The 55,011-nt window shown below is 63.1% G+C and carries 55 protein-coding genes and 3 pseudogenes; 32 read left to right on the top strand and 26 right to left on the bottom strand.

The annotated features are described in order from the left end of the window. Window positions 1–333: 333 nt before the first annotated feature. A complete protein-coding gene (locus EOC93_RS12345) occupies window positions 334–1,077 on the bottom strand; it encodes a 2OG-Fe(II) oxygenase (protein WP_127204739.1) in 744 nt (247 codons plus the stop codon). 114 nt (window positions 1,078–1,191) lie between these two features. Then, the gene (locus tag EOC93_RS12340; RefSeq protein ID WP_127204738.1) at window positions 1,192–2,085 is read right to left on the bottom strand and encodes a DMT family transporter; all 894 of its coding nucleotides are present in this window, start codon (window positions 2,083–2,085) and stop codon (window positions 1,192–1,194) included. A gap of 170 nt (window positions 2,086–2,255) precedes the next feature. Here EOC93_RS12340 and EOC93_RS12335 point away from each other — a divergent pair, with 170 nt between their 5' ends. Together EOC93_RS12335 and EOC93_RS12330 are read left to right on the top strand one after the other, a co-directional pair. After that, complete coding sequence (locus EOC93_RS12335; RefSeq protein WP_127204737.1) at window positions 2,256–3,653, top strand: nodulation protein NfeD; 1,398 nt, start codon at window positions 2,256–2,258, stop codon at window positions 3,651–3,653. Beyond that, window positions 3,650–4,420: a slipin family protein gene (locus EOC93_RS12330; protein WP_127204736.1), complete on the top strand. Its 771-nt coding sequence runs from the start codon at window positions 3,650–3,652 to the stop codon at window positions 4,418–4,420. The genes EOC93_RS12335 and EOC93_RS12330 overlap by 4 nt, the downstream gene beginning before the upstream one ends. 173 nt (window positions 4,421–4,593) lie before the next feature. Here the strand turns inward: EOC93_RS12330 and EOC93_RS12325 are convergent, their stop codons facing one another. Continuing rightward, on the bottom strand, window positions 4,594–5,523 hold the full coding sequence (locus EOC93_RS12325) for a LysR family transcriptional regulator (RefSeq protein ID WP_127204735.1): 930 nt from the start codon (window positions 5,521–5,523) through the stop codon (window positions 4,594–4,596). Window positions 5,524–5,633: 110 nt separating this feature from the next. Between EOC93_RS12325 and EOC93_RS35545 the strand changes: the two are divergent. Continuing rightward, window positions 5,634–6,002, top strand: a pseudogene (locus tag EOC93_RS35545) (alcohol dehydrogenase catalytic domain-containing protein); the annotation flags it as partial. A 6-nt stretch (window positions 6,003–6,008) separates the two neighbouring features. Beyond that, window positions 6,009–6,320 (top strand): annotated as a pseudogene (locus tag EOC93_RS35540) (LysR substrate-binding domain-containing protein); the annotation flags it as partial. Between the two features lie 46 nt (window positions 6,321–6,366). Here the strand turns inward: EOC93_RS35540 and EOC93_RS12315 are convergent. The 3 genes from EOC93_RS12315 to EOC93_RS12305 form a co-directional block, all read right to left on the bottom strand. Continuing rightward, complete coding sequence (locus EOC93_RS12315; protein ID WP_127204733.1) at window positions 6,367–6,867, bottom strand: isoprenylcysteine carboxylmethyltransferase family protein; 501 nt, start codon at window positions 6,865–6,867, stop codon at window positions 6,367–6,369. Between the two features lie 834 nt (window positions 6,868–7,701). Next, window positions 7,702–9,753 (bottom strand): elongation factor G, encoded by a 2,052-nt coding sequence (locus tag EOC93_RS12310; protein ID WP_126105319.1) that lies wholly within the window; start codon window positions 9,751–9,753, stop codon window positions 7,702–7,704. Window positions 9,754–9,826: 73 nt separating this feature from the next. Further along, window positions 9,827–10,111 carry a hypothetical protein gene (locus EOC93_RS12305; protein ID WP_127204732.1) on the bottom strand — a complete coding sequence of 95 codons (285 nt, stop codon included), beginning with the start codon at window positions 10,109–10,111 and terminating at the stop codon, window positions 9,827–9,829. Between EOC93_RS12305 and EOC93_RS12300 the strand changes: the two genes are divergently transcribed. Both EOC93_RS12300 and EOC93_RS12295 read left to right on the top strand, forming a co-directional pair. Next, a complete protein-coding gene (locus tag EOC93_RS12300; RefSeq protein ID WP_127204731.1) occupies window positions 10,101–10,496 on the top strand; it encodes a cupin domain-containing protein in 396 nt (131 codons plus the stop codon). The genes EOC93_RS12305 and EOC93_RS12300 overlap by 11 nt on opposite strands. Window positions 10,497–10,576: 80 nt before the next feature. Beyond that, window positions 10,577–12,094, top strand: a complete 1,518-nt coding sequence (locus EOC93_RS12295; protein ID WP_095488903.1) for an MFS transporter — start codon at window positions 10,577–10,579, stop codon at window positions 12,092–12,094. Between the two features lie 64 nt (window positions 12,095–12,158). On the opposite strand, the gene EOC93_RS12290 is transcribed toward EOC93_RS12295, so the two are convergent. Continuing rightward, the gene (locus EOC93_RS12290) at window positions 12,159–13,361 is read right to left on the bottom strand and encodes a pyridoxal phosphate-dependent aminotransferase (protein ID WP_126105322.1); all 1,203 of its coding nucleotides are present in this window, start codon (window positions 13,359–13,361) and stop codon (window positions 12,159–12,161) included. Between the two features lie 206 nt (window positions 13,362–13,567). Between EOC93_RS12290 and EOC93_RS12285 the strand changes: the two genes are divergently transcribed. The 3 genes from EOC93_RS12285 to EOC93_RS12275 all read left to right on the top strand — a co-directional run bounded on the left by EOC93_RS12285 (window position 13,568) and on the right by EOC93_RS12275 (window position 16,027). Then, window positions 13,568–14,461, top strand: coding sequence for an EAL domain-containing protein (locus tag EOC93_RS12285; RefSeq protein WP_127204730.1), 894 nt, complete (start codon window positions 13,568–13,570; stop codon window positions 14,459–14,461). Beyond that, a complete protein-coding gene (locus EOC93_RS12280; protein WP_127204729.1) occupies window positions 14,458–15,312 on the top strand; it encodes an EAL domain-containing protein in 855 nt (284 codons plus the stop codon). Before EOC93_RS12285 ends, EOC93_RS12280 begins: the two co-directional genes overlap by 4 nt. 103 nt (window positions 15,313–15,415) lie before the next feature. Continuing rightward, window positions 15,416–16,027, top strand: a complete 612-nt coding sequence (locus EOC93_RS12275) for a glutathione S-transferase family protein (protein WP_126105325.1) — start codon at window positions 15,416–15,418, stop codon at window positions 16,025–16,027. A 322-nt stretch (window positions 16,028–16,349) separates the two neighbouring features. Here EOC93_RS12275 and EOC93_RS12270 read toward each other — a convergent pair whose 3' ends face one another. After that, window positions 16,350–16,562, bottom strand: coding sequence for a cold-shock protein (locus tag EOC93_RS12270; RefSeq protein ID WP_023678332.1), 213 nt, complete (start codon window positions 16,560–16,562; stop codon window positions 16,350–16,352). Window positions 16,563–16,894: 332 nt separating this feature from the next. Between EOC93_RS12270 and EOC93_RS12265 the strand changes: the two genes are divergently transcribed. Next, window positions 16,895–17,221, top strand: coding sequence for a hypothetical protein (locus EOC93_RS12265; RefSeq protein WP_095488907.1), 327 nt, complete (start codon window positions 16,895–16,897; stop codon window positions 17,219–17,221). A 4-nt stretch (window positions 17,222–17,225) separates the two neighbouring features. Here EOC93_RS12265 and EOC93_RS12260 read toward each other — a convergent pair whose 3' ends face one another. Next, on the bottom strand, window positions 17,226–17,795 hold the full coding sequence (locus EOC93_RS12260) for a methylated-DNA--[protein]-cysteine S-methyltransferase (RefSeq protein ID WP_095489223.1): 570 nt from the start codon (window positions 17,793–17,795) through the stop codon (window positions 17,226–17,228). Window positions 17,796–17,976: 181 nt separating this feature from the next. On the opposite strand from EOC93_RS12260, the gene EOC93_RS12255 reads away from it, so the two are divergent. Then, entirely contained in the window at window positions 17,977–18,828 is an 852-nt protein-coding gene (locus tag EOC93_RS12255) for a lytic transglycosylase domain-containing protein (RefSeq protein ID WP_095488908.1), read from the top strand. Between the two features lie 5 nt (window positions 18,829–18,833). Then, window positions 18,834–19,322, top strand: coding sequence for a GNAT family N-acetyltransferase (locus EOC93_RS12250; RefSeq protein WP_127204728.1), 489 nt, complete (start codon window positions 18,834–18,836; stop codon window positions 19,320–19,322). A 29-nt stretch (window positions 19,323–19,351) separates the two neighbouring features. Here the strand turns inward: EOC93_RS12250 and EOC93_RS12245 are convergent, their stop codons facing one another. Then, complete coding sequence (locus tag EOC93_RS12245; RefSeq protein ID WP_095489224.1) at window positions 19,352–19,696, bottom strand: hypothetical protein; 345 nt, start codon at window positions 19,694–19,696, stop codon at window positions 19,352–19,354. A 199-nt stretch (window positions 19,697–19,895) separates the two neighbouring features. Here EOC93_RS12245 and EOC93_RS12240 point away from each other — a divergent pair, with 199 nt between their 5' ends. The 3 genes from EOC93_RS12240 to EOC93_RS12230 all read left to right on the top strand — a co-directional run bounded on the left by EOC93_RS12240 (window position 19,896) and on the right by EOC93_RS12230 (window position 22,055). Beyond that, window positions 19,896–20,336 (top strand): lysozyme inhibitor LprI family protein, encoded by a 441-nt coding sequence (locus EOC93_RS12240; RefSeq protein WP_095488910.1) that lies wholly within the window; start codon window positions 19,896–19,898, stop codon window positions 20,334–20,336. 136 nt (window positions 20,337–20,472) lie between these two features. After that, on the top strand, window positions 20,473–21,216 hold the full coding sequence (locus EOC93_RS12235) for a DUF899 family protein (protein WP_095489225.1): 744 nt from the start codon (window positions 20,473–20,475) through the stop codon (window positions 21,214–21,216). Between the two features lie 287 nt (window positions 21,217–21,503). Next, the gene (locus EOC93_RS12230; protein WP_127204727.1) at window positions 21,504–22,055 is read left to right on the top strand and encodes a DUF4142 domain-containing protein; all 552 of its coding nucleotides are present in this window, start codon (window positions 21,504–21,506) and stop codon (window positions 22,053–22,055) included. 123 nt (window positions 22,056–22,178) lie between these two features. Here the strand turns inward: EOC93_RS12230 and EOC93_RS12225 are convergent, their stop codons facing one another. Then, a complete protein-coding gene (locus EOC93_RS12225) occupies window positions 22,179–22,499 on the bottom strand; it encodes a DUF1476 domain-containing protein (RefSeq protein WP_095488912.1) in 321 nt (106 codons plus the stop codon). Between the two features lie 503 nt (window positions 22,500–23,002). On the opposite strand from EOC93_RS12225, the gene EOC93_RS12215 reads away from it, so the two are divergent. From EOC93_RS12215 to EOC93_RS12200, 4 genes and pseudogenes are all read left to right on the top strand, one after another. Continuing rightward, the gene (locus tag EOC93_RS12215) at window positions 23,003–23,392 is read left to right on the top strand and encodes a DUF6152 family protein (protein ID WP_095488914.1); all 390 of its coding nucleotides are present in this window, start codon (window positions 23,003–23,005) and stop codon (window positions 23,390–23,392) included. After that, entirely contained in the window at window positions 23,393–23,857 is a 465-nt protein-coding gene (locus EOC93_RS12210) for a DUF6644 family protein (protein WP_095488915.1), read from the top strand. Window positions 23,858–23,909: 52 nt separating this feature from the next. After that, a pseudogene (locus EOC93_RS35535) lies at window positions 23,910–24,103 on the top strand (Rid family hydrolase); the annotation flags it as partial. Window positions 24,104–24,378: 275 nt separating this feature from the next. After that, the gene (locus EOC93_RS12200; RefSeq protein ID WP_348627598.1) at window positions 24,379–25,755 is read left to right on the top strand and encodes an RNA-directed DNA polymerase; all 1,377 of its coding nucleotides are present in this window, start codon (window positions 24,379–24,381) and stop codon (window positions 25,753–25,755) included. A gap of 49 nt (window positions 25,756–25,804) precedes the next feature. Here the strand turns inward: EOC93_RS12200 and carB are convergent, their stop codons facing one another. The 4 genes from carB to EOC93_RS12175 all read right to left on the bottom strand — a co-directional run bounded on the left by carB (window position 25,805) and on the right by EOC93_RS12175 (window position 32,113). Next, window positions 25,805–29,302, bottom strand: a complete 3,498-nt coding sequence (gene carB, locus EOC93_RS12195; protein ID WP_095488918.1) for a carbamoyl-phosphate synthase large subunit — start codon at window positions 29,300–29,302, stop codon at window positions 25,805–25,807. Window positions 29,303–29,674: 372 nt separating this feature from the next. Continuing rightward, entirely contained in the window at window positions 29,675–30,604 is a 930-nt protein-coding gene (locus EOC93_RS12185) for an SH3 domain-containing protein (protein ID WP_095489226.1), read from the bottom strand. Window positions 30,605–30,769: 165 nt separating this feature from the next. Beyond that, window positions 30,770–31,528 (bottom strand): metallophosphoesterase family protein, encoded by a 759-nt coding sequence (locus tag EOC93_RS12180; RefSeq protein ID WP_095488919.1) that lies wholly within the window; start codon window positions 31,526–31,528, stop codon window positions 30,770–30,772. Window positions 31,529–31,756: 228 nt separating this feature from the next. Further along, complete coding sequence (locus EOC93_RS12175) at window positions 31,757–32,113, bottom strand: helix-turn-helix transcriptional regulator (protein ID WP_095488920.1); 357 nt, start codon at window positions 32,111–32,113, stop codon at window positions 31,757–31,759. A gap of 194 nt (window positions 32,114–32,307) precedes the next feature. On the opposite strand from EOC93_RS12175, the gene EOC93_RS12170 reads away from it, so the two are divergent. Continuing rightward, the gene (locus EOC93_RS12170) at window positions 32,308–33,486 is read left to right on the top strand and encodes an MFS transporter (RefSeq protein WP_127204725.1); all 1,179 of its coding nucleotides are present in this window, start codon (window positions 32,308–32,310) and stop codon (window positions 33,484–33,486) included. A 28-nt stretch (window positions 33,487–33,514) separates the two neighbouring features. On the opposite strand, the gene EOC93_RS12165 is transcribed toward EOC93_RS12170, so the two are convergent. After that, complete coding sequence (locus tag EOC93_RS12165) at window positions 33,515–33,973, bottom strand: MarR family winged helix-turn-helix transcriptional regulator (protein WP_127204724.1); 459 nt, start codon at window positions 33,971–33,973, stop codon at window positions 33,515–33,517. 211 nt (window positions 33,974–34,184) lie between these two features. Between EOC93_RS12165 and EOC93_RS12160 the strand changes: the two genes are divergently transcribed. Further along, complete coding sequence (locus EOC93_RS12160; protein ID WP_095489227.1) at window positions 34,185–34,979, top strand: SDR family oxidoreductase; 795 nt, start codon at window positions 34,185–34,187, stop codon at window positions 34,977–34,979. Between the two features lie 76 nt (window positions 34,980–35,055). Here the strand turns inward: EOC93_RS12160 and EOC93_RS12155 are convergent, their stop codons facing one another. Beyond that, on the bottom strand, window positions 35,056–35,655 hold the full coding sequence (locus tag EOC93_RS12155) for a LysE family translocator (protein ID WP_127204723.1): 600 nt from the start codon (window positions 35,653–35,655) through the stop codon (window positions 35,056–35,058). A gap of 98 nt (window positions 35,656–35,753) precedes the next feature. Here EOC93_RS12155 and EOC93_RS12150 point away from each other — a divergent pair, with 98 nt between their 5' ends. Then, a complete protein-coding gene (locus EOC93_RS12150) occupies window positions 35,754–36,623 on the top strand; it encodes a LysR substrate-binding domain-containing protein (protein WP_127204740.1) in 870 nt (289 codons plus the stop codon). Between the two features lie 67 nt (window positions 36,624–36,690). Here EOC93_RS12150 and EOC93_RS12145 read toward each other — a convergent pair whose 3' ends face one another. From EOC93_RS12145 to EOC93_RS12135, 3 genes are all read right to left on the bottom strand, one after another. Next, complete coding sequence (locus tag EOC93_RS12145; RefSeq protein WP_127204722.1) at window positions 36,691–37,344, bottom strand: dihydrofolate reductase family protein; 654 nt, start codon at window positions 37,342–37,344, stop codon at window positions 36,691–36,693. A 107-nt stretch (window positions 37,345–37,451) separates the two neighbouring features. Further along, complete coding sequence (locus tag EOC93_RS12140) at window positions 37,452–38,282, bottom strand: protein-L-isoaspartate O-methyltransferase (RefSeq protein WP_127204721.1); 831 nt, start codon at window positions 38,280–38,282, stop codon at window positions 37,452–37,454. Between the two features lie 60 nt (window positions 38,283–38,342). Further along, entirely contained in the window at window positions 38,343–39,710 is a 1,368-nt protein-coding gene (locus tag EOC93_RS12135; RefSeq protein WP_126105345.1) for an Nramp family divalent metal transporter, read from the bottom strand. 244 nt (window positions 39,711–39,954) lie between these two features. On the opposite strand from EOC93_RS12135, the gene mntR reads away from it, so the two are divergent. The 4 genes from mntR to EOC93_RS12115 all read left to right on the top strand — a co-directional run bounded on the left by mntR (window position 39,955) and on the right by EOC93_RS12115 (window position 43,339). Next, the gene (gene mntR, locus EOC93_RS12130; RefSeq protein ID WP_164547295.1) at window positions 39,955–40,410 is read left to right on the top strand and encodes a manganese-binding transcriptional regulator MntR; all 456 of its coding nucleotides are present in this window, start codon (window positions 39,955–39,957) and stop codon (window positions 40,408–40,410) included. Window positions 40,411–40,506: 96 nt separating this feature from the next. Beyond that, the gene (locus tag EOC93_RS12125) at window positions 40,507–40,695 is read left to right on the top strand and encodes a hypothetical protein (protein ID WP_126105347.1); all 189 of its coding nucleotides are present in this window, start codon (window positions 40,507–40,509) and stop codon (window positions 40,693–40,695) included. Between the two features lie 279 nt (window positions 40,696–40,974). Continuing rightward, the gene (locus EOC93_RS12120) at window positions 40,975–41,904 is read left to right on the top strand and encodes a neutral zinc metallopeptidase (protein WP_127204720.1); all 930 of its coding nucleotides are present in this window, start codon (window positions 40,975–40,977) and stop codon (window positions 41,902–41,904) included. A 187-nt stretch (window positions 41,905–42,091) separates the two neighbouring features. After that, window positions 42,092–43,339, top strand: coding sequence for a TCR/Tet family MFS transporter (locus EOC93_RS12115; protein ID WP_127204719.1), 1,248 nt, complete (start codon window positions 42,092–42,094; stop codon window positions 43,337–43,339). Window positions 43,340–43,346: 7 nt separating this feature from the next. Here the strand turns inward: EOC93_RS12115 and carA are convergent, their stop codons facing one another. Next, window positions 43,347–44,564: a glutamine-hydrolyzing carbamoyl-phosphate synthase small subunit gene (carA, locus tag EOC93_RS12110; protein WP_127204718.1), complete on the bottom strand. Its 1,218-nt coding sequence runs from the start codon at window positions 44,562–44,564 to the stop codon at window positions 43,347–43,349. 280 nt (window positions 44,565–44,844) lie between these two features. Here carA and EOC93_RS12105 point away from each other — a divergent pair, with 280 nt between their 5' ends. After that, window positions 44,845–45,294: a GatB/YqeY domain-containing protein gene (locus EOC93_RS12105; protein WP_127204717.1), complete on the top strand. Its 450-nt coding sequence runs from the start codon at window positions 44,845–44,847 to the stop codon at window positions 45,292–45,294. 18 nt (window positions 45,295–45,312) lie between these two features. On the opposite strand, the gene EOC93_RS12100 is transcribed toward EOC93_RS12105, so the two are convergent. After that, the gene (locus EOC93_RS12100; RefSeq protein WP_095488932.1) at window positions 45,313–45,771 is read right to left on the bottom strand and encodes a DUF1801 domain-containing protein; all 459 of its coding nucleotides are present in this window, start codon (window positions 45,769–45,771) and stop codon (window positions 45,313–45,315) included. Between EOC93_RS12100 and EOC93_RS12095 the strand changes: the two genes are divergently transcribed. Then, complete coding sequence (locus EOC93_RS12095) at window positions 45,749–46,855, top strand: arginase family protein (protein ID WP_127204716.1); 1,107 nt, start codon at window positions 45,749–45,751, stop codon at window positions 46,853–46,855. The genes EOC93_RS12100 and EOC93_RS12095 overlap by 23 nt on opposite strands. Window positions 46,856–46,863: 8 nt before the next feature. Here EOC93_RS12095 and EOC93_RS12090 read toward each other — a convergent pair whose 3' ends face one another. Beyond that, window positions 46,864–47,316 (bottom strand): DUF1801 domain-containing protein, encoded by a 453-nt coding sequence (locus EOC93_RS12090; protein WP_095488934.1) that lies wholly within the window; start codon window positions 47,314–47,316, stop codon window positions 46,864–46,866. A gap of 237 nt (window positions 47,317–47,553) precedes the next feature. Between EOC93_RS12090 and EOC93_RS12085 the strand changes: the two genes are divergently transcribed. Further along, complete coding sequence (locus tag EOC93_RS12085; protein ID WP_095488935.1) at window positions 47,554–48,111, top strand: GNAT family N-acetyltransferase; 558 nt, start codon at window positions 47,554–47,556, stop codon at window positions 48,109–48,111. 65 nt (window positions 48,112–48,176) lie between these two features. On the opposite strand, the gene EOC93_RS12080 is transcribed toward EOC93_RS12085, so the two are convergent. After that, complete coding sequence (locus tag EOC93_RS12080) at window positions 48,177–49,025, bottom strand: SDR family oxidoreductase (protein WP_095488936.1); 849 nt, start codon at window positions 49,023–49,025, stop codon at window positions 48,177–48,179. Between the two features lie 113 nt (window positions 49,026–49,138). On the opposite strand from EOC93_RS12080, the gene EOC93_RS12075 reads away from it, so the two are divergent. Beyond that, window positions 49,139–50,029 (top strand): LysR family transcriptional regulator, encoded by an 891-nt coding sequence (locus EOC93_RS12075; RefSeq protein WP_095488937.1) that lies wholly within the window; start codon window positions 49,139–49,141, stop codon window positions 50,027–50,029. 36 nt (window positions 50,030–50,065) lie between these two features. Here the strand turns inward: EOC93_RS12075 and EOC93_RS12070 are convergent, their stop codons facing one another. Beyond that, entirely contained in the window at window positions 50,066–51,247 is a 1,182-nt protein-coding gene (locus tag EOC93_RS12070) for an MFS transporter (protein WP_095488938.1), read from the bottom strand. Between the two features lie 162 nt (window positions 51,248–51,409). Beyond that, the gene (locus EOC93_RS12065; RefSeq protein ID WP_095488939.1) at window positions 51,410–53,074 is read right to left on the bottom strand and encodes a Na/Pi cotransporter family protein; all 1,665 of its coding nucleotides are present in this window, start codon (window positions 53,072–53,074) and stop codon (window positions 51,410–51,412) included. 387 nt (window positions 53,075–53,461) lie between these two features. Here EOC93_RS12065 and EOC93_RS12060 point away from each other — a divergent pair, with 387 nt between their 5' ends. After that, entirely contained in the window at window positions 53,462–53,833 is a 372-nt protein-coding gene (locus EOC93_RS12060; RefSeq protein WP_095488941.1) for an RcnB family protein, read from the top strand. A gap of 157 nt (window positions 53,834–53,990) precedes the next feature. Continuing rightward, the coding region (gene dnaG / locus EOC93_RS12055; protein ID WP_127204715.1) for a DNA primase at window positions 53,991–55,011 on the top strand (1,021 nt) is incomplete at its 3' end.

The following is a 55,011-nucleotide window of genomic DNA, read 5'->3' as shown; positions in this document are numbered from 1 at the left end:
TGTTCGGATCGGCGCCCAGTCCAGTTCCTTCGATACTAGGTCGAAAATCGTCTCATCCGACGCCGCCAGACCGTCCGCCAGACTCAACTGACCCAAAACACGATCCGCCATCCCGAATCTCCCTGCTCCAACCTTCACCACAGAATCACCGTTCGGCTTCTGTGCAAAGGTCTCACAAGGGGAGAAGGTGGCCGAGCGAAGCTCGGTCGGATGAGGGGTGTTCCAGCTTGGCAACGACGGCGCTCCGTCCAACACTCCTCAACCGTCTTGGCGCTGCGCGCCAATCCACCTTCTCCCACAAGGGGAGAAGGGAGAAGGAAGTCTACGCAGCCCTCACTTCGCGTCGTGGAAGATGATGCCGACGGTATGGCGCATGCCGGAGCGAAGCCTACTGACGCCGTGCCTGAGATTGACGCGGTAGCTGCCTTTGCTGCCCTGGACCGGACGATTGTGCACCGCGAAGGCGACCGCATCGCCCTGGCGCAACGGCACCACCTCGGCCCGGCTCTGCATGCGCGGGCGCTGTTCGGTCAGCACGAACTCGCCGCCGGTGAAGTCCTTGCCGGGTTCGGACAGCAAGATCGCCACCTGCAGCGGGAAGGCAAGATCGCCGTAGAGATCCTGATGCAGGCAGTTGAAGTCACCGGGACCATATTGCAGCAGGAGCGGCGTTGGCCGCGTCTGGCCCTGGTCGTGGCATTGCTTGAGGAACGCGGCATGCTCGTCCGGATAGCGCTGGGCGATGCTCATGCGCTGGTTCCAGTCGTTGGCGACCGCGGCGAGGCGCGGATAGAGCGCGGTGCGCAAGCCGCCGATCAGCTCGGGCAAGGGATAGCGGAAATAGCGGTACTCGCCCTTGCCGAAGCCGTGCCGCGCCATATGGACATGGCTGCGGAAATGGCTCTCGTCCGGGTAAAGCCCGGCGACCTCCCGGCATTCTTGCGGCGTCAGCAGCTTTTCCATCACCGCGCAGCCATAGCCGCTCATCTCCCCGGCCAACGCCTGCCAATCATATGCGGCGACGCGCGTCTCCGCCGATCGGACCGCTGCCCTCGAACCTATCGAATGAATGGTCATGGCTTTGCCTCCTCTGGCTTCGTCCTGCCCATCAGATGGGTGAAACAGCGCGAGCAAACCACCCGTTTCCTGCCAATGGGTTGCGCATAGTTCGGTGTGTCGCGTCTCACAATCTCAAGCACCGGTGGCGCCGTTTTCGGGCGCTGACCTGATCGCTCCGCTCCCCGAAGTAGCGAGGTAGAGGGCGGCGGCCAGCATGATCGTTGCCCCAAGCATGCCGACGAACGATGTCCGCTCGCCCAGGAAAAGTGCCGCGCCCAGGGCGCCGAACACGCTTTCGGCGCTGACGATTACCGCCGCGTGGCTGGCCGAGGTGAAACGCTGGGCAATCGTCTGGATGCCGAAGCAGACGGCTGTAGAGAATACGCCGAGCACAAGCAGTTGCGGCCAGGCATCGAACGCATTGGCAGGCGACAGATTGCCATGGAAGAAGCCGAGCGGCAGGCTGATCACCGCCGCGCCAAGGAACTGCGCCGCCATGGCGGTGAACGGGCGTCCATAGGTCTGCGCATGACGACCGAGCTCGACCATCCAGAGCGCGTAGCAGCCCGCCGACAGCATGATCGCCACATCGCCCTGGTTGAAGCTGGCGATGCCGCCGGACAAGAGCAGCGCGCCGACCAGCGTCAGGCCGGCGGCGAGGCCGACGGCCGCTGTCAGCCGCTCGCCGATCAGCAGCCACGCCGCGAAGGGCGTCATCACAGTCGCCGTGCTGACCAGAAAGCTGGCATTCGTCACCGACGTGCCGAGATAGCCGATCTGCTGCAGGACGATCGCGATTGCAAACAGCACGCTGACCCTTGCCAAGCTCGCGCGATAGAGGCCGCCTGGCGGTCGCCGGGGTTCGGTGGCGATCAGCGGAAGCACCAGGATCCAGCCGATCAGGCAGCGCATGCCGACCGCGCTCAACGGGTCGAGATGGTCCAGAATGGTCTTCTGCGGAACATTGCCGAGACCCCACAGTGCCGCGGCGAACAGAAGCAGAAGATTGGCATGCAGCTTCGACATCGGTCTTCCCCTCGCTTTGGACGTCGAGGGAAGGCTGGCTGAACCCCGCTTACGGATCGCCTACGCGTTGGAAATCGGACGGGGCGTTGCCCTGGATCAGCTTAACCCGCCGCGAAGTGTCATGGATTTCGGCAAAATCCAGCCCATATCCTTGATATGGAGCTTTGAGCGTGAAACTCGCGCGTGTAGCCCTGATTGCCGCGGCTTTTGTAGCCGCTGTGTTCGTTTGTTTTTCTTCCGCAACCGGAGAGGCGAACGGCCAGGAGAGGATTGCGCTGCGCGTCGAGATAGACGGCGCCATCGGTCCGGCGAGCGCCATGCAGTTCGAGGAAGCGCTGGCGGTAGCCGCGCAGCGGAACGCCGAGGTTCTCATCCTGCAGATGAACACGCCCGGCGGGTTGGTCACCAGCATGCGCGAGATCATCGCCGATATGCTCGCCTCGCCGGTTCCCGTCATCGGCTATGTCGCGCCCGCCGGCGGTCATGCGGCGAGCGCCGGAACCTACATCCTCTACGCAACCCATGTGGCGGCGATGGCGCCCGGCACCAATCTGGGTGCGGCAACGCCGATCGAGATGGGCGGACCGCTGCCATCCTTTCCCGGTGGCGACGACAAGAACAATGGCCCAGGAGCCGGCAAAGACCAGAAGAACCCGCCAGCGGGCGATGCGATGATCGCCAAGGCGACGAACGACGCGGTTGCGTTGATCCGCAGCCTGGCTGAACTGCGCGGGCGCAATGCCGAATGGGGTGAAAAGGCCGTGCGCGAGGCGGCCAGCCTGTCGGCCAACGCGGCGCTGCAGGAGCATGTCGTCGACTTCGTCGCCCGCGACACGACCGAGCTGCTTCAGCTGGCTGACGGCCGCACGGTGGAAATGGCCGGCAGGAAAGAGGTGCTGGCGACGAAAGGGTTGCCGGTTGAAACGCTGGAGCCCGGCTGGCTCATCCGGCTTCTCGCTGTCATCACCGACCCGAACATCGCCGTGATCCTGATGCTGATCGGCGTTTATGGCCTCGTCTTCGAGTTCACGAGCCCGGGCGCGGTCGCGCCCGGCGTGATTGGCACGATCTGCCTTCTGCTCGGACTCTATGCGCTCAATCTCCTGCCGATCAGCTATGCCGGCCTTGCCTTGATGCTGCTTGGCATCATCTTCCTCGTCGTCGAGGCCTTCAACCCCACAGTGGTGCTTGGGCTGGGAGGCGTGGCTGCCTTTCTGCTGGGCGCTGCCATGCTGCTCAGGATCGAGGGGCCCGGCTTCGAGATGTCGTGGGCCGTCATCGGCACCGCCGCCGCCCTGACGCTCGGCCTGGCGCTGTTGACCGGCAGCTATCTGTGGGCGGCCCGCAAGAACGCTCCGCGTGTTGGCGCACAGGCCATGCAAGGGCTGCCGGCCAAGGTCCTCGACTGGGAGGGCAGCGAGGGTCACGTGCTCGCCCGGGGCGAGCGCTGGCGGGCGAAGGCCGACGAACCCTTTGCAGTGGGCGACAACGTCGAGGTGGCTAATGTCAGGGGTCTCGTGCTGACGATACGGCGCCGCAATGCGGGAAGCGATGGAGCAAGGCAATGATCATCGGTTATGTGGCCTATCTGGTAGCAGCGCTCGTCGTGCTCATGTTCCTGTCCGCGGCCATTCGCATCTTGAGGGAATATCAGCGCGGCGTGGTCTTCACGCTCGGCCGTTTCACCGGGGTCAAGGGGCCCGGCCTGATCATCCTCATCCCCTTCGTGCAGCAGATGGTGCGGGTCGATTTGCGGGTGGTGGTTCAGGATGTTCCGCCGCAGGACGTGATCTCGCGCGACAACGTCTCGGTGAAGGTCAACGCGGTGCTGTATTTTCGTATCGTCGACGCCGAGCGGGCGGTGATCCAGGTCGAGGACTTCATGGCCGCGACCAACCAGTTGGCGCAGACCACATTGCGCTCGGTGCTCGGCAAGCATGAGCTCGATGAAATGCTGGCCGAGCGTGACAAGCTCAACAGCGACATCCAGGAGATCCTCGATCAGCGAACCGATGCCTGGGGCATCAAGGTCTCTGATGTCGAGATCAAGCATGTCGACCTCAACGAGAATATGGTCCGCGCCATCGCCAAGCAGGCCGAGGCCGAACGGCTGCGGCGTGCCAAAGTGATCAATGCCGACGGCGAACAGCAGGCGGCGGCAAAACTCGTCGAGGCCGGCAAGATGCTGTCCGAGACACCGCAGGCCATGCAGCTGCGCTATTTCGAGGCGCTCCACGACATCGCCGGTGAGCGCTCGTCGACGGTCGTGTTTCCGGTGCCGATGGATCTGCTCGCTCATTTCATCAAGCAGCAAGGTGGAGGCGGAGGCGGCTGAGCGCGTAATCTCCCCCCTCGAGGGGGAGATGGCCGCGAAGCGGCCAGAGGGGGTCGTCTCACATAGATCGCCGACGCCTTCCTCTACGAGAGACGGCGCTGACGCCCAACGCGCGGCGACCCCCTCTGTCGCCTTCGGCGACATCTCCCCCTCAAGGGGGGAGATCAGCACCCTCACCTCCGCCAAGGCGGCTCTGGCGCAAAGCGCTTGCCGATCCAGTCGGCGAAGGCGCGCGTCTTGGCCGCTTGCCCCTTGGCTGAAGGCATCACGATATAGACCGCGCCCTCGTCGGCGAGCGTCCGGTCCTCCAGAACAGGCACCAGCCGTCCGTCGGCGAGTTCGCGTCCGACGAGCCAATCCGTGCTCATCATCAGCCCAACGCCCTGCACGGCGGCTTGGACCAGCACCTCGGCATCATCGGTGACCAGCGGCCCGGAAACCTCGATACGGACGCGACGGCCCGTGCCGTCGGTCATCTCCCAGGCGGGAAAGGTCTGGAACCCGGTGAAACCCAGGCAAGCATGCTCGACAAGCGCCTGCGGCGTGGCCGGCGTGCCCGCGCGAGCAAGGTAGGACGGTGCGGCGCACAGCAGCCGGCGCCGCGTCGCCACCTTGCGCGCCACCAGGCGCGAATCCTCCAGCGCGCCGAGACGGACGGCGACATCGAAATTCTCGGCGACGAGATCGACGAAACGGTTGGAGAACTCGGCCTCGATGCGAACGTCGGGAAATTCGGCGAGAAATTCTGGCAGCAGCGGGCCGATCCACATGCGCCCGAACGATCCGGGCAGCGCCAGCCGCAACACGCCGCGCGGCCCGCCGCCGGCATGCGCCGACGCAGCCGCCTCGGCCTCGTCGACCGCGGCCAGGATGGCGCGGACGCGGACGAGGAACTCGGCTCCGGCCTCGGTCAGCGATACGCTGCGCGTCGTCCGGTGCAGCAACCGCACGCCGAGCCGCTCTTCCAGCGACGCGAGGCGCCGCGACAGGATCGTCGCATCGCGCCCCACCCGCGCCGCCGCTTTGGTGAAGGAGCGTGCCTCGGCGATCGCCGCGAAGGCTGCCATCTCGGCCAGTGCGGCCGGTTCATGGGATTGCTGCATCAGGCGCATAACTCAAATGCAAAAGCTAAAGATTATGCAGAGATAGCGCAGCAGCTAGTTTCACTCAATCCCATCTATTGGCCCGTCGGCCGATCAACCGGAGTGAGACCATGAAAGCCATCGAACTGACTGCACTCCGACTGGACGCCTTTCGCGCCGCCACCGTTGCCACACCTGAACCGCAGCGCGGCGAAGTGCTGATCCGCCTGCGCGCCGCGAGCCTCAATTTCGTCGATGTCGCGGTGGCGAGCGGCAATTATCCTGGTCCGAGCTTTCCGCTCATTCCGGTCGTCGACGGCGCCGGCGAGATCGTCGGCATCGGCGAGGGCGTGTCGAGGCTCGCCGTTAACGACCGCGTCATCGCCCATGCAAAGCCGCACTGGATCGGCGGCCGTCCGCGGCCCTACGAGACGACCGAGATGCGCGGCGTGACGCTGCCCGGATCGCTCGCCGAATATGTCGCGCTGCCGGCCAATGCGGTGGTGCCGGTGCCGGCGCATCTGTCGGAATTGAACTGGCTGGAAACGGTTGGCGATTTCGAAGGCGGGCAAAGGGTGCCGACGCTGCAGATCAACGACATATTGTCGATCAAGCGCGCGGTACAGGGCGGCGCCGGCATCGCCATGCTGCCCGACTATGTGGTCAGCAAGGACTCAGGGTTGGTGCAGTTGCTGCCGGAGACCGAAGTGCCGTCCTTCGACACCTATTTCGCCTATCCCGATGCGATGAAGAACCAGGCGAAACTCCACGTCTTCCGCGATTTCATTATCGCCAAGGCGCGCAGCTGGTCGTTCTAACCCTTCTGCACGTCGCTTCCTGCCTTGCACCGCGGACGATCATCTCTTACTGGCCGCGCCATGGCGTCAGGCGGGGCAGCCAGCCTGGAACGGCATGGCGGTAGGCCTCGTAGTCGGCGCCATAGCGGCGGGCAAGCGTCGGTTCCTCGTAGAGCTTCACGAACGAGACCATGGCGATGGCGGCGATAGCGGCATAGGCGATGAGAGCCCAACTCGAAAACAGCAGTGCCTGGCCAAGGATGATCGACAGCACCGCCAGATACATCGGGTTGCGGACATGGCGGTAGATGCCGCCGATAACCAGTTGCTCGGTCGGCGCGACCGGGGCGGGCGTGCCCAGGCCTTCGAAAGCAAAACGGGCGAAGGCATGAAGCAGCAAGGCCGCTGCGACGACAATCAGGACCCAGCCGACCGGGACCAAGCCGGGCAGGGTCGACCATGGCAGACGATAGCGATCGGTCAACAGCCAGGGCAGCAACCCCGCGACCACGCCGGGCGCTGCAATGAAGAATAACGCGCTGCCGGCGATCGCCTGACGTGTCCTCATTGAGCTTCCTTCTAGAGTGGCGTGCTTCCACTTGGACGCACAAAGTACACTCTAGCGCTTGGAGTCTACGCGTCGTGCGTTTCGAACCGAAGGTCAGCGCAGCGAAAAATCGATTCCAATTTCGGGCCGATACGCGGCTGCTGCAAAAATAAACGCATGCTGCCTGATTCGACGTCATTCGTTGTCTTCTGCATTTGGAGCGAAAATCGGCTCTGATTCGCTATATCGCGTCGATTTTTTCCTGGCTGTGCATCGCATTTCGACGATTTTGCTGGTCCTACGAGGGCAAGGAATGGATTAGACCACAGCCTGTGTCATTTTGCATGCGTGTGTTGCAAAATAGATGCTTGTTTCTTGGGCATGATGAGCACATATATAGATCATCTCCTGGGCGCGTTCTCCTCCCATTAGCGCCCTCGAGTGTTCCCCTCTGGAGGTTAGCCCTAACAGGCACTTCCAATCAAACTCAGCCGGATCTTCATTGATCCGGCTTTTTTGTTGCCCGAAACCTGCTGGCGCTGAGGGAAAGCCGACCGAAATTGTCACGTAACAGTGACATGTAACCTCAGGTAACCTGTCACAGGCGCCCAGCATCGACTAAGCAGATCATAGGACGCGGTGTGGTTCGTGCGGGAGATGGGGGCATCACTCGGACGATCCGGGCTCAGGCGGCTACCGCGTCCGAACCATTCTTCCGCTGAGGCCGTCAGGCGCTGGCGGCATGTGCGGCGGACCTGCCGTTTCGCCTCCCACGAAGACGGTCCGCAAGAGAGCGGCGTCCGGATCATTCCGGACGCCGTTTCCTTGTGTTCAGCAGCCTGCGATACTCCAGTATCAGGCGGCCTTGCCATTGGCGTTCAACGCCTCGTCGGCCAGGCGACCGGTGAGTTCGGCCATATGGTCGAAGGCGGCACGATAGCTGGCCACGCCTGCGGTGGCCGAACGCAGCTCGATGATCAGGTCGCCGATCTCGGCCTGCGGCATGGTCGCCTCGACCACATCCCATCCCGGCCAGCCAGGCCGCGCATCGTAGCCGAGAATCTGGCCGCGCCGTTGCGGGATCAGGGCGATAATCCTCGACGTCGCGTCGGACGGCGTGACGATCTCGACCTTCATGACCGGTTCGAGCAGCACTGGCGAGCAGGCCGCCATGCCTTCCTTCATTGCCAGCTTCGCCGCCATCTGGAAGGCCATGTCTGATGAATCGACGGCGTGATAGGAGCCGTCGGACAGATTGACGGCGACATCGACCACCGGAAAGCCGAGCGGGCCGGATTTCAGATAATCACGCACGCCGGTCTCGACCGACTGGATATAGGTTTTCGGCACGGCGCCGCCGGTGATGGTGTCGGTGAACTGGAAGCCGGAGCCGCGTGGCAGCGGCTTGATCTCGATCACGACGTCGCCGAACTGGCCATGGCCGCCCGACTGCTTCTTGTGGCGGCCACGCTGCTGCGCCGTTTTGCGGATCGTCTCGCGATAAGGCACGGCCGGCGGATGGCCTTCGATCGGGATCTGGTTCTTGCCTTCCAGCCGCTCGCGCACGACGCGCAGATGCATCTCGCCATGGCCCGACAGCACGGTTTCGGCCGAATCCTGATTGTGGCGCAGGCTGAGTGAGGGGTCTTCCTCGGCAAGGCGCTGGATGGCCGCCGACATCTTCACCTCGTCCTTGCGTTCCTTCGGGCGCAACGCGAAGGCAAAGACCGGTTGCGGCGGCGCCAGCGTTACCAGCGGCTTGATGCCGCCTTTGGCCGAGCTCAGCGTCTGGCCGGTCGTGACGTCGTCCAGCTTGCCGAGCGCGACCGTGTCGCCGGCCTTGGCCGAGGTGAGCTTGGACTGATCCTTGCCGAGCATTCTGTAGATGCCGGAGACTTTTGCCGTGGCGCCATTCGAAAGGAAGAGCTCGGAGGCGTCGGCAAGCTGGCCGGAAAGGATGCGCGAGACCGACAGCTTGCCGCCATGCGCGGTGTGAATGGTTTTCATCACCTGGACTACGGTCGCATTTCCGTCCGGTGCGCCAAGGCGCTTGCGGGTCGCCTCGATGTCGGGCGCATCGTGGCGGATCGTCTTCAACAGGCGCAGCACGCCGTTGCCCTTCTCCGCAGTGCCGATCAGCACCGGGGTGACCGCGCCGTCACGCAGGTCGGCGGCGAGATCGTCGAAGATCGCGTCCTTCGGCGGCTCAATCTCTTCGAGGAGCTGCTCCATCAACTGGTCATCATGATCGGCGAGCGTCTCCAGCATGGAAAAGCGAGCCTCCAACTCGCGCGCCTTGTCGTCGCCCGGAATCTCGGCCACCTCGCTTTCGGCATATTCGCGATAGATGTAGGCGCGCTCCAGAGCGAGATCGATCGAGCCGATGACGACGCCGTTCTTGCGCAGCGGAACCTGGCGAAGCAGCAACGGCACCGAGCTTGCCGGCTGCAGCATCTTCAGCGTGTCGCGCACGCCTGATATCGCCTTGTCGACCTTGTTGAGGAACATGATGCGCGGCACGCCGAGATCGTCGAGCTTGCGCATGATCAGCTGCAGAGCAGGAATCTTCTTCTCGTCGGCCTCGGCGACGACCACCGCGATGTCGCAGGCGGCAAGCACCGGCTCTGCCTCGAAGGAGAATTCGATGGAGCCGGGACAATCGACGAAAGTGAGTTGCTCGCCCATGAATTCGGTGGTGGCAAAGGTTGCCTCGACGCTCATGGCGTGGGCGCGTGCCTCGGGCGAATGGTCGGAAACGGTGTTTCCCGAGGAAACGGGATTCTGGCGGGGAATGGCGCCCGTGCGGGCTAATATGGCTTCGAGAAGTGTCGTCTTACCGCTTGCAAAGGGACCGACTATGGCAATGCATTTCGGTCCCGTGCGTCGTCCTCCGGCGCGAGTTCCCATGACTGACCTCCACTCAGGCGTTTCCCTGGGAGCGGCGGCCGGCCTGTCGACCGTCGCGGGCGGGGCTTTTTTTTCAGTTCGCCACCTGCCCAAAAGCATCGTCCCACGGGTTAGCCGGGAGGGCAAGGGATTTGAGGGCTGCCTGACGTTGCGGATGCTGAGCCGTGATCGGTGGAGCCGCCGGATGCGAGCCCAGGCTTCCCATCAAATCCCGCGATGGAGCCGTCGCCGAACAGCCGTAAAAGCGGTTGCGCCATGACGGGTATCGGACGAAAGTGCCCGTTTCTTGCGACAAAAAGGAACGGTCGCCGCCGACCGATCCGCCATCAGCTTGAGGATTCGCGACGATGAAGATCATTGCCTGCGGCAGCGTGCCGACCGTCATTGGCCCGGAAAAGTACTTCACCGGCCGTGTGTTGCAGACGCCGATCATCGAGAAGGAAGCCCCGGCGCGTCTGCGCGCCATCATGGTCAGTTTCGAGCCCGGCGCGCGTACCCACTGGCACACGCATCCGCTTGGGCAGACGCTCTACGTCGTATCAGGCGCCGGCCTCGCGCAAAGCTGGGGCGGGCCGATACAGGAGATCCGGGCCGGCGACGTTATCTCGTTTGCGCCTGATGAAAAGCATTGGCACGGCGCTGCCCCGAAATCGGCGATGGAGCATATCGCCATGCAGGAGGCGCTCGACGGCGTCCATGCCGACTGGCTGGAGAAGGTGACGGACGAGCAGTATGGCGGCTGAGCCGGGCGCTTTTGATCGGTCCTAAAGCGCGTCGCGTCTGATCATTATAGGTGATTTCAACACTCAGGTTTGGAGTCGTCATGTCGAATCGTCGCTTGCCTCTTGTTGCCGCCGTCTATCTCGGCACATTCGTCGCGCTGCTCGACATCAGCATCGTCAATGTCGCCCTGCCGACGATCCAGATTGCGCTCGGCATCGATTTCGCCGGGCTGCAATGGGTGATCGACGCCTACACGCTTTGCCTGTCTGCCTTCATGCTGTCGGCAGGCCTGATCGGTGACCGCTACGGGCGCAAGCGCTCCTGGCTGGCAGGCATCGGCATCTTCGTGGCTGGTTCTGCCATCTGTGCAATCGCGCCCAACCTGCCTGTGCTACTGGCAGGCCGGGTGGTGCAGGGGATCGCCGGATCGCTGATCATTCCGGGCGCGCTGTCGATCCTGACGCAGGCGTTTCCGGACGCTCGCGAGCGCGCCGGCGTCATTGGCGGCTGGGCGTCGTTTGCCGCCATCTCGCTGCTCGCCGGCCCCGTCGTCGGCGGCATCCTGGTCGAAGCCGCCGGATGGCAGAGCATTTTCCTGATCAACCTGCCGCTCGGCTTGGCCACGATCGTGCTGGGTGCAGCTTCGATCGTAGAGACTTCCCACCCCGAGCATGCTCATCTCGACCTTGTCGGCCTGGCGCTCAGCATTCTGTGGCTGGGCGCGCTGACCTTTGGCCTGATATCGGCAGGTGAAAACGGTTGGGGCGATCCGCGGACGGTCACGGCCGTTGTTGCCGGCCTGGCCGGCTTGGCAGTCTTCCTTGCCTTCGAGGCGCGCACGCCGCGGCCGATGCTGCCGCTTGGCCTGTTTCGCGACATTCGCTTTGCCGTCGCCAATGTCGCATCGTTCGCGCTCGGCCTCACCTCCTACACCGGCGTCTTCCTTTATTCGATGTTCCTGCAGCAGGCCCAGGGCTGGTCGCCGACACAGACCGGCTTGCGCATGGCGCCGCTGTTCCTTGTCCAGATGGTCGTGTCGCCGGCGATCGGCGGGCTCAGTCAGCGCTACGGACATTCGGCGCTGATGGCCGCCGGCTATCTTTCGAGCGGGTTTTCCATGCTGGGCATGTGCTGGGTTGAAGCCTCAAGCCCCTATGTGACGATCGGCCTGCTGTTTGCCGTCGGCGGCCTCGGCAACGCGCTGTCGATCCCGACCGGCAGCGCCGCCGCGATGTCGTTTGCGCCGCGCGAGCGGTCGAGCATGGTGTCGGCGGTGATCAACGCAACCCGCCAGAGCGGGACCGCCATCGGCATCGCGCTGCTCGGCGCCCTGATGAGCATGCGGGCAGCAACCCTGCTGACGGGGCATCTTGAAAATGCTGGGGTCGCCAATGCTGGAGCGGTGGCTCGCGCCGCCGTTTCAAGACACGATTTCGCAGCCGATGCGGCGATGGGCGAGGACGGCCTGCGCGCTCTGTTCGCAGCCGCCTATGCCGGCGGCTTCCATGCGGCGATGCTGACGGCGGCCATCGTCTCGTTCGTCACGGCCGGGCTTCTGGTCGCCATTCTGGCGCCGGCCGAGGCACGTTCGGCGCGCGAAACCAATGAGCAGGGATGAGGCTGGTGCCTATCGCCTCGAAAACCCGGCTCGCGGCCGGGTTTTGGCGTTCGGGATGCCCTGATCAGGTCAGCGAGGCGGTGAAGCGCTGGATGCGCGTGCAGGCCTCTTCGAGCAACGCCTCGGATGTGGCGTAGGAGATGCGGAAGTTCGGGCCGAGGCCAAAAGCCGAGCCGAACACGACCGCCACGCCCTCCGCCTCGATCAGCTCCGAGCAGAAGGTCTCGTCGCTGTCTATCACCTTGCCGGCTTTGGTCTTCTTGCCGATCAGCTTGGCGCAGGACGGATAGACATAGAAGGCGCCTTCGGGCGATGGGCATGTGATGCCGCGCGCCTGGTTGAGCATCGACACGACGAGATCGCGCCGCGCCTGGAAGATCGCCTTGTTTTTCGCAATGAAATCCTGCGGACCGTTCAGCGCCTCGACCGACGCCCACTGCGCGATGGTGCAGGCGCCGGACGTCTGCTGGCCCTGGATCATGTCCATCGCCTTGATCAGCGCCACCGGCCCGGCCGCATAGCCGATGCGCCAGCCGGTCATGGCATAGGCCTTCGACACGCCGTTCATGGTCAGCGTGCGCTCATAAAGCTTCGGCTCGACCTCGGCGATGGTCTTGAAGACGAAGTCGCCATAGATCAGGTGCTCATACATGTCGTCGGTCAGCACCCAGACATGCGGATGCTTCAACAGCACGTCGGCCAGATCGCGCAATTCAGCCTCGGTATAGGCGGCGCCCGAAGGGTTCGACGGCGAGTTCATCAACAGCCATTTGGTGCGCGGTGTGATCGCCTTTTCCAGCGCCGCCGCCGTCAGCTTGAAGCCGTTCTCGATGGAGGTGTCGGCAAAAGCCGAGGTGCCGCCGCAGATCGCCACCATCTCGGGATAGCTGACCCAGTACGGCCTCGGGATGATGACCTCGTCGCCGGGATTCAGCGTCGCCATGAAGGCATTGAACAGGATCTGCTTGCCGCCGGTGCCGACGATGGTCTGCTCCGGCCGGTAGTCGAGATTGTTCTCGCGCTTGAATTTTTTCGCGATCGCCTCGCGCAGCGGCACGATACCGGAAACCGGAGGATATTTCGTTTCGCCGCGGCGGATAGCGTCGATCGCAGCGTTCTTGATGTTGTCCGGCGTGTCGAAGTCCGGCTCGCCGGCACCCAGCCCGATCACGTCACGGCCGGCGTTTTTCAGCTCGCGCGCTTTCTGCGTCACTGCGATGGTCGCGGAAGGCTTAACGCGGGAAAGGACGTCGGCAAGAAAGGCCATGACGATATTGTCTCCTTTGGGATGCAGGCGGTCCATCCAACCGCGGCGCATCTCATGTCGCATCATTCCACCAAGCGCAAGCACTGTCGGATGAGCCAGATCTCAAATCCCCGGCAAATCCGGCAACAATAAATTCACTTACCGGCGGTAAAACCCCGAGTGGCTGGATCACGACCCATTCCGCCAGTCTCGCAAAGCGAGGAACCGTGTCGCGCAGCATCGGGCTTGCCCATATCGTCCGTCATGACGACGGCACCGCCAGCGGTGTCTGGGGCACCCATACGCTGCAGAGCGCTTTCCAGCCGATCTTCGCCTTCAGCAACGGAAAATTGTCGGTCACCGCATTCGAGGGGCTGATCCGGCCGTTCCGCGATGGCGAGCCGCAGTCGCCGATGAGTTTTTTCAACACCTGTCCGACGGTCGACCGCCTGCATATCGAGGCGCTGACAAGGACGCTGCACCTTCTGAACGCCGGTGCCAGCCTGCCGCCAGAGGCGTCCATCTTCATCAATTTCGACCCGTCCGTGTTCACCGATCGCAGCATCGCCGACAAGGCGCTGCGCGACATGCGGCTGGTGCTGCATGAGGCTGATATCGATGCGAACCGCGTCGTCTGCGAGGTGACCGAGCAGAAATCGGCGTCGCAGGAAACCCTCTACAATTTCGTCGAGGCGCTCAGGGCCAATGGGTTTCGCATCGCCGTCGACGACTATGGTGCCGATGAGTCCGACATCAACCGCATCAAGGAGCTCAGGCCTGATATCGTCAAGTTCGACGCACGCTGGATCATGCAACTGATGGAGTCCGGCGCCGGCTTCGCGCTGCTGACCGCCATGGTGGCAAGTTTCGAAGAGCAAGGCACCCGCACGGTGTTCGAGGGCATCGAGGAGGGCTGGCAGCTTGAATTGGCCGAGAAATCGGGAGCCTCGATGGTGCAGGGATTCGCGCTGGCGCGCCCGGAGCTTGCGCCGACCAGCTTTCACGTTTTCGGCAAGGACAGGCAGATGCCCGCGGCAGTGTCCAATGCCGGCGATGCGCCTGCGATTGTATCGTCCTCGCTGCGGCCGAAACGGGCTTTCGGCCGCAAGGTGGCGCCATGACCGGACGGCACGACAGGCGGCGCAATGTCGGCGAGGCGATCTTCGCCGACGAGGTCGGGATCGAATATGGCGTCTATGGCGCGTTCCGGCTGAGGAGCGCCTACCAGCCGATTTTTGCGCCACGCGGCAGGTTTTTGACGGCCGTAGCGGTCGAAGGCCTGATTGAGCCGCACCGCGCCGGCAGGTCGGTCGCACCACCCGTGTTTTTCGAGGGCGTGCCCCTGCCGGATCGCCTGTTCGTCGAGACGATGTGCCGGATGCTGCATCTCCGGAACTTCCGCAACATCGGTGTCGACGGGCTCGACCTGTTCTTCAACTACAATCCGCTGATCAATGATGACCCCGGGCGAGCGCTGGCTGAGATCAGGCTGATGACCAGGCATCTCGCCGAGCTCGACCTGCACCCCGGCATGCTGGTCTGCGAGATCACCGAGCAGGCAGCCGACGACAAGGTGCTCGTCAGCCTGGTGCGCGAGATGCGGCGTGACGGCATTCGCATCGCCATCGACGATTTCGGCACCGGGCATTCGACGGAAGAACGGGTCGCCCTTGTCCGGCCTGACATCGTCAAGATCGACGGCACCTGGTTTGCGGAATTCTGTCGCCATGCCGCCGCCGAACGATTTTTCCGGCCGCTGGTCTCCGCGCTGCACGACCGCGGCACCAAGGTGCTGGTCGAAGGAATCGAGAATGCCACTCGTTTGCGCGTCGCGCTGGACGGCGGCGTCGACCTTTTGCAGGGTTACCATCTGGCGCGGCCGGTGTTGGCCGGCACGGTCTTCGACGAGGAGCCGCTGCCCATCGACCGGCTGCTTGGCATGGACAACAACGTCGTGCCGTTGTTTGGGTGATCTATCAGCGGCGCTGATGGTTGCGCCAAAACAAATCACTGGATCAAGTCGTTGACACCGGGATAGAGCCTGGGCTGTCGTTGCACGAGCGATGGGAGCAAAGATGACCATACTTTATGGAATGATCGACAGCGGCAATTGCTACAAACCGCGCCTTCTGATGGCCAAGCTCGGCATGGCCTTCACCAATGTCGAGGTGAGCTCGCATACCGGCGACACGCGCAAGCCCGACTACGTCGCCAAGAACCCGAACGCCATGGTGCCGCTGCTCGAGCTCGACGACGGCAGGCGGCTTGCCGAATCCAACGCCATCCTGCTCTATCTCGCCGAAGACACGCGGTTCCTGCCCGCCGACAAATACGAGCGCGCACTGGCCTATCAGTGGCTGTTCTTCGAGCAGTACAGCCACGAGCCCTATATCGCAGTGCGCAAGGCGCTGCTGACCTTTCCCGAACGGGCCAAGGACGCGACTCCGGAGCGGCTGGCGGTGACGCTGGAGCGCGGCAACAAGGCGCTCGGCGTGATGAACAAGCATCTGGCGGGCAGTGCGTTCTTTGCTGGTGATACATTGAGCGTCGCCGACATCGCGCTCTACGCCTATACGCATACGGCCGAGATGGGCGGTTTTCAGCTCGACGCCTATCCGGCGGTGGCGGCCTGGCTAAAACGGGTCGAGGCCGATCCGGGGCACGTACCGATGGAATGGCTGCCTTAATTCTGTCCTCACGCTCGTCGCCGCTTCGCGGCTCGTTCCGGACGGGGCGCGCCACGAGGCGCGACGCCCGGTCGGCTTTGCGGCCTTCGGCCGCGACGCGTAAACCGAGCAGGGATGGAATCCAGACAGCAAAAAGGCGGGACAAAATCCCGCCTTCCATGCTCGGTAGCCTGATCGGGAGCGTCCGGTCCGGGCCGGCAGCAATCTGCTGCTTCGGCTTGTCGGGGTCTTTCCGCTCCGGTGCGCTTCTCGCGCGACTGTCAGTACATCCGTGACTTGCCGCGCGCCCCGAGCTATCGCCCGGCGCGCGCCATTCGCAAAATCAGGCTGCCTTGCTCAGAGATCCAGCGGACGACTTGCCAGTGCGGCGGTCCTGCTCGATCTCGAAGTTGATCTTCTGGCCTTCGACCAAGGTCGACAGTCCAGCGCGCTCGACTGCGGAGATGTGAACGAAAACGTCCGCGCCGCCGCTGTCAGGCTGGATGAAGCCGAAACCCTTGGTGGAGTTAAACCACTTGACCGTACCTGTTGCCATTTCGATAGTCCTTATACGTTTGCTTTAGATTGACCGAACCGAAGTCCAGCCGGTTTGTATCGAGATTTTGGAGATAGACGTCAGCAAACGCGAATATCGCGAGGCCCGGATCGATCGGCCGAAATATCAATGGACCTCATATAGTCCGCTTCTCCGCAAAAAACAAGACTTCGCGAAAAAAGGCGCTGACGCGGCGCTGCCCAACGGCCGCCCCAATCGCGTGAAAGCCTTGTAACGTCGCGTGTTGCGGTGGGTCGCATTGTTTATCGCGCACGCTGCGGGGAAGGATCGTGCCGTCTTCGAGCGTCCGGTCCTGTTTTTGGGAGAGGACCATGAAAACTGTTCTGCTTGCCGCCTGCCTGACGCTGGTGGCCGCCGAGGCGCAGGCGATCTCGCGCTATGACCCGAGCCGCATGAGCTGCGACAGGGTGCAGGCGACGATTGCGCGGGAAGGCGCCGTCATCTTGCGTTACCAGTCGACGCGCACGCCGGGGCTGCCGCTCTACGACCGCTATGTGCGGAGCCAGCGTTTCTGTAACATGGGTGAGGTCAGGGCACGGGCGTCGGTACCGAGCGCCGATACGAGGTCCTGCGTCGTCTACAAATGCAAGCGGGTGGACACAGACCGGCGTTTCCGCCGGCGCATCTTTCCGAACTAACACCCTAGAAGCCGAATGAGACCTGCGCCGGCGGCGGCGGGCCGACGCGCACGCCTTCCATCGCCAGCATCTTTTCCTTGGTGGTCGAGCCGCCCGGCGCGGAAAAACCGCCGATCTTGCCGCCGGCGGCAAGAATGCGGTGGCACGGGATGACCAGCGGCACTGGGTTGGCGCCGAGTGCTGCGCCCGTCTCACGCGCCAGCCCGGCATGGCCGGCGCGCTTGGCCAGCTCGCCATAGGTGGTGGTCTCGCCAAAGGCGAGCTTGCGCGCCGCGTCGTAGATGGCGAGGCGGAAATCGTCGACGCCGGTGAGATCGACCGGCACACCGGAGAAATCGACGTCTTCGCCGGCTGCATAGGCCTTTATCGACGCGATCAGCTCGGCAACCCATTGCGGTTGGGCGCTCGAAGCGGCGCTGCCGGTATGGTGCAAGAGCCGGCGTTCCACCGCGTCGCGGTTGCGCTGGGGCAGGCAGAGCCTCGTCAGTCCGGCTTTGCTCCAGGCGATGCCCATAAAGCCGATCACGGTTTCGAAGACCGCGTGGCCGGCGGTGGCTTGAGGGGTGCTTTCCATGATGTGCTCCTTTCCGAAGAAACGGATGGGAATCCAGTACATATCGAGAACGAGATATCGCATTTTCAGGTTATTGTCGCCACCCGAAAACCATCCGAAGTCCACAACAGGCTGCGGATTGCGGGGGGAAAGGTGCTGGTGTAAGGATTTTCTTAACAGACGAACCGGACCCGAGCGCGGCTTGCCAGCAAAAATCATCTTTTCCGCGATCGGCGTGATGCTCGCTGCGGCCGGCCTCAGCGGCTGCACCTCGACCTCGCAGACGAAGCCGGTGCCTTCCCTGACTGAAACCGCCGCCGCAGGCTCTGATGTCGGCTTTACGCTGGTGCTGCCCGACACGGTTTCGGTGCTGCCGGAATCGTCCGGCGTCGCGCCTGTCCAGACGGCGGCGCTGGCTGTCGACCCCACCGCGACGCCTGCCCAGCCAGCCGCCTTCGCCGGCCCGACCCCGTTGGCCGCAACTGCGCCTGCAGCCTTGGCGGGCGACGCCACGCCACCTGTCCATGCGACGGCCGCTGTGGCCATGCCGGTCACTGGCGAAACAAGCAAGACGATGCCCGGCGTGCAGCAGGCCGCCTATGTCGTGCCTGAAGATCCGTCCGACCTGCTTTCGACCAGCCCTGCCAAGGAGTACGCGACGGGACCGCGCGGCGAGATCGAGCGACTGATCGAGAAATACGCCGCCCTTTATGAGGTGCCGGTCGATCTGGTGCGCCGCGTCGTCAAGCGCGAGAGCACCTTCAATCCCAAAGCCTACAATCGCGGCCATTGGGGGCTGATGCAGATCAAGCATGCGACGGCGCGCGGCATGGGCTATGTCGGGCCGGCGAGCGGGCTGTTCGACGCCGAGACCAATCTGAAATATGCGGTGAAATACCTGCGCGGCGCCTGGCTGGTGGCCGGCGGCAACGCCAACCGCGCCGACCGGCTCTACCAGAGCGGCTATTATTACGACGCCAAGCGCAAGGGCATGCTGGAAGAAACCGGCCTTGGCCGCGACCGCGCTCGGCGTCGCCTGCAGCCCGATGCCTGACCACCATGCCTGAGCCGCGCCCGCCGGCGCCAAACGACATAAGACTGCGCAAGATCCTCGACGACACGCTTGCCCCGCCGCGCTGGCCGGAAGGCTTCGTCATGCGCGGGCTCGAGGCCACCGACGCGCTCGCTTTGCATGCGCTGCTGACCACCGTGTTCGACGATGGCGCCGACGGGCCGTTCGACGAATGGTGGCCGCGCGTTTCAAACGACGCGGAATTCGATCCTGCTTTGTGTTTCCTGGTCATCGACAGCAAGGGTCGGCTGGCGGGCGCGGCGCTGTGCTGGACGAGGGCGTTCGTGAAAGACCTTGCCGTCCACCCCGAGGCGCGCAGCCGAGGCATCGCCGAAGCGCTGATGTGGCACGTCTTCGCCGCCTTTCGCGCACGGGGCGCTGCGCATGTCGATCTCAAAACCAACACGGTTGAGAATGCCGCCGCCGTCAGGCTCTACGAGCGGCTGGGGATGTTCGAAGTCGACTGGGAAGGCTAGAGCCCGAGACGAACCTGCTTTGTTGCCGTTCAGATGTCGGGCGCGTTGCCGATCTTCTGCTTGACGCCGAGCGCCCAGGCGCGGCCTTCGTCGCCACCCCATAAAAGCCAGGCAATATAGCCGGCCGACGGATCCTGCTCATTGCCGGAATTGCGGCCGTTCTTGTCGACCTTATGGCGAGCGAAGTAGCTGACCATGCGCCGGACGGTGGAGGGCGAAAGCTTTTGCCGGTTCTTGAGCTGGGTGGCCCGCGCCACGCCGATCTCGGTCCCGCCGCGGCCAAATATGCCGCGCAGCCTGAGGCCCATGGCGGCGTTGTCTGCGACGATCTGCGGGCAGCGCAGGTCGATTTCGTCATTGTCGGCTTCGCGCATGGTTTTCTCCGATATGGACTTATAGTCCTGAACGAAGAATGCAGTGAGATGCATCCCGTCCCCGCAACACTATTGCTTCGCAGCCGTCGGAGCCGGCCTGAAAGGAACTGTCCACCAAGGCGACAGACTGCGTCTTGCCTGTATTCGTCTCACGGTTAAGCTTTGTTACAGCGGGAGCTTTCGAAATCGGAGAAACACGATGCGGCTTTTGCATTCCAAAACGGGTCTGGCCAAAACCGGTCTCGCCACCTTGATCCTCGCCGTTCCGCTGCTTGCCAACGCGGCGCGTGCCGACGATTGCGCCAACGCGCAGGACCAGGCGACCATGAACGAATGCGCCGGCAAGTCGTTCACCGAAGCCGACAAGAAGCTCAACCAGGCCTACAGGCAGATCGAGGGGCGGCTGAAGGACGATGCGGCGACGAAGAAGCTGCTGGTAGGCGCGCAGCGCGCCTGGGTCGCCTTCCGCGATTCCGAATGCGCTTTCCAGGGCGGCCCGCCCGATATGGCCGGCAGCATGTATCCGATGGTCATCGCCGGCTGCAAGGAGAGCCTCACCAACAATCGGCTGAAGGATTTTCAGGGCTACCTCAATTGCCAGGAAGGCGATACGAGCTGCCCGGTGCCGACAGCGCCGTAGCTGAAGCGGCAGCCCAGATTTTATCGCATCGCGGCCGGCGCAAATGTCGGAACCGCCTCCGTTCCCGCGTCTTTGAGAGGCAAGGCGTGTTGCCGCGTGCGGCGCGCCGCCAAAAGCACGGCTGATGGAGATGACGATGATCACCTTTCCCAACGAATCCCAGGAATACCGCGCCGCCCGCGAAACGCTGCTGCAGAAGGAAATCGAACTGCGCCGCGCCATGGAGGATGTGGCCGTCGCCCGTCGTGCCCTGCCGCCTGGCGGGCTGGTGCCTGAGGACTATGTGTTCGACGGGCTTGGCCCGGATGGCAAGCCGGCCCGCATAACACTGTCGGAGCTGTTTTCGCCTGGCAAGGACACGCTGATCGTCTACTCGATGATGTTTCCGCGCCATCCGCAGGAGACGCGCGACGTGGCGACGAGTGGCGGCACGGCCAAGCTCGCGCGGCCGGACCAGCCATGTCCGTCGTGCACGGCGCTGCTCGACCAGTTCGATGGCGCCATTGGCCATCTGGAGGCCGCCGGCTTCAATTTCGCCGTGGTGGGCAAGACCGCGCTCGAAAACCTGATCACGCTTGGCCGCGACCGCGGCTGGACGAACATGCGGCTGGTCTCCTCGGCCGGCAACAGCTTCAAGCGCGACTACCACGCCGAGGCCGACGATGGCGCGCAGTTGCCGATGCTGTCGGTGTTCCATCGCGACGCCGACGGCATCCGCCATTTCTGGAGTTCCGAGCTTGGCTTCGCGCCGTCCGAACCCGGCCAGGATCCGCGCGCCGTCGGCACCTGCGAGCCCTTGTGGAACCTGATGGATTTCACGCCGGAGGGCCGGCCGAACTGGGACGAGCAACTGCAGTATGCCGGCGCGTGCTGCCACTGAGGCGGGCCTTCCCTTCTCCCTTGTGGGAGAAGGTGGATCGGCGCGCTAGCGCCGAGACGGTAGAGGGGTGTTGGAAGAAATGAGGCGTTGGCAATTGTGCGTCTCTCGGCGTTGATGGGCGGTTGTGAGTGGGCGTAACGCCAAGCTGGAACACCCCTCATCCGACCTCGCTGCGCGAGGCCACCTTCTCCCACAGGGGGAGAAGGGAGGACGCTCCAATCTCCGCGCAACTTCGCCGCTTGAGTCGCGTTGGAACTCCGAGGACACATGAAACCCCGGAGGTTCCAATGAGACCGCATCTTGCCATTGCCGCACTTGCCCTGCTTGCTGCAACGTCGGCGGCCTTCGCCCAATCCGCAGCGCCGGCCGATTTACCTGCTGTCGGCGAAACCAAGATCGACACCGAGACCTTTACCAAAACCGTCCCCAGCGCCAACCGGTTCGAGATTGAAAGCAGCAAGCTGGCCGAACAAAAGAACGTCGCCGCCGATGTGAAGGATTTCGCCTCGCTGATGGTTAGGGATCACACCAAGGCTGGTGAGGATTTCAAGGCAGCTCTCGAACAGAGCCAGACCACCGCCTCGGTGACACCGAGCGGCCCCGCTTTGTTGCCGAAAGACCAGGCGATGCTGGACCAGCTAAAGACCCTCGACGGCGATGAATTCCAGGCGAAATACATCGTCCTGCAGACCGAGGCGCACAAGCAGGCATTGGCGCTGTTTTCCACCTATGCGCGGTCGGGCGAAGACCCGGCGCTGAAGGAATTCGCCAAGAAGACGCTACCGACGCTGCGGATGCACGAAGAGCGCATAAAGGATTTGGTGGCCGCCCACAGCTAGTGCATGTCGCCCAAAAGCATGCCCTCGGGCCTGACCCGAGGGTGCGCAGCGGTTTTGGGATAACGACATGCATAAAACAAGAACTTAAAGCGCGTCGCGATGCGCTTTAAGCTGGCGCTGCTCTCAGCTGGTTTTGATCTGCTCGACCGCGGTCACCAACAGTTCGGCCATGGCGCCGCGAATCTGATGATCCGACTGGGCGACGCCAGCCGCGTCGAAATCGGCGCGTACCTTGCGGAACACATCGTCGTCGCCTGCCTCTTCGAAGTCCGCGCGCACCACCTCTTTCGCATAGGCGTCGGCGTCCTCACCGGTCTTGCCGAGCTTTTCGGCGGCCCACAGGCCGAGCAGCTTGTTGCGCCGCGCCATGGCCTTGAACTTCGTCTCCTCGTCCATCGCAAACTTCTTTTCGAAGCCTTCCTGACGGTCTCTAATACTGCTCATGGTTTGCCTCGTTCAGGTGTTAAGTCTCCGACCTTCATCCGATGGAGAAGAAGAGCGGCAGGCCGAACATGGCGTGCATATACGTCATAAGCAAGACCGGACCGTTCATTCCGCGGGACAATCGCTGCAGACAAAACTGGCGCTCGACTGACCAATTGTCGATGTCGGTGCCGCCCCTCATCCGCCTGCCGGCACCTTCTCCCCGTATAGGGACGGGGAGAAGAGGCTGGCCGCAACCTCGGCACGTTTTCTGCATCGCTGGAGATTGGCGAAATCCTTTGCGAAAGCGTCTTTCTCCCCGTCACTATACGGGGAGAAATGCCCGGCAGGGAATGAGGGGCAGCGCCAACCTGAAGCGATTGCCTGTCGGCGATCGATCGGCCGGCGCCTGGGCGAACGGTCCATAGCGGTCATGGCCGACAGCCTTCGCACCGATGTGATTTGACGTTACCGCGCGGCGACCTACTCTCGAATACTGACGGGATGAGCCGAGGAGGCGAGCGATGCAGTCACCTTTCAACGGGATTCGGAACGTCACGCTGGCAGCGGCAGTGATCCTTGCCGCCGGCACCGCGGCTTACGCCCATCACGGCTGGTCGTGGACCGAGGACGGGTTTTTCGAACTCCGGGGCAAAATCACGGCCATCTATATCGGCAATCCGCACGCCACGCTGGATGTCGACGCAGAGGGAGAGGTCTGGAGGGTGGAGATGGCGCCGCCGTCCCGAACCATTGCCGCCGGCTTCACGGAGGAGGTTGCCAAGATCGGCGACGAGGTGACCGCGATCGGCCACCGCTCGCTCGACGAGGCCGAAAAGCGCATGAAAGCAGCCCGCGTCATTGTCAACGGTAAGGCTTATGACGTCTATCCCGACCGTGTGCCGCCGGCTTGAATGGACGAGTTCCTCGCCGGCATCGAGCAACTCGCCTTCGTGCGGGCATTGAAGGCCTCATTCGTCGCCTACCCCATAGTCAATGCGCTCCACATCATGTCGATCGGCGCGCTGCTGACCAGCGTCTGGCTCATGGACCTCAGAGTCCTCGGCGCCTTCCGCTCACTGCCGCAGGCGGCGTTCGTCGCGTTGCTGCGCCGCACCGCATTTACCGCGTTCGCCAGCGCGCTTGTCACGGGGTCGCTGCTCTTCTCAGTCAGGGCGAGGGAGTATGCGGCGATGCCGATTTTCCTCACCAAGATGACGCTCATCCTCCTCGCCGGCGCCAACTTCCTCGTCTTCATGCGCCGCGCAAAAGGCGGTGACGAGCCGGCCGGCGGGACCGTCACCATCCTGGCGGTGCTTTCGCTGGTGCTGTGGACGTCGGTGCTGTTCGCGGGACGGTTTATTGGGTTTCTCAACTGAGGGGCGAGCGGCGGAACTGGCCCTCCCAAGGCGGGCAGACAGCTCCCTGCAAATGGTTTCAGGCGAGATGGTGCGCGGCGACATCGAAACGCAGACCGAGGCGTCGCTGAGGGCGCTGAAACATTGCCCGGAGGCGGCGGGCAACCTCGCTGGATAATGTTGTGATGGTGCGTATCTACGCCGTCAACTCCGGCGTTCAACAACGCCGTCAACCGGATTTATGCGAAGTATCTCAACGTGAACCCCCGGTCGAACGCCCTGAGCCCGTGAAGGGCTGGGAATTCCTGGCACAAGTTTTCACTTGTCTTTCAAGTAAACTAGTCTTCAGTACCGATGGTTGCGACGTATTCAAATACCTAGCGCTACGCATTGCTTGGGGGGCCATATTGACGAAATTGACGGAAGACAGTCTCGATTTTGCGCGCCGTCATCTTGAGCGCTTTGAGGACAGTGATTTCTTTCCCAGGTTGCCGGCATACCAAGCTGTATGGGCTGACTGGGAGAATGTACGTGATCGCCTTATGTCATCTAATGTCAAGAAGCTTCCAATAGTTCCCGCAGATTCGATGCCAGTGGCTAAAGGAAAGTGCTCGTATAGAATTGTTCATCAACTGGACCCGTTGACATGTCTTACTTATACGGCCTTAGCCTATCGAGTTGGACCGGTAATCGAGGCTGCCAGAGTCCCGGCTAGCCAAGGGGTTGCATTTTCGAATAGATTTTCACCGTTAGATGGTGCGTTTTTCTCGTCGGGCACCGGCTACGATGAATACAAGGAGAAGTCACGACAGCTCGCAAATAATCATGAGTTTGCCGCGACTGCTGACATTTCGGATTTCTTTAACCAGATTTATTCTCATCGCGTGCGCGGCTCAATAGAAGCTGCCGATCCCCGCTTGGATGAGGTGGCGCAAGATTTTGAATCAGTTATCCATTCAATAAATGCTGGCGCTTCAAAAGGGATACCAGTTGGGCCAAACGCTAGCAATTTAATTTCTGAGGCAGTTTTAATCGATGTAGATCAGCTTTTGATACGAAATGGATTTAAGCACGTTAGATATGTAGATGACATTCGAATGTTTGACAACGATAAGTATTCACTTCAATATGCTATAGAGCTATTGTCAATTTATTTATATGAAAACCATCGACTTAACCTTAATGGCAGAAAAACTAACATATATTCTCGGGAAGAGTTTTCGGAAAAAGTACTCCAAGATCATATGGATACCGAAACCAAGGCCGCGATGCAGAGGATATCGGCCCTTGATCCCTATGGTGAGCACGCCGACGTAGAAATTGGACCGGCACTAAGCGCCGAAATTCTGGATGAAACTGGGCGGACAATTAGAGAGAAGTTTAGTGCTGATGGGTATGTCGATCTTAATCTGATCAAGGCGTATATCAGGAGAGCCCGTGCCAGCAATTCTGATCAGTTTATCGATGTTGCGAGCGCTTCCCTTGATGCTTTCCTTCCCGTCTTTCATGAGCTTGCGAAGGCTCTGGACGGTGTAATTCAGTCTGGAGGGCATGAGATTGCCTTACCGCTAATCAGGCAGATCGCGGTATCTGGATACTATCGACGACAGGCTGTGCGCCGTTGGTGGGATTGGATTTGTGCTGGTAGTGCTAATCTGTTGCAGATCAGGCCGATCCAAAACGCCGTGTTCTCAGGAGAGATTCGTTCGCAAGCGAGAGCGGCTGTTTCTCTTAAGGACTTGGCTTGGGTGCGTTCTCACCGTTCAAGTTTTATGCAGTTTGCACCGATGGATCGAGCAGCTGTAGTGGGTGCAATGGAAATACTCGGGCGTGATGAGAGAAAAGCGATACTCAATCAGATAGACGACACACATGCCTCTCCAATTGACTTAGCAATGAAAAGATTTGTCCTTAGGTAATTTGGAGCGTGGCCGTTGCCGATGCTCCCCAAGGAGATCAGCCAATCACCTAGGCAAAATACTCCTGCAGCGGCCTCACTTCCAGGTTCCCCGCCCGCAGCGCCGCAATCGCCTCCGCCACAGCGGCCGCGCCCGACAGCGTCGTGTAATACGGCACTTTCTGCATTAGCGTCGCCCTGCGCAGCGATTTGGAGTCCGACACGGCCTTCTGGCCATCAGTCGTGTTGAAGACGATCTGCACCTGGCGGTTGCGGATGGCGTCCTCGATGTGCGGGCGGCCTTCCAGCACCTTGTTTATTTTCTCCGCCGCGACGCCGTTCTCGGCGAGGAAGCGAGCGGTACCCGAGGTGGCCAGCACCTTGAAGCCCTGGCCGGCCAGGCGCTTGACCGCCGGCAGAATGCCCTTCTTGTCCTCGTCGCGCACCGAGACGAACAGCGTGCCCGCGCGGGGGAGATCAACACCCGCCCCTAACTGGCTCTTGGCGAAGGCAAGCGCGAAGTCGCGGTCGAGGCCCATCACCTCGCCGGTCGAGCGCATTTCCGGTCCGAGCAGGATGTCAACGCCGGGGAAACGGGCGAAGGGGAACACCGCTTCCTTGACCGCGATGTGGCCGGGGTTACGCGGGTCGGGCATGGCGCCGTAATGGGCGAAGGCATCTTCCAGGCTCTCGCCGGCCATGATGCGGGCAGCGATCTTGGCTATGGGACGGCCGATGGTCTTGGCGACGAAGGGCACGGTGCGCGACGCGCGCGGGTTGACCTCCAGCACATAGACGGTGCCGTCCTGGATCGCATATTGCACGTTCATCAGCCCGCCGACGTTGAGCGCACGGGCAAGTGCGGCCGTCTGGCGCTCCAGCTCGTCGACGAGCTCCGAAGGCAGCGAATGCACCGGCAGCGAGCAGGCGCTGTCGCCCGAATGGATGCCGGCCTCCTCGATATGTTCCAGGATGCCGGAGACGAACGTCGACTTGCCGTCGCACAGGCAATCGACATCGACCTCGATGGCGCCCGACAGGTAGGTGTCGAACAGCAGCGGGTTCTTGCCCAGCAGCGTGTTGATCTGGCCGGTCTTGTCGTTCGGGTATTTCTGCTTGATGTCCTCCGGCACCAGGCCGGGCACGGTGTCGAGCAGGTAGGATTGCAGCATGCTTTCGTCGTGGATGATCTGCATGGCGCGGCCGCCGAGCACATAGGACGGGCGCACGACCAGCGGGAAGCCGAGCTCGCCGGCAACGAGGCGGGCCTGCTCGACCGAATAGGCGATGCCGTTCTTCGGCTGGCTGAGGCCGAGCTTGTGCAACAGCTTCTGGAAGCGGTCGCGGTCTTCGGCCAGATCGATCATGTCGGGCGAGGTGCCGAGGATCGGAATGCCGGCCTTCTCCAGCGCGTCGGCGAGCTTCAGCGGCGTCTGGCCGCCGAACTGGACAATGACGCCAACCAGCTCGCCTGACGCCTGTTCGGCGCGCAGGATCTCCAGCACGTCCTCCGGCGTCAGCGGCTCGAAATAGAGCCGGTCCGACGTGTCGTAGTCGGTCGACACGGTCTCCGGGTTGCAGTTGACCATGATCGCCTCGAAGCCGGCGTCGCGCAGCGCAAAGGCGGCGTGGCAGCAGCAATAGTCGAACTCGATGCCCTGGCCGATGCGGTTCGGCCCGCCGCCGAGAATGACGACCTTCTTGCGCGACGAGACCTGCGCCTCGTTGGCGAGCGCGCCGGCGAAAGGCACCTCATAGGTCGAGTACATATAGGCGGTGGGCGAGGCGAACTCGGCCGCACAGGTGTCGATGCGCTTATAAACCGGATGAACGTCGAGCTTGTCGCGAATCTTCTGGATCTCTTCCACGTCTTTCCTGACCAGGGACGCGAGGCGGGCATCGGAAAAACCCATCGCCTTCAGCATGCGCAGATTGGCGGCATCCTCGGGAATGCCGTGTTCGCGAATGCGATCCTCCATGGCCAGGATGCCGGCGATCTGTTCGAGGAACCACGGGTCGATCTTGCACATGGCGTGCACGTCTTCCAGCGAGGTGCCCATGCGGATCGCCTGCGCCACCATGCGTAGCCGGTCCGGCGTCGGCGTGCCGAGAGCGGCTCGGATGGCGTTGCGGTCGTCGGCGTGGCTGGCCGCGCCGTGCGCGATGCCGGGGATCTCGATCTCGTCGAGGCCGGTCAGGCCGGTTTCAAGCCCACGCAAAGCCTTCTGCAGCGATTCCTGAAAAGTGCGTCCGATGGCCATGACCTCGCCGACCGACTTCATCGCGGTGGTCAGCACCGGCTCGGCGCCGGGAAATTTCTCGAAGGCAAAGCGCGGGATTTTTGTCACGACGTAGTCGATCGACGGCTCGAACGAGGCGGGCGTCGCGCCGCCGGTGATGTCGTTCTCCAGCTCGTCCAGCGTGTAGCCGACGGCGAGCTTTGCCGCGATCTTGGCGATGGGGAAGCCGGTCGCCTTGGAGGCGAGAGCCGACGAGCGCGAGACGCGCGGGTTCATCTCTATGACCACTAGGCGACCGTCGGCCGGGTTGACGGCGAACTGCACGTTGGAGCCGCCGGTCTCGACGCCGATCTCGCGCAGCACGGCGATCGAGGCGTTGCGCATCATCTGGTATTCTTTGTCGGTGAGCGTCAGGGCCGGGGCGACGGTGATCGAGTCGCCGGTGTGCACGCCCATCGGGTCGATGTTCTCGATCGAGCAGACGATGATGCAGTTGTCGGCCTTGTCGCGGACAACCTCCATCTCGTACTCCTTCCAGCCGAGCACGCTTTCCTCGATCAGCACTTCGGTGGTCGGCGAGGCGTCGAGGCCGGACTGGACGATCTCGTAAAATTCGGCGCGGTTGTAGGCGATGCCACCGCCGGTGCCGCCCATGGTGAAGGACGGGCGGATGATGGCGGGCAGGCCGACATGGTCGAGCGCCTGCGCGGCGATCGCCATGCCGTGGCTGATATAGCGCTGCTTGCGGTCGCCCTCGCCAAGGTTCCAGCGCGTTTCCAGCGCGTCAAGCGCGGCGTCGAGGTTTTCGGGCTTCTCGGCCTTCAACGCGGCGCGCTCGGCCTCGTGCGTCTTGCGGTCGGCGTTCTTAACGTCGGTGGCGTTGGCCAGCATCGACTTCGGCGTTTCCAGGCCGATCTTCTTCATCGCCTCGCGAAACAGCGCCCGGTCCTCGGCCTTGTCTATTGCCGTGGCGTCGGCGCCGATCATCTCGACATTGTAGCGTTCGAGCACGCCCATGCGACGCAGCGACAGAGCAGTGTTGAGCGCGGTCTGGCCGCCCATGGTCGGCAGCAGCGCGTCGGGCCGCTCCTTGGCGATAATCTTGGCCACCACTTCCGGCGTGATCGGCTCGATATAGGTGGCGTCGGCCAGCTCCGGGTCGGTCATGATGGTGGCCGGGTTGGAATTGACCAGGATGACGCGAAAACCCTCTTCCTTCAGCGCCTTGCAGGCCTGGGTGCCGGAATAGTCGAACTCGCAGGCCTGGCCGATGACGATGGGGCCGGCCCCGATGATCAGGATCGACTTGATGTCGGTGCGTCTTGGCATATCGAGGGTCCGTTCGGCAGGCGGCTTGCACGAAAAACCGGACGGGAAGACCCGGCCGGTTGTGCTCGCGATTCTGGTATCAGGCTAGGAGGGCCTTATAGGGAAGAGTTTTGCCTGATGTAACCCCCTAAAATGCGGGTTTATGCGAGGCTTGCTCCAACCGAGCAAACAAGCGCCTCATTCCTTCGCGCCCCCCTCTGTCCTGCCGGACATCTCCCCCACACGGGGGGAGATCGGCCTTCATCTTTGATTTCGCCAACAGCCAACCTCGAAAAAGAGGCGCTGTCGGCGAAACAGCCAATCTCCCCCCTCGTGGGGGAGATGTCCGGCAGGACAGAGGGGGGCGCGGTCCCTCCAGCGTTTCGAATCTGCCTAGCCTCCGGTCGCCAAAGCATCAGGAATCTCGAAGCGTTCGGAAACGCCGACACGGATCAGGTTCAGGCTGCCCTCGCGGGTGTAGCGGAATTCGCCTGATGCATTCGAGCCGGCGGGCCGACCTGCCTGAAAGCTGATGACGCGCGTGCCGCCATCGGGCCAGGTCACGGTCACCTCGGCTTTGCCGTCGGCCAGCCGCTCGACATTGGCTCCGCATCTGGTCATCGGCTGGCCGACATAGCGCGCGCAAGGAATCTCGTTGCGGGCACCAGGGACTGGCGGCCCTGGCGGCTGCAGCCGCGCAACGGTTTGTGCATCGGCCGGAGGCGCCGCATTGGCGGCGCGATTCTGGATGGCGTCCTCCGTTGCCGCGAGCGGCGGCATCTCCCCGGTCGACGGACTTCCGCTGGCCGCGAGCGCCAAGGCATCCTCGATGGCGGCCCTGCCGATTGCCTCAGCCGCTGTCACCGTGGTTTCCTGACCGGCCGCGCCCAGGCGCGCTGTCAGGTCTGGCAGCGGCTGATCTGCAATTGCCGGGTTCGAGGCCTCGGCTGCAGGGGCCGTGCCTTCGCCGGCCGTTTCGGTATCCTCATCCGCAACGGCCGCCGGATTCTCGGGGTTCAGGTAGCGCGCGGGAGCCCATCCGGTCAGTTGCGGGTTGTCGATTTCTGCGACCTTGCACCAGCGGTAACCATTGACGTCGTTGCAGCCGAGATTGTTCACGCTCGTACCATTCGGCAGTCGAGCCTTGATCTTGCCCATCGCCGATGCCGTGGCGCGGACGTTCAGGAGATCGCCTGGTGCGAGGTCCGTCACGATGGAAACGAAAGGCGCCTCCTCGGCCCTGGCCGGCAGCAGCGCCGTCAGCAGGAGAGGGACGGCAATCAGCGCGTACAGCGTCGTTCGGAGCGTAACTGTGCGCCTCATCATTTTGGCCGTGGCGATAGATGCATTTCCGAAGGCGCGGCCAGGCACCGAAACGCCACCGCATGCCAGGTCGATTTTATAAGGGACGACATGGCGCTATGTAAGCCCGAAAATGCGGCCCCGGCATGAAGGCGGTTCAGCCTGAGGTATGAACGCGCTCCGCGTTCAGCCCGGCATAAATCCGGTTCGCAGCGCGTGGGCCCATTCCGGCCGTCCCGCCTGTTCGGCCTGCCGCGCCGCCGCCTCGTGGTCATAATCGACGGCGATGGCCTCGAAGCGGTCGGGGCGGCCCGGCTCGCCCAGCTCGACGATGCCGTAGCGGGCGTGCGGAGAGCCTTGCTCGGAAACATGCGCCGGTGGTGTCGAATCGTCATAGGCGGGACAGCCGATGCTGCCCGGATTGAAGACGACCGGGCCGTCGGGGATACGGATCAGCTCGCTGCGGTGGCTGTGGCCGCACAGCACGATGCGGCAAGCGGGATCGAGCGGGGCCAGCCGTCGCTTGATGGCGGCCAGCGGTGCGCGCACCAGCCGGCCGTCGGCTATCGTATCGGTCAGATATTTTTCGTCATGGGCGGGCCGGGCATGGAAGGCAGTCACCCCAGGCGCGATCTCCAGCGTGAGGGGCAAGGCGAACAGCGCCTCACGCTGAGCCGATGTCAGCCGTTCCTGCGCGTAGCGGTCGGACGGCCACATGGTTTCATCGGCGGTGTCGCGGGCGACGCGGCGATCGTGATTGCCGCGCACCGTCGGCAGGGCGAGCGCTTCTAGCCGCTCCATGGTTTCGCGCGGCCAGAGCGGGCCGGAGACGCAATCGCCGAGATTGACAACGAGGTCGGCGCCGCCGCGCTGCTGCAGATCGTCGAGCACGGCGTCCAGGGCGAGGACGTTGCCGTGGATATCGGCGAGGACGGCAATGCGCATATGGTTAGCTCCGTTGGGGTCGAATGACCAGTCGGGAAGGGCGGACCTGGCAGGACTTTGGTCCTCTCCCCTGTTACACCAGGACTATCGCAGGTGGAAAGCCGAGGGGAAAGTAAAGGCGCGCGGCAGCGTTCCCTCCCCCTTGTGGGGAGGGTTAGGGTGGGGGTCCATCTTCGCAAGAATCCAAATGCGATTGCCCTGCCTGTTACACAGGGGCGAGTAACGGCCTCAGGCGCGGATTTCGATCTCGGGGGCGCCGACCGCGGGCAGCGCCGTATCGTTGACGGTAGCCGCAATGACGCTGTCGAGCAGGCCCGGAAAGCGGGCATCGAGGTCGTCGCGGCGCAGTGTAATCAGCCGGCTGGTGCCGACCACCTCGGCGCGGGTAACGCCGGCCTCCCGCAGCTTGGCCAAATGATAGCTCAGATTGGTCTTCGAGCCGAGATCGAGGAATTGGCTGCAGTTCAGCGGCACGCCTTCTTTGCTGGCGAGATAGCGCACGATGGCCAGCCGCGTGGGATCGCCGAGCACGGCAAGCACGTTCGGCAGACTGATCTGGTCGGCGGTGGGATGGGGTAGGGTCATGCCCAGGAATTAAGCGCAATCGGGGCCGATTTCAACGCGTCTCCTCCTCAGCGGGTGTAGGCGGTTTTTGACGCCATTCATGCCTGTCCTGACATCGGGCTGTCAGCAGGCTTCGATTAGTATGCGAGAGCTCATTGACATCATGCCCTGTTATGTTCAATTGTTCAATAACTTTTGAACTAAGGATTGTTGCTATGGACAAGCGCCTCATCTGGCTTGCGCTCGGATCATTCACGATCGCGACCGAAGGCTTCGTCATTTCAAGCCTGTTGCCCGACATCGCGGCCGACGCCGCCATCTCCGTTCCACTCGCCGGGACGCTGATCACCGCCTTCGCGCTCGCCTATGCGCTTGGGACACCGATCCTGGCGACGCTCACCGGCGAATGGGACCGGCGGCGCGTTATCTTGTGGACGCTGGTGTTCTTCGTGCTGGGCAACCTGGCTGCGGCGCTGAGTTCCTCCTTCGAACTGCTGCTGATCGCCCGCATCGTCATGGCGCTGTCGTCCGGCCTGTTCGCGGCGACGGCGCAAGGGACGGCCGTGGCGCTTGTCGATGATCATCACCGCGCCCGCGCCATTGCCGTCGTCGTCGGCGGCACCACGGTGGCGGTGGCGGTCGGCGCCCCGCTCGGCGCGCTTGTCGCGACGGTTGCCGGCTGGCGCGGCACGTTCTTTGCCATCGCCGGGCTCGGCGCCCTGGCCGGCGCCATCCTGTGGTACCGGCTGCCGCGCGGCATCGTCGGCACCAAGCTGCCGCTCAGGCAACGGCTGGCCGCAACCCTTCGCCCCGGCGTGCCATCGATCCTGCTGACCACACTCTTGGCGCTCACCGGTGCCTTCACGGTCTTTGCCTTTGTCGCGCCGCTAGCCATCGAAGGCGGAGGCTTGAGCCCGATCGCGCTGCCCGGCATGCTGCTCGCCTTCGGTGTCGGCGCCGTTATCGGCAACATTGCCGGCGGGCAGGCGGCCGACCGCTTCGGCGCGACGCGCACCGTCAGCTGGTCGCTGGCGCTGAGCGCGGTGATGCTGGTCATGCTTTCGGTTATCCCGGCATTCCTGCCGCACAGCATCGCCGGGCCGGCGCTGATGGCGATGATGGTGCCGTGGGGTATCGTCGGCTGGGCCTTCCCGCCGGCGCAGGCGAGCCGCATCATCAGGCTGGCGCCCGATGCCGCGCCCATCGTGCTGTCGCTCAACGGCTCGGCGCTCTATCTCGGCGTGGCGCTGGGCGCCGTGGTCGGCGGCGCGGTGCTGCGCTATGGCGCGCCGGCCGATCTCGGCCTAGTCGCCGCAGTGTTCCCGATCCTGGGTCTTGGCGTCATGCTGGCCGGCCACCGGGCGGCCCGGGCGGTGGCAATGCCGGCGGAATAAGTTCTGGCTACCGCCGCTGTTCGAGACCTCAGGGCGCTGCCGGCGGTATACCAAAATCCAGCGCGGCGATGTCGTCCAGCGCCGCGCGCAACATTGCCGCCTGCTCCTTGCCGACCATGTCCTCAAAACGCTGCTGGGCGACGCGCCACAGCTTCATCGCTTCATCGAGCTTGACCAAGCCCTGCGACGTCAGCCGCACGCGCTTGATGCGGCGGTCGTCCTTGTCAGTGAAAGTCTCGACATAACCGTCGCGGATCAGCGGCTTCAGCGTATGGCCGAGCGCCGACAGGTCCATGACCAGGGCCGCGGCGATGGCGCCCATGGCCGGCTCGTCTCCGATATGGATCTGGTAGAGCAGGCCTTGCTGAGTGGCCTTCAGGCCCGACGGGGCGACCACATCGTCGTAGAACTGACCAAGCTTGCGCGTCGCGCGGCGCAGCACGGCGTTGTTGCAAAGGGTCAGGCCCGGAAGGGTGTCTTTCGACATGATGGGTCCTTGGCGACGGCAACATGATGTCCGTCCGCTGCCTCACAAATAATCCCCGCGTCGATCATTGACAAGATAGTGGCATATACCTACTTCGCAACAGTGGCATATGCCACTAATTGGATCGCACGGCTTTGCCGGCAAGGCGAGGGTTCCCAGTGCCTGCACCGGTTCGAAGCGAAGTAGATCAACCGAAAAAAGGAACAGGACAATGAGTGGACAGAACAACAAGGGCACGGCGGTTGTCACCGGCGCCTCGTCGGGCATCGGCGCGGTCTATGCGGACCGGCTGGCGGGGCAGGGCTATGATCTGGTGCTGGTGGCGCGGCGCGCCGAGCGGCTGGAGGAACTGGCCGGCAAGCTGCGCGCCGAATACGGCCGCAAGGTCGGCGTGATCAGCGCCGATCTTGCCGACGACAACGATGTGCGCCGCGTCGAGCAGGTGATATCGGCCGACGACAGCGTGACGCTGCTGGTCAACAATGCCGGCCTTGGCGGTGCGCAACTCGTGGCAACGGCCGACGCCGACGTGGCCGAGCGGATGATCAAGGTCAATGTCGTGGCGCTGACCCGGCTGACGCGCGCGGTGCTGCCGGGACTGCTGTCGCGCAACCGCGGCGCCATCGTCAACATCGCCTCGGTGCTGGCCTTCGACACCTCGTTCGGCGGCATCTACAGCGGCACCAAGGCCTATGTCGTCAACTTCACCGAAGCCTTGCAGCGCGAAGTCACCGGCACCGGGGTGAAGGCGCAGGTGGTGCTACCAGGGGCCACGCGAACCGAGTTCTGGGAACTTGCGGGCAGCGATATCGACAGCCTCCCGAAGGAGATCATCATGACGGCCGACGATCTGGTGGATGCAGCACTTGTCGGCCTAGCCAGGGGTGAAGCCGTCACCGCACCGGCGCTTGCCGATGCGGCCAAGCTGGACATCTTCCTTGGCGCTCGGCAAGCCCTTTACGGCAGCTTGCATGCTGACAAACCGGCGGCACGCTACGCGGCTTGAAGGCCGAGGTGGGATTGGCGCCCCCGCAGAATTTGGGTTCCTCGCCCCACGCAGGTGGGACGAGGAACTCAAGCGTTTAGGCTGTTCGCCACATCGGGATTATCGAGGCGGCCAGCAGCAGGCCGAGCGCAATGTTCAACACCCGCCACTGCCGCTCGGTTCTAAGCAACCGGGCGAGCAGCGTGCCCGCCACGCACCACGCCGACAGCGACAGCGCGGCTGCCAGGCCAAAGACCGCGCCGAGTAGCAGGGCAAGCTGCAGCGGTCCGTTGGCGAGTGCGGCAAAAGATGCCGCCGCCCCCAATCCCATCGCCCAGCCCTTGGGGTTCATCCATTGCAGGCCGGCGCCACCGAAAAAGCTGTTCGGCTTTGCCATGGTCACGTCCAGATTGGGTGGACCGCTGCGGCCGATCTTGACGGCGAGCCAGATCAGATAGAGCGATCCGGCTATCTTCATCGCCAGCTGCAGGGACGGAGCCGCCTCCAACAGGCCGGCGAGTCCGGCCGCACCTGCCGCGGCCACCGTGGCCAGGCCGGCAGCACTTCCGGCCATCAGCGGAACCGAGCGGCGAAAGCCGAACTGCGCCCCCGACGCTGTCGACAAGGTCGTGGCCATGCCGGGCGTGGAGGTCGAGACCAGCGCAAACAGGACGAGCGGAAGGATGGCCTCAAACATGCTGTTTCCTCTGTTGGGAATCCAGCATGCTAAGCATTGTCAGGCATCAGTAAATGCAATGTTTGCTATGGTTAGCATTAGAGAATATAATGCAAACCATGATCCGCAATCTCGACACGGCCTTGGTCAGGACCTTCGTCACCGTCGCCGACAAGGCCAGCATGACGGCGGCTGCGAACGCGCTGCATCTGACGCAGGGCGCCGTCAGCCAGCAGATCAAGCGGCTGGAGGAGGTTCTCGGCTGCAGCCTGTTCGAGCGCGACCGGCGCGGGCTGCGACTGACCCGTTCCGGGGAGCGACTGTTCGGCAAGGGCAAGCGCCTGCTCTCCCTGAATGACGAGATCTGGGCCGAGATGGCGACCAGCGCGGTCGCTGGTGAGGTGCGGCTCGGCGTGCCGTATGATCTGGTTGGCACCATGCTTGCTCCGGTGCTGAAGAGCTATGCCGAGACCTATCCGCAGGTCGAGATTTCGCTGGTCTGCGCCTCGTCGCCGGAGCTTGCGGCGGCATTGGCGACTGGCACGATAGACCTTGCCGTGATTGAGGAACCGGTCGGTCCGTCAGCCGGCGAATGTCTCGTCATCGACCGGCTGGTCTGGGTCGGCGCCAAAGGCGGCATAGCCCGCCGCAAGCGGCCTTTGCCGGTTTCGATGGTGGCCGACACCTGCGCCTTCCGCCCGGCGGTGCTGGCGGCGCTCAACGAGCGTGGGCTGGAATGGCGGACCGTGTTCGAGAACGGCAACCTCGACGCGACGACGGCGACTGTGCGTTCGGACCTGGCCGTCACGACCTGGCTGGCCTCCACCGTGCCGGGCGATCTCGACATTCTGGCCGCCGATCCGGAGCTGCCGGCCTTGCCGAATTTCTCGATCAATTTGCATCTGCCGGAGCATAGTGTCGGGCCGGCGGCGCGGGAGTTTGCCGCGTGCATCCGCGACGGGCTGGCGCGGCGGCAACAGGCTGCGTGATCGGCAAAATGGCAGAGGGACGGCCGATGTCGGCCATCCCCTTGTTGTTAACGCAGTGCGCGGGCGTCTATTTCCAGGTTCGGCGTCTCTCGATCTCGGCTTCGGACGGCTGTTCCTGGGCGAAGGATCCGGTCCTGATCTCACCGCCACGTTCATAGGTCGCCATGATGACGCCGGTGGTCGATACCTGTGAGCGGCTCAGCTTGAAGGCCGCCGGAATTGCGCCGCTGCCGAACAGCCGCTTACCCTTGCCCAGCACCAGCGGGAAGGTCAGCAGGCTGATTTCGTCGATCAGGTCGTTGGCGAGCAAGGTCTGGATGAGTTCGCTCGATCCCTGGATGAGCAGGTCGGGGCCGTCCTCCTGCTTGAGCTGGCGCAGTGCGGCCACGACGTCGTCGCCGAGCCACTGGCTGTTTTGCCACGACAGCGTATCGGGCCGGTGCGTTGCCACATATTTGGTGGCGGCGTTGAAGCTGTCGGCGATCGGACCGCTCTTCTGGTACGGCCAATGCGCGGCGAAGATGTCGTAGGTCTTGCGGCCGAGGAGCAGCGCGAAGGGTTTTGCGAAGGTCTCACCAATAAAGGCGCCTCCGACGTCGTCCCAGTAATGGAACGTCCAGCCACCGAATTCGAAGCCGCCGACCGGGTCTTCTTCCGGCCCGCCAGGCGCCTGCATGACGCCGTCGAGGCTGACGAATGTCGCAGTGATGATCTTCCTCATTGGATTCTCCCTTTTCATTTTCCGTGCCGTTTAGGCCGAGTTCGGCCAAAGGACGTGCGAGCGGACGCCGGTCCGACAGGGGCCGGAAAAATTTCCGGCATTCCGGTTCACGAAGGCCCGATGCTCCGCGACGAGAACCAGACGTCTCCGATGATCGCAGTGGCGGTCCTGTCCGGGGCCGCTTCGCTCGTTAGCCAGATCGAACGGCTGCGAGCCGCGCTTTCGCGGTCGATTTTCGCCGCGGAACTTGCGAGCGAGGCGCCGATGCAAGGGATGAACCATGACCGCATGAACGGATCGCAGGCAAGACCCTGTTCAGTGCGGGTCACCATCACCGCGAGGCCAACGCGCTCCGCCGGACGCCACGGAAAGACCATGCGGCCGCCGGGTTTCAGCGCCTTCAACCACTCGGCCGGGGGTGCCGCGACGCCGGCATTGACGTAGATGATGTCGGACGGTGGCAGGCCGCTGATGACCGCATCGCCATGGATGACGGCCACCTCGTCATAAGCTTCGAGATTCTTTCTCGCGCGGTCGGCGAGACTGGATTCCAGTTCGAAGGCTGTGACTGCGCCGCCCGGCGAAATCAAATGGGCCAGCAGAGCTGTGTAATAGCCGGTGCCTGCGCCGACATGAGTGACGGTCTCGCCGGGTTTTGGCGCCACCTTGCCGATCCACATGGCGTGCAGAAACGGCTCGCCATTGTTGATGCCCTTATCGGCGTCAAGCGCTACCAGCACGTTCTGATAGATGTGGACGGGATCGGCGCTCGGCGTTTCGACCTTGCCGTTGCCGGCGACGACCGTCCACGGCCCAGGCCCGAGAAAGGCTTCGCGCGGGACCGCGGCGAACACGCCTTCGAGACGCGGATCGGCCGAACCTGCATTGGCAGCCATCAGTCGCGCGTAGAATTTTCGGGCTTCGGCAATCCGCGTCATGGCCTGGCAAGATAGCGCGGATTGACGATTTGTCGCGTCCGTCCTGGCTGAGAGAAACTTTCAGCCAATGCCGGCGACGGTGTCGTAGAGCAGCTTGAAGTTGAGCACCAGGATGAGAGCGGCGACCACCCATGCAAGCGCGGCGACGCCCCGCGGAATGGCAAGATTGCCCATCTTCTTTTTGTCCGACACGAACTGCACGAGTGGGATCACCGCGAAGGGCAATTGCATCGACAGGATCACCTGGCTGAAGACGAGGAGCTGGCCGGTTCCCTTCTCGCCATAGAGCGCGGTGACGACCACCACCGGGACGATGGCGATGCCGCGCGTCAGCAGGCGTCGCGCCCATTGCGGGATGCGCAGGCGCAGGAAGCCCTCCATCACGATCTGGCCGGCGAGCGTCGCCGTCACCGTGGAATTCAGGCCGGAGGCAAGCAGCGCCACGGCAAACAGGATCGAAGCGATGCCGAGGCCGAGCAGCGGCGAGAGAAGCTCGAAGGCCTGGCCGATCTCGGCGACGTCGTGATGGCCGGTGCCATGGAAAGCCACCGCCGAGACGATCAGGATGGAGGCGTTGACGAACAGCGCCAATATCAAGGCGATGGTCGAGTCCATCGTTGCCCATTTGATGGCATCGCGCTTGCCGGCTTCGGTGCGCTCATAGGCGCGGGTCTGCACGATCGAGGAGTGCAGATAGAGATTATGCGGCATTACGGTGGCACCGATGATGCCGATGGCGATGTAGAGCATCGCCGGGTTGGTGACGATCTCCGACGACGGCACGAACATGGAATGCAGGATCGAGCCGACCGGGGGAGCGGCGGCGAAGATCTGGATGGCGAAGCAACCGAAGATGATGATCAAAAGCGCAACGATGAAGGCCTCGAGGTAACGGAAGCCCCTGTTCATCAGCAGCAGAACGAGGAAAGCGTCGAGGGCGGTCAAGACGGCGCCGCCGATCAGCGGAATGCCGAACAGCAGCTGCAGAGCGATCGCCGTGCCGATGACTTCGGCCAGATCGCAGGCGATGATCGCCAGCTCGCAGGCGATCCACAGCATGAAATTGACCGGCCGCGGATAATAGGCACGGCAGGCCTGGGCGAGGTCACGCCCGGTGGCGATGCCGAGCCTGGCGGCGAGCGCCTGCAGCAGGATCGCCATGAGGTTCGACAACATGATGATGAAGAGCAGGGTGTAGCCGAACTGGGCGCCGCCGGCGAGGTCGGTAGCCCAGTTGCCGGGGTCCATGTAGCCGACCGAAACCATGTAGCCCGGCCCCATGAAGGCGAACAGCCTGCGGAACCAAACGCCGGACTGCGGTACCGCGATCGAGGCGTTGACCTCGCGCAGGCTTGGCTGCTCGTCCTCTTCCGGCCGGGCAAATCGCCACATGGTTCGGGATGCTGTTCCGGCTTCGGCTTCTGACATGGGGGGATTTCCGCTGGATCGGCTACGTTGCCATCCTATCTATGTCAGGGCTGAACATTATGCAATATGCTATGTTTCATTGTTTATGCTTTTGAATAGTGCCCCCTGCTGGCGAAGCGCGGGTGAATCGGAAAGGCTGGTTGCGCCTGCCGTCGAATGCAAATAAAGGGCCAGAAGAATGGAAGCCCGTGCTATGAATGTATAAATGCCGGCCTATCCGCAGACAGTCGAGGAGGAGCGCGTATTGGCGCTGAAGAACAGACCGGTTCCACGCGAAAAGCCGCTGCCTGACGCCGAAAGTCACTCGGCGGGGTTTAGGCAAACGCGCGAAGCGCGCCGCAGCGCGCTGGTCGAGGACTATGTCGAGCTCATCGCCGACCTGATTGAGGACGGCAACGAGGCGCGCCAGGTCGACATCGCGGCGCGCCTCGGCGTCGCCCAGCCGACCGTCGCCAAAATGCTGACGCGACTGTGCGCTGACGGGCTCGTCTCGAGGAAACCCTACCGGGGCGTGTTCCTGACCGATGCCGGTCGGAAGGTCGCGGAAGAGAGCCGCATTCGCCACCAGACGGTGGAAGCCTTCCTGCGCTCGCTCGGGGTCAGCGCCGAGACGGCGCGCATCGATGCCGAGGGCATCGAGCACCATGTCAGCGCCGAGACGCTTGAAGCGTTTCGCAAGGCGATGACGGCGACACGCTAAGTCTACCGCCATTGTCGACAGTCCTGCCGGAACCGCCGCGTTGCCGCTGCGTTTGAGATCGTGCCACGCGATTGGCGCGAGGCCGAGGAGGATACGATGGGCGTTGAACAGGCACCGACACCGAAGGGCAAGCAAGCGGCCAAGGGATTGAAGCAAGCTGCGGCGAAGGACGAGCGCAAGACGGAAGCGGATACCGGTCGCCCGCTCAAAAAGAGTGCGGCCCGCTTCGAGGAGCGCTCGAAAAGCTCGGACGGCAAGAGCACGGGTACCAAGCAGAAGATCTGAGCGTAACCGCCGGGAGGCGGCGAGCAGCAGCAGGGAGCATGGCGACGGTGCTGGCATGGACCTGTACACGAGCACGATGCCGGAGCTGCGTCTCACGGTTACGCTTGACGCCAAGACCCACGATGTTGCGATCCGCCAGCCTTGGCTGCTGCAGCGCTGCGGAGCCGGTGCCTTTGCGAAAAATGCTGTGACTTGGTGCAACCGTTGGGATAATTGTTATTGGGTCTGATCGGCCGAGATAAGACCGATCAACCGGAATTTGCACCACGGGGAGTTGCCATGCTCTGGAAGGGTCGTCGTCAGAGTGATAATGTCCAGGACGAACGCAGCCAGAGCGGTGGCGGCCTGCCTGGCGGCGGGCCCGGCCGGTTCCGTATCCCGATCGGCGGCCGCTCCGGCGGCGGAATGTCATTGTCGACCATCGTCATTCTCGTGGTCCTCTATTTCGGGCTGAAGGCCTTCGGCATCGACCCGCTGCAGATCCTGGCCGGCGGCGACGGCGGTCTGCTGCCGGGCGGTGGCGGCCAGATCACCGACAACAGCGGCGCGCAGGGCACAGGTGCGCCGGCCTCCGACGAGATGAAGCAGTTCGTCTCGACGGTCCTGGCCGAGACCGAGGATACCTGGAGCGGCATTTTCCAGGCCAACGGCCTGACCTACGAGGATCCGAAGCTGGTTCTGTTCAGCGGACAGATCCGCTCGGCCTGCGGCTTTGCCTCTTCGGCCGCCGGTCCGTTCTACTGTCCCGGCGACCACAAGGTCTATCTCGACACCACTTTCTTCCAGCAGCTTGACCGGCAGTTCGGCGCTTCGGGCGATTTCGCCCAGGCCTATGTGATCGCGCATGAAGTCGGCCACCACGTGCAGAACCTCACCGGCATTCTGCCCAAGTTCAACCAGATGCGCCAGCAGATGGGCGAGGCCCAAGCCAACCATATGTCGGTGCAGGTCGAGCTTCAGGCCGATTGCTTCGCCGGCGTCTGGGCGCATTTCACCGGGCAAAAAGGCATCCTGGAACAGGGTGATATGGAAGAGGCGCTGAACGCCGCCCAGCAGATCGGCGACGACACGATGCAGAAGAAGATGCAGGGTTATGTCATTCCGGAAAGCTTCAACCATGGCACGTCGCAGCAGCGGCAGACCTGGCTGGCGCGCGGCTACAAGAGCGGCAAGCTTTCGGATTGCGACACGTTCAACACCCCCATCTGAGGGCATTCGGGCTTTCTTGTTGAAGCGACCGTTGAAGCGCGGGCGGTGATGCAGGCCGCACTCATGTCGACAGTTGATGTCAGGATCAAAATTCCTGGCGCGTTCCCTTATTGTTCTGTGCGGCTGCCTCACCTATAACGAGCCGCTCCGCTTTTGCTCCGAGGCGGCTCCAGGAGTCGATATCGTCATGATCGAAGCCAAAACCGCCAAGCGGGGGCTTGCGCTTGTTTTCACCACGCTGTTGCTCGACATTACCGGTATCGGCATCATCATGCCGGTGCTGCCGGCCTATCTGCAGGAACTGACCGGCGTTGGCGTCAGCGAAGCGGCGATCGAGGGCGGCTGGCTGTTCTTCGTCTATGCGGCCATGCAGTTCCTGTTCGCGCCGCTGGTCGGCAATCTCAGCGACCGCTTCGGGCGCCGCCCGATCCTGCTGGCCTCGGTGCTGACCTTCGCCATCGACAATCTGATCTGCGCGGTCGCCTGGTCCTATTCGGTCCTGTTCATCGGCCGGGTGCTGGCCGGCATCAGCGGCGCCAGCTACTCGACCGCCTCCGCTTTCATCGCCGATGTCAGCACCGACGAGAACAGGGCGAAGAATTTCGGCCTGCTTGGCATCGCTTTCGGTGTCGGGTTCATCATCGGCCCGGTGCTGGGCGGGTTGCTAGGCGAATTCGGGCCGCGCGTGCCGTTCTGGGGCGCGGCGGGGCTTGCACTCATCAACTTCATCGTCGGCTGGTTCTTCCTGCCGGAAACGCTGGAGCAGCACCACCGGCGGCGATTCGAGTGGCGCCGCGCCAATCCTCTCGGCGCCCTGAAGCAGATGCGCAACTATCATGGCATCGGCTGGATCGGGCTGGTGTTCTTCCTGATGACGCTCGGCCACATGATGTACCCTGCCGTGTGGTCGTTCGTCGGCAGTTACCGCTATGGCTGGAGCGAACAGCAGATCGGCCTCTCGCTCGGCGTCTTCGGTCTTGGCGGGGCACTGGTGATGGGTTTTGTCCTGCCGCGCGTCATTCCACGGCTCGGCGAATGGCGGACCGCCGCCATCGGTCTTGCTTTTACCGCGCTCGCCGCCTTCGGCTATGCCGCGGCATGGAAGGGCTGGATGATTTATGCGGTGATCGTGGCGACCTGCCTCGAGGCGCTGGCCGACCCGCCGCTGCGGAGCCTGGCGGCGGCCAAGGTGCCGCCCTCCGCGCAAGGCGAATTGCAAGGGGCGATGACAAGCGTGTTTTCGATCACCAGCATCATCACGCCGCTGCTTTATACCGGAATCTTCGCCTGGTTCACCGGGCCGAGCGCGCCGGTGGTGTTCGGCGGCGCGCCCTTTGTGCTCGGCGGCATTTTTCTTGCCTTGTCGCTGATCGCATTCGTGCTCAGGGTCGAGAAGCCGCGCGCGGTGAGGGACGTCACGACGGCGACGGTGTGAACTTGAATCAGGCCCGCTCCGCCAGCAATTCCTCGCCGCGCTTTTCGCGGATGAGATTGACGAAGCGGCGGAACAGATAGTGCGAATCCTGCGGGCCGGGCGAGGCTTCGGGATGATGCTGGACCGAGAACACCGGCCTTCCTGTCAGAGTGATGCCGCAGTTCGAGCCGTCGAACAGCGAGACATGGGTCTCTTCGACGCCGCTCGGCAACGAATCGGCATCGACGGCAAAGCCGTGATTCATCGAGACGATCTCGACCTTGCCGGTGGTGTGATCCTTGACCGGATGGTTGGCGCCGTGATGGCCCTGATGCATTTTGGCGGTTTTGCCGCCCAGCGCCAGCGCCAGCATCTGGTGGCCGAGGCAGATGCCGAAGACCGGGATGTCTGTCTTCAGCAGTTCCTGGATCACCGGAACGGCGTAGTCGCCCGTAGCTTCCGGATCACCAGGACCGTTGGAGAGAAAGATGCCGTCGGGCCGCATGGCGAGGATATCCTCGGCACCGGTGTTGGCCGGCACCACGGTGACCTTGGCGCCAAGGCCAGCAAGCAGGCGCAATATGTTGCGCTTGACGCCGTAGTCGATGGCGACGACATGCATGGACGGATCGATCTGTTCGCCAAAGCCCTCATCCCAGACCCAGGGCGTCTCGCGCCAGACCGAGGACTGGCCGGAAGTGACGTCCTTGGCCAAGTCAAGCCCGATCAGGCCGGACCAGGCGGCGGCGCGGCGCTTCAGATCGTCGATGTCGAATATGCCGTCGGGCGCGTGCGCGATGACGGCGTTGGGCATGCCCTTTTCGCGGATCAGCGCGGTCAGCGCACGGGTGTCGATGCCCGAAAGTGCTACGATGCCGCGTTTCTTCAGCCATTGGTCGAGACCGGCTGCGGCGCGATAGCTGGACGGATTGGTGACGTCGGCCTTGAACACGGCGCCGACGGCGCCGGCGCGGGCAACCGGGTTGAGATCCTCGATGTCCTCGTCATTGGTGCCGATATTGCCGATATGCGGAAAGGTGAAGGTGACGATCTGGCCGGCATAGGACGGGTCGGTGAGGATTTCCTGATAGCCCGTCAGCGCAGTGTTGAAGCAAACCTCGGCGACGGCGGAGCCGGTAGCGCCAAGGCCGCGGCCCTCGATGACGGTGCCGTCGGCCAGCACCAGCAAGGCGGTCGGCTTCTCGGTGGCCCAAGGGGGGGTCGACGCGGCGGTCATCATTGCCATGGCGGCACTCCTAAAAGGCTGCGCCTTTCAATCGGTCCGGCGGACCACTCTGCGCAGCAAACCGCGCGCAGCGGCGATTTCGCAGCCAGCGCGCGTAACAAAAATTCAGTTCATGCAAGGCCCAGTACATAGGATAAGGCGCCAGAACGGTCAATGAGGCTATGCCGAACGGCATGGATTTATTTCATTGAACGATATCAGGCAGTTGCCGGTCAGTACCGAATTTGCCTTGGGCTTTGGGCAAGGGTATTGTCCGCGCCGGATCGAAGGAGAAAGCACCATGCGCGGCAAAATCGCCGAATCCCTGAAGAGCGCGATGAAGGCGCAGGACAAGCGCCGGCTGCCGACCTTGCGGCTGATCCAGGCGGCCATTCACGATCGCGACATCGCCAATCGCGGCGCCGGCAAGGAGCCGGCCAGCGATGACGAGATCCTGCAGATATTGGCCAAGATGGTAAAGCAGCGCGAGGAGTCGGCCAAGGCGTTCGACGACGGCAAGCGGCCGGAGCTTGCCGCGCAGGAGCGCGACGAGATGGCCATCATCCGAGACTTCCTGCCGATGCAACTGGGCCAGGCCGAGACCGAAACGGCGATCCGCGCCGCCATCGCCGAGACCGGCGCCAGCGGCGTCAAGGACATGGGCAAGGTGATGGCCGTGCTCAAGGAGAAGTACGCCGGCCAGATGGATTTCTCCAAGGCGAGCGGCATGGTCAAGGGACTGCTGCAGTAGGGATTTCCCGCTGCAGCCTCAAGCGCTCTTCGGTTTCTTCTGAGAGCGGGCAGTAGCTCGCACCGACATGTTCAGTGCCACGGCGGCGCGTATGAGCGCCTTCAACGCCTCTTCATCGACCTTGTCGCCCTCGTGGATATCGACGGCGCGTCTGGTGTTGCCTTCGAGGCTGGAGTTGAAGAGGCCGGCAGGGTCCTCCAATGAGGCGCCCTTGGCGAAGGTCATCTTCACGACATTCTTGTACGTCTCACCGGTGCAGATTATTCCGGCGTGCTCCCACACCGGAACCCCTCTCCACTTCCACTCCTCGACCACCTCGGGGTCGGCCTGCTTGATCAGGGTTCGGACCCGAGCGAGCATCTCGCCCCGCCAATCGCTCAGCTCGTTGATTCTCGCATCTATCAACTGAGAGGGAGTGTCTCCTCCTTCTCCTTCCTTCGAGCCGCTCTTCTTCATGGCCGTTGTCGCTTTGGTCATGATTGGTCCCAGTGGCTTTGTGCACGTTCGGCGTCTGGCCGTCTCACGACGGTATCGATGCGGCGAGCCGTTTGCCATTCCGGCGCGAAGCGCCCGGCCTGTTGGCCTCGTGCCAATGCCGGGCGACAAACTCCCACGTCGAGGAGGAACCTTCCTCCCTCCGGACACGTTTTGCAACGAGGATCATCCGAAATTGGAGCTTCGATTTGGCAGCGCGTTTGTTGAACATTATCGGCGCCGCCACCAGCGTTCGCCGGGGCAGGAACAAGCCCCCGCGGCCTTTCGGCGACATGGGCTTGCAGAGGCGCTCGTGAGCCGAGGCCGAACCATCAGGGATCATGGTGATGTTGCATCGTTCCGATGGCGACCGGATCCCTCGCGGCCGCAGGCTATGAACCTGGAGGCCGTGCGCCACGCCTGTGACTTGGTCGCAAGCAACGTGGCGACGGCGATCGCAGCGCAGGAAGACGTGCTTGTTTTAGGCGGCGATTGTACTGTGGAGCTGGGAACGGTCGCCGGAGCAAACGCCGCCGGCGCGCGGATTGGGCTTGTCTACATAGACTTCGACGTCGATCTCAACACACCCGACACGAGCGACGGCGCCTTGGACTGGACAGGTGTCGCTCATCTGCTCAATATTACCGGATGCGAGCCTTCGCTCGTCAGGCTCGGCCCGACCCGTCCGATGCTCGTGCCTCAGCAGCTCCTCTATTTCGGCGTCGAGAACATCACTCCGCCCGAAGCCGCGACGATCAGAGATAACGCGATCAAGGTTATATCGCGTGAGGAAGCTTTGAATGATATCGAGGCGGCGTCGCGCGCGGCCGAATGGGCGGCGAGCTTTGACTGCGTGCTGATCCACTTCGATGTCGATGTACTCTCCTTTGTCGATTTTCCGATTGCTGAGAATGTGCGCCGTTGCGACGGTCTCAAATTGGAGCAAGCCGCCTTCGTGCTAAAGCAGTTGGCCGCCCTGCCGCAATGGCGCGGTCTGACCATCACAGAGGTTAATCCGGCCCATGCGCCAGACGAGACCGCCGCGTTCGCACGCTTGAATGAGGTGCTTGCGGACGCCCTTGGCTAACTCGCATCTCACAGTTGTTCGCCGGGCAATTGGCTGGCTTGCTTCACCCAAGCGGCGAACTGAGCTTCGTCGAGTTGGTCCTCATAGACGTCGAGGTAGCGCACTTCCTTGTGCTTGGACTCGCCGGGAGGAACAGGGCGCAGCGACGTGCCCCGGAAGAAGGTCACTTTAACGTAGCGGGTAAAGACATGGAACGACAGAAACCAGCCCTGGCCCTCGATGCCGTAAAAAGGCGAGTTCCATTTGACTGCCTTGTGCACGCCGGGGACGGTGCGCACGATGATCGCGTCGAGGCGCCGCCCCACATCGCTTTTCCACCCCGGCATGGCCGCGATGTAGGCCTGCACGGGAGCATCGCCGTAGCCCTTCGGGATCTGAGGGTTGCCGCCCGAGAGGAGGGTCGGCTTCGTCGCGACCCGCTCGGCGGCCTTCGCCGACTTCTCAGACGTGTTGCCGGCCATTGTGTTCACTCCAGTGGTAGACCCATCGATTATACTTGATTTTAGAAAGCCGCCCCTGAAGATCAACTTCCGAATCCTATCGATCTCTGCCCAAACCCATAAGCCCACAGGTTCTTCCCCACAGGCGGACATCGCGGAGGCGAACGGCACGGATGCGTGCCGGCGGCAAGCGGTCTATCCTTTTGCCAGGGAATCGACTTGGATGACTGGGGACGCCCAGCGGATCGGTCGCACGTCATGATCGAACTCGTCAAACCGGCGCTTGAACATCTGCCGTCCTACAAGGCCGCCCTTGAGCGCGGCTGGTCGCCGGACAATGTGCGGCTGATGGAGGCGGTGCGCGAGCAGCTTGCGGCCATCGAAAAGGATCCGGTGGCTTTCCTCGCCGGTTTCGACGACCCCGAGGCCAGGGCTGGTCCGATCACCTTGCCCGATGGGACGAAAGTGCCACGCCTGCCGGGGTTCCGGCGCTGGATCTGGGACGGCGAAGTCGCTGGCTCGATCGGCTTTCGCTGGCAACGCGGCACCGCCGAGCTGCCGCCGCATGTGCTCGGCCATATCGGCTATGCGGTGGTGCCGTGGAAGCGGCGGTGCGGCTATGCGACCGAGGCGCTGCGGCTGATGCTCGGCGAGGCGAGGGCGCTCGGCCTGCCCTTCGTCGAGATCACCGCCAAGCCGGGTAATCTCGCCTCGCAGAAGGTGGTGCTGGCCAATGGCGGCCGGCTCGTCGGGCGTTTCTTCGAGGACGCTGCCTATGGCGGTGCCGAAAGCCTGCGCTACCGGATCGATTTGTAAAATCTGGTCCGCAGGTTTTCAGCCAACGCTGCCGCAGCGTTGGCAAGTCAACCTGACCTCATCCGTCAGCTGTCGAAATCCATCGACAATGCAGTATCCCTCTGGGCTTCGAGTTCGGCGAGCCTGCCCTGGAGCGCGCTGCTGATCGAGGCATAGGCGGCGGCGCCGAACGTCAACCGCGGGGGAGCGAGGTTCTGTTCGACTGAGGCTACCATCGCTTCGACCATCTTCTGCGCATCGCCCTTTACCTCGAAGGAGCCTTCGGCAAAAGCCCCGCGCAGGTCACCGACCGGCGTATTCACATAGGCGCCCGTAGGCTTGGCACTAACCAAACCGGCCGCAAAGTTTGTCCGCGTCGGCCCGGGCTCGACGATCGTGAAGGTGATGTCAAACGGCGCCACCTCCTGTCGAACGGATTCGACAAAGCCTTCGATGCCCCATTTGGTGGCGTGATAGAGGCTGAAACCAGGATAAGCCATCTGTCCGCCTTCCGAGGAGATTTGCAGAATCCGGCCGCCGCCCTGTTTTCTTAGATGCGGGAGAACGGCGCGGATGAGCTGGATCGAGCCGATGAGGTTGGTATCGATCAGATGGCGGATCTGGTCGTCGTCCAATTCTTCCGCCGCGCCAAACAGGCCATAGCCCGCATTGCTGACAATGACATCGATGCGGCCCAGATCGTGAAAAGCCTTGTCGATCGTCCGGCGCATTGCCTCGGTGTCGGTTACGTCAAGCGAGGCGATCCAAAGGCGATCGCCGTAATCTGCCTTCAGGCCGGCAAGCGCCTCCGGCTTGCGCACGGTCGCGGCCACCCGGTCGCCGCGGGCCAGAAGCGTTTCCGTCAGGAGCCGCCCGAAGCCAGAGGAGGTACCGGTGATGAACCAGGTCCTGGTCGCGGGAGAAATCTTGGTCATGGGAGAAGTCCTTATTCGCCAAGCCGCGTGATCGCGGCTATCTCCACGCAAGATATTCCTTCCAATTCATGGTACTATCCACCCAATCTTGCACGAGCTGATGAACATTTCCCATGAGTGGACCCGGGCTTCCCGAGCTGACCGCGCTTGCGGCAATTGTCTCCCACCGCAGCTTTCGCAAGGCGGCGGACGATCTCGGACTATCGCCCTCGACGCTCAGTCACATGATGCGGGCGTTAGAACGGGACATGGGCGTGCGCCTGCTCAATCGCACCACGCGCAGCGTGGCACCGACAGAGGCCGGCGCACGGCTCGTCGCGCGCCTGCAGCCGCTGTTGCGGGACATAGACGCGGCCCTTGCGGAGGTGGACAACTTCCGCAGCCTCCCAGCAGGTACGCTGCGGATCAATTCCAGCGAGATCGCAGCCCGAATGCTGCTTAAATCCACTGTGCCAGCTTTTCTTGCGCGCTACCCACAAGTTTCGCTCGACCTCGTTACCGAGGGAAGGCTGGTCGATATTGTAGCCGAAGGCTTCGACGCAGGCATCCGCCTTGGCGAGGCCGTGCCACAGGACATGGTTGCGGTACGCTTCGGTGGGGCGACGCGCTTCATTGCCGTCGCCTCGCCGACCTATCTCGCCACCCGCAAAATTCCTCGGGTGCCGGACGACCTGAGGAATCACACCTGCATCCGATTCCGCCTGCCGAGTGGCAAGCCCTACCGCTGGGAATTCGAGAAACACGGCCAGGAAATCTCCATCGATGTCCCGGGCGTGCTTACGCTCGACCATATGGAACTGATGGCTGAGGCAGCGGTCGCTGGTTTGGGTGTCGCTTATATCTCCGACAAATCTGCTCAATCTTACATCGAACAGGGAGCGCTCGTCAGTCTGTTGGAGGATTGGTGTCCGGCGATTCCCGGCCTATTCCTCTACTATCCCGGTCATCGCCTCGTGCCGCCGGCCCTGCGCGCCTTCATCGACGTGCTGAAAGAGACGAACTGACGAGGCACGTCTGTCGTCTACGAGGCGTGGCGCCGCCTATTCGGCTGCGGCCGGCAGAGGCGGTGTCGCACTGCTGCGCCACTCCTGGATATGCGAGGCAAATGCGACTACCACAGCGACCAGCATGGCCATGGCGCCAACCACCGGCAGGCTGCGATAGCCATAGCCGGCATTGAGCATGGCGGCGCCGAGCGAGGCGGCCAGCGCGATGCCGACATTGAAGCCGGCCGGGATGAGCGATGAGGCGAGGTTGGAGGCATCCGCCGTCCAGGTCAGGATACGGGTCTGGATCGGCGTGCCGATGGCAAAGCTGAGACCGCCCCAGATAATGATCGCCACCACCATCGGCACCGGGTAAGGGCTGACGGCGTAAATGACGGCAAGTGTCACCGCCTGCATGAAAAGCATGGTGATGAGCGACGGCATTAGTTTCCAGTCGGCGAGCCGCCCGCCAAGAAAGACGCCGATCGTCGCGCCGACCCCGTTGAGCAGGAGCACCCAGGGCACCAGGTCCTCATCGAGGCCAGTGATTTCAAACAGCGTCGGTGTGATGTAGGTGAACAGGCCGAACTGGCCGATCATCAGCATCAGCATGAGGATCAGCGATGTCCAGACCTGCTGGCGTGCGAGCACGCGTACCTCGCTGCCGAAGCTGACGGACTGGCGCGACGAACCCGTCTTGCGCGGCAGCAGGGCGGTGATTGCTGCGATGGATACCATGCCAAGCGCGCACATCACCCAGAACGTCGCGCGCCACCCCCAGACATTGCCGATCGCCGTGCCGGCCGGCACGCCGATGACATTGGAGACCGTCAGGCCCGACAGGATGAGCGCAACGGCCATTCCACGCTGGTCCTGGCGGACCAGGCCGACCGCCACCACCATCGCGACGCCGAAATAGGCGCCGTGCGCCACGGCCACCGCAATCCGCAACAGCAACATGGAGGCGAAGTCGGGTGCAAGTGCGCAAGCGGCCTGGCCGATGGTGAAGGCTGCGGCAAGGCCAAGCAGCAAGGCCTTGCGGGAAATCGCCTTGGTGGCGAGCGTCAGCAGCGGTCCGCCGATCGCGATGCCGCCGGCGTAGCCCGAGACGAGGTAGCCGGCAGTCGGGATGGAAACGCCAAGGCCATCCGCAACCTGCGGCAGCACGCCTGCGATGACGAACTCGGTGGTGCCGAACGCGAATGCGGCGATGAACAGGGCGATGAGGGGAAGCATGGCGCGGGAAGGCGATCCTTGGATGAGATGGCCTCAAATCACGAACGAAAGCCGCGGGCAATCCAGAAATTGTCGACGCCGCTTAAGGTTTTCTTGATCGGGGGCGGTTGCGGCGGTTTTTCGTCTCCCAACAACAAGGGAGAGAGGAAACAGCGTCAACGCCTATCCGGCCTTCAGCCGCGAGCCGGTGAGCAGGCCGCGCTCCTCGAGCACGGGATAGGCCATCGAGGCGAGCAGCGAGTTGATCTGCTTCAAGTCGCGGATGGTGTCGAGATGGATGGAACTGGTCTCGACGCTCTTGGCGGTGCCGTCGCGCAGCCGCACGAAATGGCTGGCGCTGGTCTCCTTCTCGCGTTCGCGCAGCCGGTCCTTTTCCAGCACCAGCTGGCGGGCGGTCTCGGGATCGCGCGAGACCAGCACGTTGAAGGCAAGCCGTGCGTTGGCGAGCACCGAAGCGTGGAAGGCGCTAAGCTCGCGCCAGCCCTCGGGCGTGAATTCCAGTCCGCGCTCGAGCTTCTTCCTGACATGCACCAGCATGTTGCGCACGATGATGTCGCCGACCTGTTCGAGCTTGACGCAGGCGCCGATCAACTCCTGGCAGCGCAGCGCCTCGTCCTCGCTCATCGGGTTCTTGGTGACCTTGGCCAGATAGAGCTTTATCGCTGCGTGCTTCTTGTCGACGCGGTCGTCGAGCGCCGCCAGCGCCTTGATCTTGTCGGCGTCGGCGCTCTCATAGAGCTCGATGATGCGCTTCAACATGATCTCGACCGTCTCGCAGACCCGCACCACTTCACGGGTGGCGTTGGCCAGCGCTTGGCTTGGCACGTCCAGGGCGCTGTCGTTGAGCGCGGACAGCTCGACGACGTCGAGCGCGTCGGCCGGCGCCGGTTTGGTGCCGAGCGCCACGATCTTTTCCGAAGCGCGGTAGACGAGACCGGCCAGGGGCAGGCCGGCAACCAGGATCAGGATGTTGAAGAGGATATGCGCGTTGACGATCTGGTCGGGCACGGTGGCGCCGAGAAAGGCAACCGGCGGCTTCGACCACAGGAACAGGATCAGCATGGCCAGAGAGCCCATGCCGCGCATCAGGAGATTGCCGATCGGAACGACACGCACACCCGGTTCCGCGTTGCGGGTGAGCAGCGGCGCGATGATCGACGAGCCGAGATTGACGCCGAGCACCAGCACGATGCCGAGTTCGGGCGGGATGAAGCCGCGGCCGGCCAGCGTCACCATCAGCAGGACGGCGGCGATCGAGGAATGGAACAGCCAGGTGACCAGCGCCGCCAGGAGATAGGCGGTGACCGGGTCGCCGGAGAAGTAGTCGACGATAACCGGCATGAGCGTGCTCTGGCGCAGCGGCTCCGACGCCTGGCCGATCATCTCCAGCGACAATACCAAAAGCCCGATGCCGACCAGGATACGGCCGAACTGGCGCCAGTCGCGGCGCTCGGTGGCCATGAACATGACGGTGCCTGCGACAAGGCAGATCGGCACCAGCAGCGAAAGATCGAAGGTGAGCAGCTTGACCACCAGCGCCGAGCCGATCTCGGCGCCGCGCACGGCAAGCTGGCCCGACATGCCGCTGACGATGCCGGCGCCGGCGAAGGAGCCGACCAGCAAGGTGACGGCGGTGGAGCTTTGCAGCGCGATCGCCAAGCCGCAGCCGGCCAGAACCGCCATGAAAGGATTGCGCATGGTGGCGCGCAGCTTGTGGCGCAGCAGATCGCCATAGGCGCGCTCGACACCTGTCTTCACCAGGCGGGTGGCAAACAGCATCAGCGCTACCGCGCCGGCAAGATGCAGCAAAACGACAGAGCCGCTCATATCAGGCTCGCAATCCGACGCGCCAGCGATGCGGGCATCGTGATGGCAAAGGGGCAAAAGAGGGTGCGAATCAAGGACATTGCAAGGGTTGATACTACTCCGATTACTTTTAGCCGGATAATAAATTTTGCCCAATTCGGGTGGCTGTTGGCGCGCGACAGGGCGTGTCGGAAATGGATGGATCGCAAAATGGTTGCATTGCCGGCCGGCTTGCGGACGGCCGCGCGGTCAAGAGCAGGCGACACCTTCAGATCCAGTTTGAGCAGGGTGTTGAATTAGGTAGTCTAAATATAAGAAATCATTACGAAAACGTAATCTGAACGTTCAGTTCCGGTTCATTCTTCGGGCTCTATTCCTCAGGCATCGACAACCAAGGAGTACCCAGTCATGAAACGCATCGTTCTTTCCGCAGTCGCCCTCTCGATGCTGGCTGCCACGTCCCTGCAGGGCCAGGCATCGCCGCTGAACGCGCCGAATGCACCGCAGTCGACCTACAGCCAGGTTGACTGGAAGACGTCGGACAAGCATGTCGACGTGAAGAAGCGCGTCGTGGTGAAGAAGAAAGTCGTCGTGAAGAGGAACCATTGGCGCAACGGCCAGAAATATTCCAGCTGGAAGCGCCACCAGCCGATCCGCGACTATCGCCACTATGGCCTGCGTCGTCCTGGCCGTGGCCAGGAATGGATCCGCGTCGGCAACGACTATCTCTTGGTCAGCGTCGTCTCCGGCATCATCTTCGGCGCGATCGCCACGCATTAACCGTCAAAAGGTCGACCGGCACTTTGCCGGAATAGGAAAGAAGGCGGCCCGCAGAGGCCGCCTTCTTTGTGCCCTGTGAAAACCGGGTATGGTTGCGCATTAGGAGTCGTCGGGCTTCGCCGGCGTGATTATATGGAGGGCAAACGAGCCGTTCCCGATGCGCTTTCCACCTGCCTTCCTCGACGAGATACGCGACCGCGTGCCGATTTCATCGGTGATCGGCCAGCGCGTGGCGTGGGACAGGAAGAAGACCAACGCGCCGCGCGGCGATTATTGGGCGTGCTGTCCCTTTCATGGCGAGAAGAGCCCGTCCTTCCATTGCGAGGACAAGAAGGGCCGCTACCATTGCTTCGGCTGCTCGGTTTCGGGCGACCATTTCAAGTTCCTGACTGAACTCGACGGAATGAGCTTTCCTGAAGCGGTCGAGAAGATCGCCGACTTGGCCGGCGTGCCGATGCCGGTTCGCGATGCTCAGGAGGAGCGGCGCGAAAAGGAACGCGCCAGCCTGACCGATGTCATGGAGATGGCGACCGCTTTCTTCCAGGAGCGGCTGCAGGGACCGGAAGGCGCAAAAGCCCGCGCCTATCTGCGCGACCGAGGGCTGACGCCGGCGACGCAGCAATCGTTCCGGCTCGGCTATGCGCCGGACAGCCGCAACGCGCTGAAGGAGCATCTTGCCGCCAAGGGCGTGCCCAAGGCCGACATCGAGGCATGCGGGCTGGTGCGCCATGGCGACGACGTTCCGGTTTCCTACGATTGGTTCCGCGACCGCATTATGTTCCCGATTCCGGATTCCAGAGGCAAGATAATCGCCTTTGGCGGGCGGGCGCTGGCAGCCGATGCGCTCGCCAAATACATGAATTCACCCGACACCGAGCTCTTCCACAAGGGCAATGTGCTCTACAATTTCGCCCGTGCGCGCCAAGCGCTGGCAAAGGGGGCGCTGGCCAAGGGCGGCACGGTCATCGCCGTCGAAGGCTATATGGACGTGATCGCGCTGGCGCAGGCCGGTTTCGAAAATGTCGTGGCGCCACTCGGCACCGCGCTGACCGAAAATCAGCTCGAGCTCCTGTGGCGCATGGCCGGCGAGCCGGTGCTGTGCTTCGACGGCGACCAGGCCGGACTGAAGGCGGCATGGCGCGCCGCCGATATGGCGCTGCCGGCGGTTCAGGCAGGCC

Source organism: Mesorhizobium sp. M6A.T.Ce.TU.002.03.1.1 (assembly GCF_003997275.1).
GTDB lineage: Bacteria > Pseudomonadota > Alphaproteobacteria > Rhizobiales > Rhizobiaceae > Mesorhizobium > Mesorhizobium mediterraneum.
This window is presented reverse-complemented; position numbering and strand designations above follow the sequence as displayed.

Excerpts from the sequence above, each read along its gene's own strand:
- EOC93_RS12210 (WP_095488915.1), top strand. The coding sequence starts at position 23,393 with ATGGACGAGTTCCTCGCCGGCATCGAGCAACTCGCCTTCGTGCGGGCA.
- EOC93_RS12240 (WP_095488910.1), top strand. The coding sequence starts at position 19,896 with ATGCGGCTTTTGCATTCCAAAACGGGTCTGGCCAAAACCGGTCTCGCC.
- EOC93_RS12260 (WP_095489223.1), bottom strand. The coding sequence starts at position 17,795 with ATGGAAAGCACCCCTCAAGCCACCGCCGGCCACGCGGTCTTCGAAACC.
- EOC93_RS12080 (WP_095488936.1), bottom strand. The coding sequence starts at position 49,025 with ATGACCAAGATTTCTCCCGCGACCAGGACCTGGTTCATCACCGGTACC.
- EOC93_RS12115 (WP_127204719.1), top strand. The coding sequence starts at position 42,092 with ATGATCGAAGCCAAAACCGCCAAGCGGGGGCTTGCGCTTGTTTTCACC.
- EOC93_RS12085 (WP_095488935.1), top strand. The coding sequence starts at position 47,554 with ATGATCGAACTCGTCAAACCGGCGCTTGAACATCTGCCGTCCTACAAG.
- EOC93_RS12295 (WP_095488903.1), top strand. The coding sequence starts at position 10,577 with ATGTCGAATCGTCGCTTGCCTCTTGTTGCCGCCGTCTATCTCGGCACA.
- EOC93_RS12170 (WP_127204725.1), top strand. The coding sequence starts at position 32,308 with ATGGACAAGCGCCTCATCTGGCTTGCGCTCGGATCATTCACGATCGCG.
- EOC93_RS12270 (WP_023678332.1), bottom strand. The coding sequence starts at position 16,562 with ATGGCAACAGGTACGGTCAAGTGGTTTAACTCCACCAAGGGTTTCGGC.
- EOC93_RS12325 (WP_127204735.1), bottom strand. The coding sequence starts at position 5,523 with ATGCAGCAATCCCATGAACCGGCCGCACTGGCCGAGATGGCAGCCTTC.
- EOC93_RS12310 (WP_126105319.1), bottom strand. The coding sequence starts at position 9,753 with ATGGGAACTCGCGCCGGAGGACGACGCACGGGACCGAAATGCATTGCC.
- EOC93_RS12330 (WP_127204736.1), top strand. The coding sequence starts at position 3,650 with ATGATCATCGGTTATGTGGCCTATCTGGTAGCAGCGCTCGTCGTGCTC.
- EOC93_RS12230 (WP_127204727.1), top strand. The coding sequence starts at position 21,504 with ATGAGACCGCATCTTGCCATTGCCGCACTTGCCCTGCTTGCTGCAACG.
- EOC93_RS12125 (WP_126105347.1), top strand. The coding sequence starts at position 40,507 with ATGGGCGTTGAACAGGCACCGACACCGAAGGGCAAGCAAGCGGCCAAG.
- EOC93_RS12185 (WP_095489226.1), bottom strand. The coding sequence starts at position 30,604 with ATGAGGCGCACAGTTACGCTCCGAACGACGCTGTACGCGCTGATTGCC.
- EOC93_RS12340 (WP_127204738.1), bottom strand. The coding sequence starts at position 2,085 with ATGTCGAAGCTGCATGCCAATCTTCTGCTTCTGTTCGCCGCGGCACTG.
- EOC93_RS12120 (WP_127204720.1), top strand. The coding sequence starts at position 40,975 with ATGCTCTGGAAGGGTCGTCGTCAGAGTGATAATGTCCAGGACGAACGC.
- EOC93_RS12105 (WP_127204717.1), top strand. The coding sequence starts at position 44,845 with ATGCGCGGCAAAATCGCCGAATCCCTGAAGAGCGCGATGAAGGCGCAG.
- EOC93_RS12060 (WP_095488941.1), top strand. The coding sequence starts at position 53,462 with ATGAAACGCATCGTTCTTTCCGCAGTCGCCCTCTCGATGCTGGCTGCC.
- EOC93_RS12315 (WP_127204733.1), bottom strand. The coding sequence starts at position 6,867 with ATGAGGACACGTCAGGCGATCGCCGGCAGCGCGTTATTCTTCATTGCA.
- EOC93_RS12345 (WP_127204739.1), bottom strand. The coding sequence starts at position 1,077 with ATGACCATTCATTCGATAGGTTCGAGGGCAGCGGTCCGATCGGCGGAG.
- EOC93_RS12305 (WP_127204732.1), bottom strand. The coding sequence starts at position 10,111 with ATGATCTTCATCGTCGCGAATCCTCAAGCTGATGGCGGATCGGTCGGC.
- EOC93_RS12165 (WP_127204724.1), bottom strand. The coding sequence starts at position 33,973 with ATGTCGAAAGACACCCTTCCGGGCCTGACCCTTTGCAACAACGCCGTG.
- EOC93_RS12275 (WP_126105325.1), top strand. The coding sequence starts at position 15,416 with ATGACCATACTTTATGGAATGATCGACAGCGGCAATTGCTACAAACCG.
- EOC93_RS12175 (WP_095488920.1), bottom strand. The coding sequence starts at position 32,113 with ATGACCCTACCCCATCCCACCGCCGACCAGATCAGTCTGCCGAACGTG.
- EOC93_RS12135 (WP_126105345.1), bottom strand. The coding sequence starts at position 39,710 with ATGTCAGAAGCCGAAGCCGGAACAGCATCCCGAACCATGTGGCGATTT.
- EOC93_RS12090 (WP_095488934.1), bottom strand. The coding sequence starts at position 47,316 with ATGGCCGGCAACACGTCTGAGAAGTCGGCGAAGGCCGCCGAGCGGGTC.
- carB (WP_095488918.1), bottom strand. The coding sequence starts at position 29,302 with ATGCCAAGACGCACCGACATCAAGTCGATCCTGATCATCGGGGCCGGC.
- EOC93_RS12150 (WP_127204740.1), top strand. The coding sequence starts at position 35,754 with ATGATCCGCAATCTCGACACGGCCTTGGTCAGGACCTTCGTCACCGTC.
- EOC93_RS12280 (WP_127204729.1), top strand. The coding sequence starts at position 14,458 with ATGACCGGACGGCACGACAGGCGGCGCAATGTCGGCGAGGCGATCTTC.
- EOC93_RS12235 (WP_095489225.1), top strand. The coding sequence starts at position 20,473 with ATGATCACCTTTCCCAACGAATCCCAGGAATACCGCGCCGCCCGCGAA.
- EOC93_RS12160 (WP_095489227.1), top strand. The coding sequence starts at position 34,185 with ATGAGTGGACAGAACAACAAGGGCACGGCGGTTGTCACCGGCGCCTCG.
- EOC93_RS12265 (WP_095488907.1), top strand. The coding sequence starts at position 16,895 with ATGAAAACTGTTCTGCTTGCCGCCTGCCTGACGCTGGTGGCCGCCGAG.
- EOC93_RS12245 (WP_095489224.1), bottom strand. The coding sequence starts at position 19,696 with ATGCGCGAAGCCGACAATGACGAAATCGACCTGCGCTGCCCGCAGATC.
- EOC93_RS12300 (WP_127204731.1), top strand. The coding sequence starts at position 10,101 with ATGAAGATCATTGCCTGCGGCAGCGTGCCGACCGTCATTGGCCCGGAA.
- EOC93_RS12200 (WP_348627598.1), top strand. The coding sequence starts at position 24,379 with ATGTCATCTAATGTCAAGAAGCTTCCAATAGTTCCCGCAGATTCGATG.
- EOC93_RS12065 (WP_095488939.1), bottom strand. The coding sequence starts at position 53,074 with ATGAGCGGCTCTGTCGTTTTGCTGCATCTTGCCGGCGCGGTAGCGCTG.
- EOC93_RS12155 (WP_127204723.1), bottom strand. The coding sequence starts at position 35,655 with ATGTTTGAGGCCATCCTTCCGCTCGTCCTGTTTGCGCTGGTCTCGACC.
- EOC93_RS12140 (WP_127204721.1), bottom strand. The coding sequence starts at position 38,282 with ATGACGCGGATTGCCGAAGCCCGAAAATTCTACGCGCGACTGATGGCT.
- EOC93_RS12225 (WP_095488912.1), bottom strand. The coding sequence starts at position 22,499 with ATGAGCAGTATTAGAGACCGTCAGGAAGGCTTCGAAAAGAAGTTTGCG.
- EOC93_RS12290 (WP_126105322.1), bottom strand. The coding sequence starts at position 13,361 with ATGGCCTTTCTTGCCGACGTCCTTTCCCGCGTTAAGCCTTCCGCGACC.
- EOC93_RS12095 (WP_127204716.1), top strand. The coding sequence starts at position 45,749 with ATGGCCGTTGTCGCTTTGGTCATGATTGGTCCCAGTGGCTTTGTGCAC.
- EOC93_RS12215 (WP_095488914.1), top strand. The coding sequence starts at position 23,003 with ATGCAGTCACCTTTCAACGGGATTCGGAACGTCACGCTGGCAGCGGCA.
- carA (WP_127204718.1), bottom strand. The coding sequence starts at position 44,564 with ATGGCAATGATGACCGCCGCGTCGACCCCCCCTTGGGCCACCGAGAAG.
- EOC93_RS12070 (WP_095488938.1), bottom strand. The coding sequence starts at position 51,247 with ATGCTTCCCCTCATCGCCCTGTTCATCGCCGCATTCGCGTTCGGCACC.
- EOC93_RS12250 (WP_127204728.1), top strand. The coding sequence starts at position 18,834 with ATGCCTGAGCCGCGCCCGCCGGCGCCAAACGACATAAGACTGCGCAAG.
- EOC93_RS12145 (WP_127204722.1), bottom strand. The coding sequence starts at position 37,344 with ATGAGGAAGATCATCACTGCGACATTCGTCAGCCTCGACGGCGTCATG.
- EOC93_RS12100 (WP_095488932.1), bottom strand. The coding sequence starts at position 45,771 with ATGACCAAAGCGACAACGGCCATGAAGAAGAGCGGCTCGAAGGAAGGA.
- EOC93_RS12180 (WP_095488919.1), bottom strand. The coding sequence starts at position 31,528 with ATGCGCATTGCCGTCCTCGCCGATATCCACGGCAACGTCCTCGCCCTG.
- EOC93_RS12075 (WP_095488937.1), top strand. The coding sequence starts at position 49,139 with ATGAGTGGACCCGGGCTTCCCGAGCTGACCGCGCTTGCGGCAATTGTC.